Raw genomic sequence first — 57,347 nt, forward strand, 5'->3', positions numbered from 1 at the left:
AGCTCGTGAACGTCGACGCCGGGAATGTAGAAATCGAGCGCCTGTCCCTCGACGTGCAGGCTGTGCCGCGCGGCTCGCCGGCTCCGCTTCACCAGCTGCGCATTATACTCGGGCGACCGGTAGCCGGAGATCACATGGATCTCACCCGCGCCACCGACTGTTTTCTGCACAAGATTCACATGTTCCAGCACGCGCACATCGATCGCGGCGACTTCGTCCGTATGATGGCAACGCAGAATGTGATTCACCTCATCCAACGCCGTCAGGTCGTAATTCCCTTCGTCGTCGCGATAGCGGACGCGCAACCGTTCATCCGTACGTACGTTGAAAAAGGTCAGTTCTCCGTCAGGCAGTTCGTCCGCTCGCGCAACCGATGGCTGCAGCAGCCTGCTGCCGAGCAACAGCAGCCCGACAACGGACGTTTTCAGGAAAGACCGACGAGTCCAAGACCAGGGATTGTGATGTGGCACAGAACTGCTCCGGGGAAAAACGCACTGCAACGTTCGACAATAACTCGAGCGCTTGTATCAAAAGCGCCGGAGTCAGTCAACCCTGACGCCAATCGTTATCGCGCACTATCCATTTCTCCTAGACAGAAGAATCCAACATAGGTAAGATCAAAAATATTTCTGGGACATCTCGCGCTATGGCTACTATCCTTGTTGTTGACGACGAAGAATCGATCCGGAGCCTCCTGAAGGAGGTTCTTGAGAGGGCCAACCACCGCGTGCTCGAAGCTCGAGATGGTCAGGAGGGCTTAGCCCTCTACCAACAAAACAAGGTCGACCTGGTCCTGATGGATATCCTGATGCCGGGAACCGACGGCCTGGAAACCACTCTACAGCTGACGCGGGAATATCTCGACGCGAAGGTGATCGCCATGACCGGCGCCCAAGGCGACCGCAACTTCCTCGACGTCGCGAAACTCTTCGGCGCCCGCTGCGTCTTCGAAAAACCCTTCGACCTCGACAAACTCGTCCAAGCTATCAACGACGAACTCGCCAGATAGCACGCCAGCGCTTTCCGTCACCAGCATTCAGCCTCCGACACGACAGCAAACCGCGAAGCATTTTACGGATTATCGCCCCCCGCTGAGCTCTTTCCTGGCCAGTGCGCGCATCATCACCGGATCGTTGTAGGCCACTTCGCTCAAGGCATCCATGATATGGAGCCCTTTCGCCGCGACTAGCTCCTTGGCCTTCAAATAATTTTTCGCGGCAAATCGCGCCACCGCCGGCTGCCCGTTCACAATCTGACAAGCCAGGATTTCGCTGTTCACTTCCAACGTGCCTCCCTGCTCGACCAACGTCTTGGCCTGCGCTGGCGTAATCCCATGGAGCTGCGCGAACTCCTCCAGTCCTCCCGTCTCCACCAACCGTCCATCCGGCATGATGCACAGCCGCTTGAAATGCGGAGACCAATCCTTGCGGAAGTCGATGTATTTAATGTCTCCGCCCTTGGCGACTGCGCGATCCAAGGTCCGGTAGTCAAGTCCCAGATTCCTTTGCGCGAGCTTCCCCTTCAATTCCTCCGGCAACGTGCGGGTAAAGATCTGAAAGGCGGCGTCAGGAAGAGCCAGCGATCGCGTCCTGGCCAACTGCTCCGCCTCGGCAAACTGCATGAGATCCAGAACGAAGGTCTGCTTGGGTGTCCCACCGGTGGGATCGATGAAACAGGCGAACAACCCTCGCGTCAGCAACCCTCCAACCTGAGGGTAAACATAAACGCCGCCCTCCGTCAGGAGCGCGGTCATCGTCTCCAGCGGAACCTCATAACTTTCCGACAGGACCTTCGCATGACCGGGAAGATCTTCCTGCTGCGTCATGGCGCAGGCCGTCACATTCCCCGGCGCGTCGAATTCAGAATAGTCCTCAATGACGTTATAGAGGATCGTGGGTTTGGGCTTGTCGGCTTTTTTCTTAATTTTAAACATAGACTCCTCTCACCGATCACTCATCACGTGTTCCATACGGAGGCAGCGTCATTAATCGTCCATCCTCGACCGGCCCTCCCACCGTAAAGTGGTAGAGCGACTGAAAGGAACGGCCCTTGATCCCCACGATCTCATGGACCGGATCATCAAAGAAACAACCGATCCCGGTCCCTCGCACCCCTGCCGCCTCCGCCTCGAGATACAACACTTGCCCCAGCAGGCCTGCCTCCCAGAATAGGCGTGGATACCACCAAGCCCCTTCCTCCCACAAGCGTCCTTCGAACTCGGCCAACATCCCCAGCGAAAAAGCGCTGTCTCCCGCAATGTCTTGATGGCAACTGAGCTGAATGGCCGTTCTCTTCGCATCGCCCTCCAACAGCCAATAGAGCGGCAACTGATCTGGACAGCCTGGCACAGGAGTCCAGACCAACTCCTCGTTCATCGACTGTTGGAGCAGCGGCAGTTTCTCACGATCGCGGGCCAGGGCATAGAGCCCAGGCGTCAAACCCTCGACACGATGCACGAATAACAAGAGATGAATGGCAGGCTGCCAGGGTAAAACATCCCAGGGCATCGTCCGATCCAATTGAGGCAATTCCGCCGCTGGCATGACGCGGCTCAGCATCTGAAAAAATGTCGCGGAAGTAATTGACGTCTTGCCATCGAAGGAGACGGCGCTCCGGCGCTGCCGGATGAGCTGGCCCGCGGAGGGGCCAGCGTGAGACGTGACAGGTGAACCGTGAGACGTACTAGCAGTAGGAGCAGGCACAGACCTAGACTCACAAGAGATTTTCCAGCTTGCAGCTGCCACCGCATCGATAATGTCCCAATGAACCCCATGGTCTCCGCTTAACCGATTGGCTTTCCCATGCCAAGGGGCCGTCACAAGCTGCTGAACTGTCCCCGACTCCAGAAATAATGGAATGGCCTGCTCCGTATCGCGTTTCACGTCTACCGTTTCACTTTTCACGCTCCCTGACGGCCAGATCACAGCCAGACAATCCGGCTGTTCCGAGTCTACCTCACGAAAGTCCTCTGCGCGATCGCTCCCCAACAATGCCGCAACCGTGCCTTGAGCCACTCCATCCAACAGGGTCATGTTCCAGCCCAACGTCGCCGCGGCAATTCGTACGGTGCCGATCGCGTGGCCCACATCATGGTTGCAGTAGCGAAAGGCCCTCTCACCATATTTCCAGGCTTCCCGCCAATGGATCGACGTCAGCCCGACGAGAAACGATTGCGCAGGAAACGGCGCAAGGAGGCGAACCATCTGACCGGCCTCGAACGTCGCCCGCAGCTCAAGCCCATGTTCCTTCGGCGCGTAATGGTAGAGGCCCGCCTTCAAATCCAACCCCTCCATCTGCGGCAGGACCAAATAGCCTTCCGTCGGATGGAGATTGCCGGACGAAGGATTGACGCGCAAGGCCCACTGCATCTCCCCGGCCTTTTTCCACGCAGAGAGCGCAAGCGCAAGTTCAAGAAACCGAGAGAGAGTTGGCAAGGTAACCGGTTGGGGCGCTACGGCTCCTCGTTCATAGAGCGCAACATACGACGGCGAGGCTGGCTCGTCATCCGGCTGTAATAACGGCAGCAGGGTAAGAGGCGCCCCTTGGTAGCGGCGAAAGGGATCAGGCTGGTTCGCCCAATCCAGATGCCCGAGCGAACGGGCATAGCGGTTGAAATGATGTTTGGTCTGGACGTGATAACGAATCACGCGATCGATGGGATCGGTCGGCACAGTCTCGGCTGGTTCGCGGTACAAGGGGATTTCTGTGGCCATCGCAATAGTCTGTCACAGTCTACAGAGCCACAGGAAGAAAAGTAAACGCAGCTGGATGAAGAGAATCTAGAGGAAGCTGTTTGGCAGGCATTGACGACAGTATGTCGACGACGATGCTGACGATGCGATGCCGAACGAGGCACTGAAACGAAACAGACTCTACGCCCGTGCTGGTGCGGCCGCCGATTTACTTGCTGGGGATTGACCTGCCGTTTTCTGCCATAGCGGCAAGTACTTCGCGAGGCCACAAGCAGCCAGGTATTCATGATCAATGGGCGTCGGGATACCACTCGTCGTAATGGGATCGCCTACCTCCTCTAACGCGTTGGCCACATGGACTGCGGCCAGCGAGCTAAACCCTTCCTGACCGCGGTCCCCTGGACGGTGGTGAAACGCCACGGCCTCGACAATGGCATCGCTGACGCCCCAGAGCCCAAGCAGATAGGCGCCCACATCTTCATGCGACGCCTTGAACACCGCCCGCTCTGCGTCGCAGACTGCCACGCGATCGTTTCGCAAATTTGTGAGCACTTCGCGATACTGTTCAGGAAAATTCGTGGCGAGGACCAAAAGGCCGATGTCATGGAGCAATCCTGCCATGAAGGCCCCCTCCACACCGATGGTGCCGACGTCCTGGCTCTTCGCAATATCCCGCGCAGAGGTGCCGGTGACAACGCCGTGCTTCCACAAGGTCTCCAACGGAATGGGCGGTTGTTTAATATTTTCAAATTGTGCGAACACCTGCACGGACAGAACCAGAGACTTCACTGTATCGACCCCCAGAAGAGCGATCGCATGAGCCGGGCTTGAAATCGTCCGTCTGAGGCCAAAGAACGCCGAGTTTACGACTTGGAGCAGCTTGGACACCATCGCCATATCCTGGGAGATGATTCGCGTTGCGACGTCGGCCGAGGCGGTGGCAGAGCCCATCGCGGCGACCAGTTCTTGATAGAGCTGCGGAAGACTCGGCAAGGTGCGGATACCGGCAATCAATGTGCGCAACGATTCATCAGTCAGACGAGCCCCCAACGCACCGGCCCGTGCGATGGTTGCCTTCAACACCTCTGCCGTAAATGGCATCGGAATAAACTGGTGCGCCACTTCCAGCGCAGACACGATCGTGGCACTGTGGGCACAGCTTGACGTGGCGATGCGAATGACGCGGGGAGCACGGCTTTTCACTTCCGCCAGCAGTTGAAGGCCTCCCATTCCCGTCAAGTGGATGCCGGACAGGACCACGTCAACCGTCGACTGCGCGAGGATCGCCAAGGCCTCTTCTGCCTTGACGACAAACTCCATCTCCCACTCGTCCGACAACGGGACCAGCATGGCCTGCAGAGACGCGACGGCTGACGGCTCATCTAGCACAAATAACACCCGCTTCTTCATATCGCCTCATGGGTTGGTTGTCGGTCACCGCAGACTCCAGCGCTTTCTCTATCGGAATAAACGGCTTCCGACTTGAGGCGCCGACGCGGTCCCGGCTACGCGACAAATATGGCAGGGCCTGATGTTCGGCCTCATTGACCTCCTTTTATATCCCCGCGTATGCTGAAGCCAGCATAACCAAAGAGGCACCTATGCAATTCGATCCAGCTCTTGCCGCCCAGCAGGCATTCAGCCGAGCGGAAACCAACAACGAACTCGGGGCTGACTGGGACGAGGCGGCCGAGGCCGAAGCGACCTTTTCATCGAATGCCGGTTCCACGGCACGAGCCGCCTACGAGCAACTCCTCGCGCTCGCTGCTCGCTATCCCAAGGCCCACTTCTACCAAGCCTTCTGCATCTTCATTACCTGGCAGCAGGTCACGGAAGAAACCATCGCCCATCATTTCCAGACCGGCATCACACTCTGTGAAGCCTATCTCGTCTCTCCTGAATTGAAAGAGGCACAAGACATCGCAGACGTCACCGAACTCTACGGTTCCTTCCGTGATGGGCTGGGGCTCAATGAAGAAGATGAAATTCAAGTCGAATTTCAACGCGACGAGCCTAAGGGGGGAGACTGAACGCTTCACGAAGAAATGTCCGACGACCACAAACATCGCGCCCGCATCTTTCTCCACCGCGGCCAACTCGCCCAGGCCAGGTCCGCCTATGAACAGGCTGTCTCAGATGATCGCCTGAGCACAAACCAGGGCGAGCTCTCCGATTCGATCGGCAACCTGGGCAACGTCTGCGCCCTATTGGGCGATTTCGATCACGCAGAAGCCTGCTACCGGGAAGTGCTGACCATCCAGCGCACAGAACGGAATCAACAGGCCATCGCCCATACCCTCGTGAACCTCGGCAATCTCTACGTTGGGGCCGGCGCGCCGGAAAAGGCCAGTCCCTACTACCTCGAAGCCCTCGACCTCCTCACCCCCCTGAACGATCACCGGGCGCTCGGCATCCTCTACCACAACCTCGGGATGGAGGAAGCCAGCCGGAGAGAATGGGAGGCAGCCACGGCCTACTTCACCCAGGCCCTCGATGCACACCGCATCGTCGGCAATGAGGAGGGGCTGGCACTCACCTATAGTCAGCTGGGCAAAACGTTTCTGGATGCCGGAGACCTCCGACCAGCGGAGAAATGTTTCAGTAACGCATCCGAACACTTCATCAAGCTCGGAAACGCTCATGGCGAAGCAGCGGTCCTGCGCCTCTTAGCTGACGTCTACCTCCGCGTTTCCGATCGTGTCTCGGCCGTGCGTTGCCTCGAACGAGTCCTGTTCCTTGCGACACACTTCAATCTTCCGGAGTTGAACCGTGACCGGGAATCGTTGAGCCACCTCCGCCAGTCCGCCAGTCCGCCCCTCCCCCCTAACCGACCGTCCTGATCGTCCTGCCAGATGAAAAACCCCTGCACTCGCAAAGACTTCCGCCCCGCGCATTAAGTTTCACCGCGAAATCTCCGACAGGAGAGGACATGAATCCAATGCCAGACACCCTCTGGCACTCGACCTTCTTTTCCTGAACCGGGAGCATGCGGATGACAGGACGGTTTGCTTCACGACCAATGATCACCCACCTGCTTGCCATGGCGCTCGTCCTGGGAATCGGCTGTTCCCATTCGATTGAATTGGCGGTCCCTACAAACGTGACGCCACCAATCAGCGCCACAGTGGTCACTGATGCACGAGTGCCGCTACTGATTGAAACCCTGCATGTGACGGAAAATGGCGCAGCGATCGCTCCGCCGGCGACCCTTGAACGGCAGGTTCTCGGCGCTATCGAATCCACTCGCTTATTTTCACAACATTATCAATCGGGATACAGTCAACCGCCGGCGAACCAGGCTCGGGTCACGGTGCGCCTGTCGATCAACAATCTTGTCGAACCCCATCCAGTCCAAACTGCCTGGCGAGACTTCGTCATTGTCGCGTCGATGTTTACGCTGGCGCCGTTTATCCCCCTCGACTACAACTATGGCACTGTGATGTCCCTTGAGATCGAGCGATGGGACGGGCAGATCAAGCAATACACCGCCACCTCCAATGGATCGGCCCACTACAAACTGTTCGGCGCGACCCCTGACGCCATCGACGAGTTAAAAGGTCAGGTCACGGAAGCCTGTCTGTCGTCCCTGCTCAATCAAATCATTTATGACAGGACCTTCTACCTGGCCAGTCACGAGCAACCCCGAGACCGCCCGATTCACACCGTCACGGTCGGAATCCGTCGCCAATCAAGCCGCTCAATCCCCGTCTCTCGGCCGCTCGCAGACACATCTCCCTGGTAACCGCTTCCGCAACGTTCGCGGCCTCTCAGAAGTCTGGCTCTCGCCTTCCCACCAGTGGTAACATGCAAGCCACAGGTACAAGGAGGCCAGCGTGGATCTTGATTCATTCAGACAGATGGTTGCCAAAAACCCGAAAGGCTTTCTCGGCCGTTACGGGCTCGGAAACAAACTCATTCAGGAACACGGAAATCTCGAGGAAGCCGTCGAACATCTCCTCGTCGCCACCCAACTGGACCCGACCCACGTCGCCTCGCACCTGGGCCTCGGGCGCGCCTTAGTCTCATTGGGACGAAAGGACGAAGCGAAGCCCATCCTGCGAGCCGGCATCGACGCCGCTCGTTCCGGCCGATCTAACGGAGGCGTGGACCTCGTTCCTGAGATGGAAGCCTTGCTGCGGACCTTGGGATAACGAACCGGATCGTCACAGAGAAAGGAGTCCCCCATGAAGATTGAAGTCGCCAGACAGCGCATTGAATCAGCGATGGCACAATATGGAGCCCAAGCCGGAATGGCCATCGATCTGGTGATCAACGAAGTCCGCTCCGATCTCGGCGCGGCCACAGCCAACGAATTGATCGACGAGTTCGACCTCGAACTGCAATACAACATCGCGCCGCTCGAGTCGGACTATTCGAACAGCTAAACTCAATTAAAAATGAAAAGCTAAAAATTAAAAGGTAAAAAACTTCTTGTACGTTGGCACGCGCTCCATCTGGGACATCGCCATTTTTAATTTTTCACTTTCAACTTTAACCTTCTTCATAAGATGCCGCTAATTTGGTGTGCCATCTCCGGCCATGGCTACGGCCATGCGGCGCAAGTCGTGCCGGTGCTCAATGCATTGGGCTCCCTCGTGCCAGATGTCACTGCGATCCTCCGCACCACGGTCCCAGCCTCATTCTTCCGCGACAGCCTGACGATTCCCTGGGACCTGCAGCCGGTGCGGCAAGATATCGGCTGTATCCAGGACGGCCCCCTCAAAATCGACGTACCGGAAACCTGGGCTGCCCATTACCGTTTCCACGACAGCTGGGACGAGCGAGTCGCGAACGAAGTGGCAGCGATGAAGAAAGCAGCGCCAGCCCTGATCCTCGCAGACATCCCCTACCTCGCTATTGAAGCAGGCTCCCGCGCCGGAATACAGACCGCCGCCTTGGCAAACCTGACCTGGGACCTCGTACTCAAAGAATATTCTCAGACCTCAAACTCTTCACAGCAGCGGTTGCTGCAATACATCCGTGAGGCCTATGCCAAAACCTCCCTCGCCCTGCGCATTACCCCTGCTCCGCCCCTTGACGCCTTCGCCACCAGCCTCGATATCGGACCGATCGCCAGCCCAGCCTCCCCTGAGCGAAAAAAATTGGCTTCGGCCCTCAACCTGACTCCAAACGAACGAACCGTCCTGGTCGGATTCGGCGGCATTCCCCTGGACTCCCTTCCCTTTGAACGGATCCAACAGCTACCTCCCTATCGTTTTCTCTTCACCGGCCCGGTCCCAGCCGGCTATTCCCGCATTCACTCAACCGAGACGCTGCCCTTCTCCGTGAAGACCCTGCTGGCCTCTGTGGACGTCATCATGACCAAACCAGGCTACAGCACCATCGTTGAGGCCGTCACGCTGCAACAGCCGGTGGTCTATGTCCGCCGATATAATTTTGCCGATGAAGCGCCGCTGGTCGATTATCTCCACAGCTACGGACGTGGGATCGAACTCTCGCTCGACGACTTTACCCAAGGTCGATGGGAGCCAGCTCTTCAGCAAGCCTTGGCCTCCACGGCGACGTCGCGGCAGCCTGCTCCAACCGGAGCAAAAGAAGCGGCCACCATCATTGCCCGCTACTGTCAGGCCCAAAGATGAAGCCGTGCAACGAACCCACCACATCAACTTGAACCTGGCCTGCTCCAAACCGGAAACGCAGATCCTTTTGCCCGTTCTGTCCGGAGGATGCTATATATACTCCTACGATGAAAGACCGACCGAACAGGGATGAACGACCATGACGCATGAGGAACTCGAGAGCGCCGTTCCCCTCTACGCCGCAGGCACACTGGAGCAGACCAAGCGACAGGCGCTGGACGCCCATTTACTCTCCGGCTGTGCCTCCTGTCATCAGGCGCTGAAAGCCTATCAATCAGGCGCCGCTAGCCTCCAGCCAGAGCTTGACCAGACCGATCCTCCCCCTGAGACCAAAGCCAGACCCATCGCCGCACACAACCCCAGGGCGGCCCATGAGGACGACCTCCGGAAGAGACCGGTCCGATCAAGCCTTGAGCCAGGCGACTGGGTGAACCATCTGTTTCCTCCTATCTCCCCTGCCCGATCGCTCTCCCTGCCCTGGGCGATTGGACTGGTCACAATCCTGACCGTGGGGCTCATTGGATATCTCACCTGGAACTTTGAGGCGCAACGTGCCGAGGACACCTCGAAAATCCAGCAACTCGAATCATCGCTCCAGGAACAGTCCACCGCTCTGGCCGGCTTGCAAAGCGAGAGCGAGAAGCAAACGAAAACGCTCGCCGAACTGCGCAGCGACGTGCAGCAACGAACGAGCGAAGCGGCGGAAGCCAAGAACCAGCTGGCCCGGCGTGATGCCCAACTGAAAGAAGCTCGCCTCCAGTTGAACCAGAAAAACCTCGCAAGGGCCGGACGGACGCCACAAGACGAATTGGCCTCGCTCCTTCGACGGCCTGATATCATGGCCTTCTCCCTGACCGGATCGGACCTGGCGAAACAAGCATCGGGATTCCTCCTCTACGACCCCCTCACCCACAAGATCTGGTTCTATGCCGTGAACTTGCCGGAATCGCCATCCGGCAAGACCTATCAACTCTGGGCCGTCCACGGCAAACAGGTCAGCATCGGAACCTTTCATATGGATCGAGGAGACACGGCCCATCTCCTGGTCAAGAAGGTGGCGAACTTCACCGGCGCAAAAACCTTTTCCGTCAGTCTGGAACCGGCAGGCGGCCGTCCGCAACCGACAGGACCGGCGTATCTCCTAAGCCGATCCTAGCTCGCGCCACAGACAACGCTTGACCTCGCTTCGCCCGCCCGTTACAACCTCCCGAGACAGGTTCATCCATTCGAAAGACGGACAAGACTCGTCGAGCCGATACCAAGCCGCCATGCGAACGCTACGCCTTCTGACAATTGCATCTCTGCTCTGGGGATTCGGCCTGATCCCTCCGCCTGAACTCTGGGCGCTGGAGAAATACGGACGTCCGCTGCCGGAGATGGAAGGGGCCCATGACCAGAGCGAAGAGCACTGGCTCCATGGCTATCTCCTCACCGGCGCCTTCATGCATAACCCCAGCTTTGCGGCAAGACCGGACAATAGCGGCCTGGTCGGTCTCCGCCACATGATCCATCTCGAAACGGATATTTATAAGGAGTATCTGCAGTTCTACACAGACCAGAACGTCTTTTCAGACCGGAAGGCCGGCTGGATCAGCCTCTCGGAATGGGACTCCGTCTATGCCTTCACCGGCGCCATCCAGAACTGGGGCTGGCGGCTGCAATATGAACGAGACGCCCCCATGGATCGAAGCGGCATCGTCCAGGCCTATGCCGACACGCTCGTGACCTACCGGCCGGCCGATGCCCGCAGCCTCAGCTGGTGGCGCTCGGCGTTCCCTGAACAGAACCTCACGATCTACGCCGGCGGCGGCTGGCTCTTTCACAACCAGACCTACTTTGCCCGTCCGGACAATACAGGCCGCGCCTTATTCCGCTATGTGGCCCACGCAGACCTCGACCTCTACCGTAATCGTGTGGTCCTTTTCGTGGACGGCAACGTCTTCACGGACCGGAGCGCCTCCAATGTCCTCCAGCCCAGTGAGCTCGATCTGGTCATGGGACTCGCGCTCCGCTATCAGGATATGGAAATCGCCCTGATCCATGAACGGGACCTGTCGCTGGATCGAGAGGGGTTGGTGCAGCGGTATACTGCCTTGCAGCTGCGGTACGAATTCGAATGGACCAAGTCGTCGAGCCCGGCAAGCATTGCAAAAGGCGGTCATCATGCCATCAGATGAACAGGATCAGGCCTTCATGCGAGTGGCGCTGGAGGAAGCGGCGCGCGCAACGGAGCTCGGCGAGGTGCCGATTGCGGCGCTGGTGGTGCAGGGAGACAAGATTCTCGCCCAGACACACAACTATCGCGAACTCTGGCAAGACCCCACGGCCCATGCGGAGATCATCGCCATCCGCGCCGCCGCAACCGCACTGGGCAGTTGGCGATTGCTCGACACGACGCTCTACGTGACCCTCGAACCCTGTACCATGTGTATCGGAGCGATTATCCTGGCGAGAATTCCCAGAATCGTCTTTGGGGCCAGGGATCCGAAAGCCGGCGCCTGCGGCTCGGTGTTCGATTTATCATCGGAGCCGAAACTAAACCATCGGGTTTCCGTAACAGGCGGGGTACTGGAACAGGAGAGTCAGGCCCTCTTGCAGAAATTCTTCAGAGAGCTGCGCGAGGCGCCGCCAACGACAAAGCCGTCCCCTCCGCAATAGTCCGCCCTATCGCACCAAGCCGCCACGCGCGGTCCAGTCCTTCCCCTGCGCCGCCACAGCCCCATCCCAACCCTCTCCGCAGGAGAGAAAACGAATCGTCCAACTGTCCCGACGAAGCGAGTCAGCCGGAGCCAGCACCTCTGCGCCTGCTCCATCCGCTGCCAGGAGAACCTCGCACTGGCTCAGCGACCGGAGTCCGACACCCTGCGCCTTAAGCACAGCCTCCTTCGCGACCCAATAGCGAAAGAACCGCGCCGGGCGCTCTTCCTGAGCCGATTGCATAATCATGGTCTGTTCGCCTGGCGAAAAATATCGGGTGGAGAGTTTCTCCACCGCGATATCCGGACGGATTCGCTCCAGATCCACTCCCACCTCCCGTCCCTGTGCGATGGCAATGAGCGCCCGGCCATGGGCATGAGAGAGGTTGAACGAGAGATCGCTCCCATGTGTCGTGTGACAGAGCACTGGCTTGCCAGACGGGCCCAATTGAAACGTCACAGCACCAGGCTCAACGTTCAGGCAGCGGCCCAACAATAGTCTGAGGCAACCATGCGCAAAGATGTAACGTTGCCGGTCTTCGTCACGGATAAACCGATCGGCTCGCGCGCTCTCCTCATCGGAAAGAGAACGGCGGCATCGGTCCTGACAGTCCTGAGGTCCGTCGAGAATCACACCCCACAGCACGATAGTCGTTGCGTCCAAGCGGCAACGGTCTTCCCCTTGCGCATCCAGGAGCGCTCCCACGGGATAAAATGGCAGCGGCAGGGCTTCAGATGGACCGGCGTTTGGCATACGTTACACCCTCAACCGATCCCTCCGCCTGATTCAGACAGGAAATCGATTGAAAAAATACTCCCGGCGCGATAAGCTCGCCTCACTGTCGATCACGCACACGACACAGTCCCAATCCTACCCTGACGTTCGACGAGTTCTACCATGCGGAGAGGTGCGAGAGTGGCCGAATCGGGCAGTCTCGAAAACTGCTGTCCTGGCAACGGGACCGTGGGTTCGATCCCCACCCTCTCCGCCAAACCAAGCTTGCTCGTGCCGTCGGCCTTCTAATCGAGGTCGGCGGTCAGCCCCTCAGTCTTCCTGCTTCTGCGCTTTTCCCTGCAACGCTCGCCTGAGCTCGACCATCGCCAAGGTATCCCGCTCGCAATAGCGCAACAAGGCCTCTTCAATCGAAGCCCGCTCGACCCAATCCGTTTCGACAAAGACCATCCGGTAATATTGACTGGCTGCATGGCCTCCCTCTTTGATCGCCAAATCGTCATAAGCGAGCGAGGGCACCATGGCAGGCAACACCGACTTGATGGAATAGGATCCGCCGAAATCTGGATGATAATAATGGTCTCGTATGATCGGAAAGAGATCCCAAAGCCTGGCAATGATGCGCTGCAACGCCGGCTTCAATGAGGGAATCGCGACAGCCAGCTGCTCCAGAACGGACCGCTCGTAGGGCGAATAGACACAGATACTCCCCTTCTCCCCCAGAGATTCCAGTAAGGATTCAGCCAGCACCCTCCTGGGATCTCCCACATCCTTGTGCAAAAACTCCTCGTGAGACAGCTCACCGGTAACCTGCTCAATATGATTCGACCATTGAACTGGAAGGGCCTGATAGGGTCTCGTCTCAGAAAATCGTGGCACAGCCAGCATGACCGTTTCAAAGTCGAGGTGATGCACCGGATACTGGACGGCCTTCAACATCGCGCCGAGCTTCGCGGAGGTCCACTCGACATTCTCCTTCACACGGCGCTGCACCGGCGAGAGCTTCGTGCCAGCCGGGATCTCGTCAATCGTCGTTACTCCCTGCTCGGTCAACTGACCGACGATCTGTTTCGCGCCAGGCAAGTAATGAATCCACCGATCCGGCTTGTCTTTGGTGCAATGGTCCCAGAAGGGGCAATCATAGGGAGTATGGCAATGCCGGTCCGGCTCGATGGCGGGAGCTTGCGCCTGAAGCAACATGCTGGACATCTCGGCCAACCGCCCCGGCACTTCAGCCCTGCGCTGCGCCACAGCCTCGGATAGATCTTGGATCGCAAACAGTTCTGTCAGATCGACGGCCCCCTCGCGATAGAGATACGAGGTGTTGATATGCATGAGGCCCACTGAGACCAGCGTCAGTCCCGCCCCTTGAATCACCTCGCTTTGCACCGCGAGATCTTCAAGATGGATGTCTTTGACCCTGGTGGAAGACTTGACCTCGATCAAACGCCAGCCTCCAGGCTCTCCCTCCGCGGACGGCACCCGCTCCAGCACATCCGCGCGAATCAGCACTCCGCCGTGCAAGAAGGCCGCTTCGAAAATCGCCGGCACCGAAAGATCCTCGATCAAGGCCGCCGTCTGCGCCAGCGCCGCCTCGGTCTGGCGATAACCGGCAGTCACCAGGACACCGCCCGCAAAGCGACTCCTGGCCAGCTCCCCGACTTCTGTCCCCATCTCGAACATCGCCTGCGTCGCCGCGTCCGGCTTGGTCGCAAGAAAGGGCTGATGGATTTCAAGGTATAGGCGCTTGTGACATTGCAGACCAGATAGAAATTTCGACTTGGAGAGGCGCGGAGCCTTCGGAAGAGCAGTTGGTACGGGATCGTTCAGTTCATTCATCGTACATGACCCTAATCGGACAGCCCCTCATTTGTCCAGCAGGCAGAATGTTCAACAAGGCCAGCTCGTCGTTCGTCGTACGTGAAGCGTCGCTCGTTCAAAGAAAAGAGCATATGGCGTATAGCGAATAGCCTATGGTCCGGAATGAAGAGGGGCTGTCTGTGCTACCAACTATAAGCCATTAGCCATACGCTCTCATCCCCAACGAGATACGCTTCACGATTCACGAGTGACGGTCTTCTTATGCTGGCGGCCTTTGGCAGCAGCCTGCTAGGATGGCCACACATGGCATCCCGCATCGCCCAAATCAGAAAATCCGTCCTGACCCTTGCCCTGCCAGTTACGGTCAGTAGCCTACTCCAACGGACCGAAGGCATCGCCGCCGTCTTCCTCGTGGGCGGGCTTGGCGCGACCTCCATTGCCGCAGTCGGACTCGGCCAATTGCTGGCCTTCATGTCCACTACGCTCGTCTCCGGCTTGTCGGTGGGCGCCAACGTCCTTATCGCCCAACTCTGGGGAGCCCGCCGCACCAAAGACGTCGGAGAAGCAGCCACCCATCTCCTTGGATTGGCCGCCCTCGTCTCCTGCGCCCTCGTGATCCTCGGACTGTCCCTCAATCGTCTCACCATGGAACTCTTAGGCGCGGAGCAGGACGTCATCGCCTTGGCCCTGCCCTACTCGAACCTCATCTTCCTGGTCATTCCCTGCACCATTTTCCTTCAAGTGCTCTCCTCGATGATGCAAGGAACCGGCGACACCAAAACGCCGATGTATGCCTTGATCGCAGTGAATCTCCTCTACCTGACGATCGCCTATCCGCTGGTCTACGGGCTCTGGGGTTTCCCAGCCTGGGGCCTCACGGGAGCAGCTGTGGCCACAGGACTCGCAGAAGGAACCGGCGTCCTCTATCTCCTCTGGGTCAATCGAAAAGTCTTCAAGAAGTCGCTCGCGATACGCCGCGATCTCATGCGCTCCACCTGGCAGATCGGCGCACCGGTTTCCGGAGAACGGATCTTTCAACAAGCAGGCATCATCATTTACACCAAGATCGTTCTGCTCTACGGAACCGTGACCTACGCAGCCCATCAAGTCGGCCTCTCGATCGAGTCCCTCTCGTTCCTGCCTGGATATGGTTTTGCCATTGCGGCTGCCACGATGGTGGGACAGAGTATCGGCGCGGGAAAATATGTGCGGGCGAAACTCGAAAACTGGGAGGCGAACCGTCTGGCCAGCATCGCGATGGCCTCGATGGGCGTCTTGTTCTTCTTCTTTCCTTACATCCTGCTTCGCGCCTTTACCCATGACGAAGCGGTCGTCGAACTCGGGACCGTATTTCTGCGCATCGTCGCCGTGCTCCAAGTGCCACTCGCCCTCACCATGGTCCTGGCAGGGTCGCTGCGCGGAGCGGGCGACACCAGATTCATCATGCTGGCCACGACCATCGGCATGTGGGGAGTCCGCGTGCCCCTCGCCATCATCGCTGGCCCCTGGCTTGCGCTGGATGTGCTCTATGTCTGGAGCGCGATGATCGCGGATTGGACGGTCAGAATGGCGTTACTCTTGTGGCGTTACAGATCGGAGCGGTGGAAAGCGATTCGGGTCTTTAGATAAACGATCCTTCTCAGCGTTGACGCAGTGCAGAGTCAACAACGAGCGAACCACACAATTAAATACGCCCCATCCAATAACCAGGCTCACGATGTAGGTGCGCCACGGCTACGACAATGATCGTTTCTCGATCGACACCGTAAATTATCCCGTATGGAAAACGGGCCAACAGGCAACGACGCAGGCCAGGCTCTATCTCAGGGCACGACATCGGGAAAGCCACGGCCCGCCGAGCTGCCCGGTCCAATTCGTCAAGAAACTCCTGTCCTGACCCTGCCGCCTGCTCGTTGTACCAAGCCACCGCGTCATCGAGCTCCCGCTGGGCCAAGAGAAGAAAGCGTAGCTTCACGATCGGCGATGCTTGGCCATAACGGTTTCATAAGGCACCGTTGGAGCCTGGCCTGTTTTATAAGCCGCCCAGCGCTTGCGCGCCTCCTCCGCCCATACCCGGTCGATCTCCGGGTCCGGCCTGTCCATATCGGCCAGGATTGTATCCACCAACTGCAACTTCTCTACATCTGGCAGACCATGAATCTCCGCCGCGAGCCTGTCCACTATCTTGGCCATGTGAGTCCTCCATGCCATTCCACCGCAAACTACCCAGCGCCAGTGCGACTATTCTACCCCAAACCATGTCGATCCCCAAATCTCCGCCAGCCTAGCCTGGGAAGGGAATAGGGACACGGCTCAAGCAGATGGCTTTACCGCAGCGCTAGCGCAATGCAGGGTCGAGCAATGACCATCGGCACTCTCAATCTTTCCTAGATCGTGCCCAATTACAGTAGCGATGCGTTAGGCGGGCGTTTTCAGGAATGGTCTTGCCGCCTGTCCAATACTGTTTAATGTGGTCGATCGCCGAATCATCGACTTCCAAAATCTTTTGATTGCAGATTGAGCACGCGCTATTTGCCTTAAACAGAGACTCCTTCAGCTGAGCCGAGAAGCATCGAGGCTCTTTCCGCCCAACCCCAACAACATCTTGAAGCGCAATTCGCCAAATATCGAAACGTTTGGTTATCGCTTGAAGCGAACTAGTCGATAGCTCAATAGAGTCGATAAAATCCTGATTGTCGGTCATAAGGAATATCAGGGCTTCTCTAATTGCATCGAGGTTCTGAAAAACCACGTTCTTATCTTCGCGGGCGAACGTGTACATGAGAATGTCATAGAGAGACGCGTTGAACTTCTTCGGCTCCCAATGGCCTCCAGGGTTCTTCTCTGAGCCCTTGTGAAATCGCTTGAACGCCGTCTTGCCGAACATGGATCGAATAATATGGCAAGCATTCTTGAATGCCGAACGCAGTTGATTCTCTTCATCTTGCCCAATTTCGCGATACTTCCCCGCTTCCACATTGAGGAAATTCTTCATGGGCGACTTGTAGTTCAAATAAGTTGCGTGATGGAAAGCCGCGAATCGGAGAACGAGCTCCATGTCCTTCATTCTTTTGTCTGGCTTCGCCAAGCCCAACAGGAACATAAAATCCGCATCGCGCGACAGCTCTTTAAGCAAAACATTGAACCTGCCACGGTAGATACAGTTACGCAGCTCTTGATCATTCAGCGACACCGATCCAGTGTTGAGTCGTTCGAAGATCTCGAACTTCAACTCCTCATCTGATTCTTTCTTGAAGGTAATTGTTCGAACCTTAAAATATCGAATTACGTCTTGAAGACTGTCGTCAAGCGCACCGTACCTCTTCCCATTCAACTCACGAAATACCTTTAGGCCGGTCAATTTAAAATCCGTTCCGTCGGGGAATTTACCGTCAATGAACGAGAAAAATGAGGTAAGACGCTGCTGCCCGTCAATTACGTACTCTTTGTTGTCCGGTTGCTGAGAGATATAGATAACCGGAATGGGGATACCGAGTAGAGCTGATTCAATCAACCTGCTGGCTTTCGTTGAATCCCAAACGAATTGACGCTGAAAGTCAGGTTGGACGATGAGCTTATCGCGCTTGAATTTCCCGTGCAGTGACTCAATCTCAGGATCACCGAGTTCTGTATAAATCCTTCTTTTCTCGGATGGAGTCCCGATGGCATCCACCTCTTCCTCAAGTGGCGAGTCAAACTCAAGCTCCTCATCTTCGCTCATACGGCTCTCCTCTGTGTCAAACTATTAGCATGCCGACCCGCATACTACGTGAGATTAGCTCGCAAATCTCTCTGTGATTGTTGTGTCGGGTCAAAAGCCTTCACGCGCGAGACTTGCGAAAAAGTGGGACAGGTGAGGTGGTCGAAAGGCTGAAGTGTTCGGAGCTTCATCTCCCGACCTTCAGCCTTCAGACTACGCTCCTCTCGCTCGGCTACGCGACATTCTGCATCTTGTTCGCGAAATCGCGACCAGACGTTGGTGGGGGAAGAGCCTTTCCATCCTGGCGGTAGAGCGCAATGGCTTCCTCTACGGCTTGGCACAGCTGCTCAAAGACAGCCTTTTCGTCAGCGCCGTGGCACCCGCCGTCAATCAGACCAGGACAACTGCCGACAAAGCACTGGTCTTCCTCTGACCACTCGACAATCTTTGCGTATCGTGCAGTATCTTTCATGACTTTGACTCCTCAACGGCACGCTTCAAGGTCGTCAACGAGCTCTCGTATTTTTGGCGACACGACATCACCCTTTGCGGGTCCATTGCTTCACTTGAGCAGACTGGAGGTGATTCTTGCGCCGGTTCAATGACTTGTCAACGCCCTCCATAGCACGGAATGCGCGACACGCAAGCCCTGATTCCGAGTGTCTCGCCCTTCTCGCCCGTCCCGCCTGTCTCGCGAGGGCTAACAATTCGTCCTGACCGATGGTCTCGTATCTGTGCCGGTTCCGATCGTGACCTCGATCCTCGCGACCCCCTTCACATTGGCGCAGAGATCTCCCAGGCCAGGAGTTACCAATCGATAGGGTCCGCCTTTTGACTCAGGCAGAGCCTCTCCATCCACTTCGTAGAGCAGAATCCCCCACTCTAAAGCCTGCGCGAGGGTCAGACAGGCTGAATATTTTCCGTCTCCCGAATGGACCGTGACATGATCGGCCTTGATGGCCAGGGCCGGCAGATCCAGCAAGGCTTTCAGGCGAATCCCTTTGCCCTTCATATTGGGCATTACCGTCGAAATATCGAGCTGGTGCTCCGCCGGCAAGGCTGCAATCGCCGCGCGATCCAATGAAACTGGCTGGACCACCGCCCCGTCGATCCTTACGATACCAGGGCCGGTCTTTTCCTTTTCCGTAATCGTCTTGATCATGGCTGTTAGCGCCTCATTGACCGGTGTTGGAATGCCAAGCTCACGCCCCTTTTGCACAATGTACCCGTTCAAGTAATCGATCTCGGTCCGACGGCCCGCCTTCCAATCATCGTACATGGAGGTATGGATATCGCGAATCTCCTGAGTCCAGCGCACGACCTTCTCTGCCATATCAGGCGACAGAGGCACCTTGACCGAGGCTGCGACGGCTGAGACTTCCTCGACAATCTGATGGATAACACGAAGCATCTCCGGATGTTCCAGCGTCTTCGCCACTTTGTCATCGACAATGACCGTGAGCGGGTTGAAGACGCAGTTCCAGCACATCTTCTCCCATTTACTTTTCCGCACATCCTCCGTGAGCTGACAGGGAATTCCCGCCTGCTTGAACAAATCCGCAATGGCGAGCAAACGAGGGCTCTGATGCCCCATCATCTCTCCGATGGCCACAGCCCCCTTCTTATAGTGATCGATGACGCCGGGCGAGGCGATCTTGGAATAGATAAAGGCCACGCCACCGACAACGCAATCCCGTTGCAGGCGCGCCACGATGCGGTCTTCCGTATCGACCCCGTTCTGGAGGGTCAGGATGACGGTCTGATTGGTCAGGACCGGCTCGAGTTGATTCAACACCTCGTCCAGGTCATAGGCTTTGACGGAGAGGATGATCAGGTCCGGCTTCGGAAGCTCTCGCGGGTCTGAAGCAGCTATTGGATGGACGGTGAAAGAGCCCTTGGCGCTGCGGATCGTCAAGCCGTTCTGTTTCACGGCTGCAAGCGTCTTGGGTCTCAGCAAGAAGGACACATTGGGATTATTCTTCGCCAGGTGCGCCCCGAAGAATCCACCGACCGACCCGGCACCGACCATCAAGACATTTTTCATGGCAAGGCTCCTCTATCAAGTGGACTACTATAGCAGGCCGCTGAACTAGGGTAAAATAACCCACCATGAGCCTTCTCGAAGCACGTTCGCACATTGCCGCCGCACGAGCCATCACGATCCTGACCGGTGCGGGGATCTCAGCCGACAGCGGCGTACCGACCTTTCGCGGGACAGAGGGCTTATGGCGCAACTACCGAGCAGAAGATCTCGCAACCCCGGAGGCCTTTGCACGGGACCCGCGATTAGTCTGGGAATGGTACAACTGGCGGCGGGAATTGATTGCCACGAAACAGCCGAACCCTGCCCACCTCGCGCTGGCAGAACTTGAACGTCGCAGGCCAGAGACATTCTGGCTCATTACACAAAATGTGGATGGGCTCCACCCTGCCGCAGGATCGCAGCACCTCTCGGAAATTCATGGCAACATCTGGAAGGTGCGCTGTACCGGCTGTGGCATGGTCTCGGACAACCGCGAGGTCCCTCTCTCCATCCTGCCGACTTGCCTTCAATGCGGTGAGCTGCTTCGGCCTCATATCGTCTGGTTCGGGGAGTCACTCCTGGAGGAAGATCTGCGGCGCTGCGATGAGGCGTTGCGATCCTGCGATCTCTTACTGATGATCGGCACGTCTGGAGTGGTCTATCCGGCAGCAGGATTCGCGTCTGTCGCGAAGGAGGGAGGCGCACTAGTTATCGAGATCAATCTTGAGAGCACTCAACAGTCGAACCTGGTTGACCTCTCGTTGCAGGGCCGCGCGAAGGATCTGGTTCCGTTACTGTTTTGAGGCCATGACCAGGGGCAGGAGTTCGTCTAACGTCCTAATCACATGGCCGCCCGTCGCCGGAGCGCGCCCTGTTCGATCCAGCAACACACCAGTCAAACCCGCCTTCGTCGCCCCCTCCACATCGTCTCTGAGACTGTCTCCGACATGCATCGCTTCGCAGGGATCGATCGCATGTTTTTCCAGGGCCATTTCGAAAATCTTTGAGGCTGGCTTGGCACACATGGAAAGGCTGGCAATCGTCACCGTATCGAAGAGCCGGTCGATGCCGAGGCCCCGGATCACCGAAAAGAGTCTGGTGTCGAAGTTGGAAACGATCCCCAATTCAAAGCCCTCTTCACGCAGCCTGGTCAGCACGGCATGGGTTTCAGGAAACAGGGTCCAGGAGCGGGGATCTTCAAACACCTGAAAGACCTGCTCGAAGAATTCATCGAACCGCGCGAACATCCCGACGCGGTAAAATACGTTATGGACGATGTCGAACCACCAGAGCCGCTCGCATTGCTTCAACTTAAGCGGGTCTGTGACGGCAAAAATCGGCGGAGACGCGTCGCGAAAGGCGCGCTGAAAGGCTTGGGCAATCAATGCCTGCGAATCGGGAGTCTGCTTGAACCCATGCTGAATCGCATGCTGAAGGTAAATATCCGCCACCGAACCGTTCACGTGAAACAGGGTTTCAGCCGCGTCGAAAAATATGACCTGGATTGGCGTTGTCATTGGTCCTACGAGTCCTCTCCCACTCGATGAGCGGTCCACTCAGCATTCCGAAGCAGCCACCCGCATAGATCCTGCGTTTTCTTGACAAAGAATATACCCGCTGCTAGCGTCAATATCACTAATATCATTGGAGAATCCTGTGTCTTCCACCATCTTTATTATCGACAGCAGCCCCGCCGTCCGCCGCATGGTCGAACAGCTCTCGACCTCGGAAGGGTGCGAGATCTTGGGGTTTCAGGATGGCCCGACCGCCCTGGAGGCGGCACGCACGATGAGTCCCCATCTCATCATCGCAGACTATCATTTGGACCAGATGACCTTCACGGGGTTCTGCAAAGAAGTCTACAAACTCGACCACCTGGCGGAAACCGACATCGTCTCTCTGATCAGCCCCTCGGACCATGTGGATGAAGTTCACTTACGTTCGCTGGGGGTCAAGGCATCGCTCACAAAGCCCTTTCAGCCCGAACACCTCATCGCCGTCATCAAGGATTTGAAAGAGCAGCAGACCGCCAAAACGAACGGAGCGAAAAAGAAACCCCGCTCCTGGCCGCCGGTCTCACAGGCGACGGACTCAGAGGCTGACGCAGATCACGATGACCGCCCAACCGGGGAAAAAGAGGACCAGGCGCTCGCACCCCACCCTCAACCGAAAGACACCCCTGTGACCATGACTTCAGCCTCCGCCGCAATCGAACCGGAAGACATGATGAAAGGCCTCTTCAGCCAGCTTCTCCAGTCCATGTCAGAGCGAACGGAAAAAAAGATTACCGAACTGCTCCCGCAGATGGTGGGCAAAGACCTGGCAGCCCTCGTGGCCAAAGCCGTGGAAGCAGAAGTCCGCACACAAACCGGCGCCTCCCTCTCGGAAGAACGGCTGACATTGGCGCTTGAACCGTTGCTCCTCCAGGCGTTGCCGAAAGCGCTTGAACAGAAAATGGCCCTTCTCGACCCCATCATCCAGCGCAGCCTGGCCGACATCGCCGGTCCCCTGATCCAGGCGCGCCTCGAGCAATTCGTCGCTGAACAGACCGCCGCCCTTCGCGCCACGCTGCCCGATATGGTTCGAGAACAACTCGGATCGATCGAGGAACTCGTCAAGGAAGAGATCCAGCGAACTGCCGCCAAACAGACAACGGGGATGGTCGAAGAGCTCGTTCGCGCGGCAGCCCGCGAGCAGATCGAAGAGGCTGTTCAGCGGCTGGTGCCTGGCTTGGCTGAAGCACAGATCAAAGCAGAGCTCACGCGCCTCACCGCTGCCGCGTAAGGCCTCGCCCTGCTCGGTCCTACCCCTTCTTGGTCTTCTTACCCCGTTTGGCTGTCGCCAAGGCCTTCACTCGCGCCATGTTCTTCAAATGCTTCTTTCTGGTCTTCCGGTCTTTTTCACGCCCTGTGGCCATAGTCTCTCCAAATCGTAAAAAGTGGAAGCGGAGCGAACCTTTCGCCCTCGCCCTGTGCGAGTCTGTATAGCACACGCCACCACACCCCTCAAGCTATCTGTGGCCCCATCTTTCCTTGAGAGGGCATCAGCCGCATGCTAAGATGTGCCGCAAGTCCAGCAGGATGCTGGAAAAGACCGCCAGCGGCGTTCTCGCATCGTTCAGGCCCTCAACGTACCCGGAAAGGTACGCCTCGGACCTTCACTCGCTGCGGCCTTGCTGGACGGCCTTTTTGAGCATCCTTTGAACAGCATTCCACCTGAGCCACCTAGACGAACGATCGAAACTCTCCACGTCGATATCATTTCTCCACAGACGACTAGGACACCACCACTGAATGAGCACACCCCAACTCGACAAAAGCTACGATCCCAAGGCCGTTGAAGCGCGCTGGTATGAAGTCTGGACCCAGAAAGGCTATTTTCACGCCTCGCCGACCCATCCGGGCCAGCCCTACAGCATTGTCATTCCACCTCCCAACGTCACAGGCTCGCTCCACGTCGGCCATGCGCTGAACCACTCGATACAGGACATCCTGGTGCGCTGGCGGAGGATGCAGGGCCGCAATGTGCTCTGGCTGCCAGGCACCGACCATGCCGGTATTGCCACGCAAAACGTCGTGGAAAAGCAGCTCATGGCAGAAGGGGCTTCGCGGGAATCTTTGGGACGAGAACGGTTCATCGAGCGGATCTGGCAATGGAAGGCCACCTCCGGCGATACCATCATCCGTCAACAAAAACGACTGGGAGAATCCTGCGACTGGGACCGGCTTCGTTTCACGATGGACGAAGGCCTCTCGAAGGCAGTCCTCGAAGTCTTCGTCCGCTTACATGAAGAAGGCCTGATCTATCGGGGTGAGCGGCTGATCAACTGGTGCCCCCGCTGCCTGACGGCCCTCTCCGACATCGAAGTCGAGCACGAAGACATCAAAGGGAAGCTCTATTCGATTGAATATCCACTGGAGCAGGATCCGACCGTTCGCCTCACCGTCGCCACCACCAGACCGGAAACGATGCTCGGCGACATGGCTGTGGCAGTCCATCCGGAAGATCCCCGCTACAATAAATTGATCGGGCAGCGGGTCCGCCTCCCCCTCACCAACCGCACCATTCCAATCGTGGGCGATGCGATCCTCGTCGACCGCGAGTTCGGCACAGGCGCCGTGAAGATCACCCCGGCGCACGACTTCAATGACTTTGAAGCGGGAGAACGACATGGTTTGCCCCGGCTGCCCATCTTTGATCACCAGGCCCTGCTCGATCGCGAGGGACTCACAGCAGCCGGAGTCGAACCAGCCGTCATCGAGGCCATCGCCACCCTGCCCGCCCTCAAGGCACGGACCAAGATCGAGCAACTCCTAAAAGATCGCGAGCTCCTCACGAAAGTCGACGACCACAAAATGGCCATCGGCAAATGCTACCGCTGCAAGACGGTGGTCGAGCCCTGCCTCTCGCCTCAATGGTTCGTGAAGATCAAACCGCTGGCAGAACCGGCCATCCAGGCCGTGGTGGACGGACGCATCCGCATCATTCCGGAAGGCTGGACGAACAACTATCTCGGCTGGATGAGGGAGATCAAAGACTGGTGTATCTCACGCCAAATCTGGTGGGGCCATCAAATCCCCGCCTGGTATTGCCGCAGTTGCAACAAGGACTTGATCGTTGAGGGTGCCACCTCGACTGACTCAGCCATGGCCACGCCACGACTCACGATCCTCCAAGGGGCCACACCGATCGTTGGGAAGACCGCTCCCACGACTTGTCCAACCTGCAAGGGTCATGACTTCATCCGCGATCCGGACGTTCTCGATACCTGGTTCTCCTCAGCCCTCTGGCCCTTCTCGACCTTGGGATGGCCGGAGCAGACGGCTGATCTCAAAACCTACTACCCGACCTCCACCCTCGTGACCGGCCTCGATATTCTCTTCTTCTGGGTCGCCCGCATGATCATGATGGGATTGAAGTTCATGGGCGAGGTGCCCTTCCGGGACGTCTATATCCATGCTCTCGTGCGGGATGCCGAAGGGCAGAAGATGAGCAAATCGAAGGGCAACGTGATCGATCCGCTCCATGTGATGGAACAGTTCGGCACCGACGCGCTCCGCTTCACCCTGGCCGCGATGGCCTCGCCTGGCCGCGACATCAAACTCGCGGAGGAACGGATCGAAGGTTATCGCAACTTCGCCAACAAGATTTGGAATGCGACCAGGTTCAGCCTCATGAATCTGGACGGGCCTCGCACGGTGAATGCACCAGCAGAACGCAGCTTCCCGGACCGCTGGATTTTGAGTCGCCTCAATCACACGATCCAGGTCGTCACCACAGAACTGGAAGCCTATCGATTCGACCGAGCCGCCAATGCTCTGTACCAGTTCATCTGGCACGAGTACTGCGACTGGTACCTCGAACTGATCAAGCCCACACTCCAAAATTCTGCCAGCCCCGATGCGCCTGGCACCAGACAGACCCTGGTCGATACGCTGGAAACCACGATGCGGCTCCTGCATCCCTTCATGCCGTTTCTCACAGAAGAAATCTGGCAGACCCTCCCCCGCCAGGGCGAGAGCATCGTGGTGCAACGCTATCCCACCCACGAAGCAGCCTGGATGGCGCCGGACATGGACCATCGGTTTACGCTGCTGGAACAGACCATCGGCCTGGTACGCTCCTCCCGCGTCCTCTTGAACTATCCGCCGGGACAACCGATCACCTTCTACGTCTCGCACGACGAGCCGCAGAAGCAGGCTCACCTGGACCAGCTCAAACCCTATCTCGCCCATCTCGGACGAGGCACGGTCGAACTGACCCCGTCAGGAACCTGGCAAACCGAGTTCATGCTCCGATTGATCAGAGAAGGCTTATCAGTCGGTGTCATGGTGGTGGGCGACGTGGATCTCAATAAAGCGCTGGATCGCCTGCTCAAGCAGCAATCGGAGCAGACGAAGGAAATGGAGCGGCTGGAAGGAAAACTGCGCAATCAGGAATTTACCGCCAAGGCCCCGCCGGAAGTCATTACCGATCACCAGGATCGATTGGCAAGCCTACGCCTTGATCAAAGCATGCTCGCCAACAGCGAGGAACAGTTGCGCGCCATGCTGGGGACCTAACCGATGATCAAGGCTCCGGTTGCCGACATAGGCCGCGCCGTTAGGCTGGCGCTCCAGGAAGACCTCCCGCACGGCGACGTTACAACCGCCGTCCTCTTTCCTGCTCCCGTTCCGGCTCGCGCGCGCATCGTTGCGCAGCAATCGCTGGTGGTCGCAGGACTCGCCGCGGCCATTCATGTGTTTCGCGCCATCGATCCATCTCTCATCCTCTCCATCCACCGCCAAGATGGGGACCTGGCGCAGGATGGAGACTGTCTCCTCCAGATCGAAGGCGATGGACGATCCATCCTCACGGCGGAACGAGTCGCCCTGAACTTTCTTCAACACCTCTCCGGGATCGCCACCTTGACGAGCCAGTTCTGCGATGCCGTTCACGGATACCCCGTCACCATCCTGGATACGAGAAAAACGACTCCCGGCTTGCGAGCCCTTCAGAAATGGGCGGTCCTCCTCGGCGGAGGCACGAATCATCGTCCGTCCCTGAGCGACGGCATCCTCATCAAGGACAATCATCTGGCGCTCCTGCGCCGAACAGCCAGGCCCATCAAAACAGCTTGCCGCAAGGCCAACGCCAGAGCGCCCCGCGGCATGACGGTGATTGTAGAAGTGGAATCCTTGGCGGAAGTGAAACAAGCCCTAACAGAGCAAGTCGATATCATCCTGCTGGATAACATGACCCCAACCATGGTCCGTCAAGCCGTCAAGTTGATCAAAGGCCATGCGCTCGTGGAAGTGTCAGGCGGCATCACGTTGAGCAATGTGCGGGCGATGGCGACAGCAGGGCCGGACCGCATCTCCATCGGCGCCCTCACCCATTCGGCTCCCGCCGCGACGATGAGCCTAGTGCTCGAACCACCGCGCCGGCTTCGCAAGGCGAAATAACGAGTGCAGTCCTCACCTCCCCTCTCGAGAGACACAATCCAGAGCACATTGGCCACCTCATGGCTAGGGCGTCGCATCGAACTGTTCGACAGCCTCCCCTCGACGAACCGGGAGGCCTCTCGCCTCGCACAGGCAGACGTGGAACATGGCACGGTCGTCGTCGCAGACAGCCAGACCGCCGGACGGGGGCGCTTAGCCAGAACCTGGTTTTCACCGGCTGGCGCCAACCTCTACTGCTCCGCCATTCTCCGGATGAAACGTCCAGCTGAGGGCCTCACGGAATGGCTCTCCTGGCTGCCGCTCGTCTCGGCGCTGGCAGCAGCAGAAGCCATCGAGGCGGTTTCGTCTCTCCATGTCTCCGTGAAATGGCCCAACGATCTCCTGATCTCGGAGCGAAAGGTCGGCGGGATTCTCTGTGAAAGCGGTTCCGCTGCAGGCTCAATCCCATTCCAGATTATCGGGATCGGCCTCAACGTCAACGTCGCACAAGAAGACTGGCCGGAGGAGCTCCGCGAATCTGCCACCTCGATCTGGCATGAACAACAACGAACTGTTGACCGCAACCGGCTACTCGCCCAACTCCTCCTCGAACTCGAACAATGCATCGATGAATTGGCCGCTCACGGAACCAGTCGGCTGTCGTTGGCCTATCACCAGCGCTGCTCCACCATCGGACAGAACGTGAAGGCCACCTTGGCCAATGGAGACCAGTGCCTGGGGCGAGCCGAAGGCATCGGCCAGGATGGAGCCCTGATGGTGAAACCGGATGAGCCCCAACCAGGCTCCAAAGCGCCGGAGATCGTTCACTTACGAGTCGCTGACATTATCCACGTGCGAACCTAGCAGACCACTGGCCAAATCACTTACTCGAGACGTACAATAGGCCATGCTTCTCGTCGTCGATATCGGCAACACCAACATTGTCTGGGGCGTCTATGATGACCGCACCCTGGCGGCCCATTGGCGCATCGCCACGGACGTGAAGAAAACGTCTGACGAATACGGCATTCTCTTCGCCAACCTCCTCACGGCGGCAGGAATCTCCGCGCAACGGCTGACCGGCGCCATCATCTCCAGCGTCGTCCCGGCCCTGACCGGAACCGTCGAACAGATGCTCGAGCAATATTTCCATCTGCGCCCCTTGGTCGTGACCTCGGACACAGATACAGGACTCACCATCCGTTACGACAATCCAAAAGAAATCGGCAGCGACCGGCTGGTCAATGCAGCGGCCGCGTACCATAAATATCGCCGCGACCTCATCGTCGTCGACTTCGGCACCGCGACTACCTTTTGCGCCATCACAGCAGAGGGCCAGTACCTCGGAGGCGTCATCGCTCCCGGCCTGGGCATCTCGGCGGAGGCCCTCTTCACCAGAGCGGCCAAACTCGCCAAAGTGGAATTGATCCGTCCCAAGACCGTCATCGGCACAGACACAGCCAGCAGCATTCAATCGGGGCTCTTATTCGGCTATGCGGGGCTAGTCGATACCGTCGTCCGGCGCATGGAACAGGAACTGGGTCGCAGCACCTACGTCATCGGCACAGGAGGGCTCAGCTCCATCCTGGCTTCCGAAGCGACATCGATCCAAAAGATCGAGCCTCTCCTGACCTTAGAAGGTCTGGAACTCCTCTACCGCCGCGCTCAGGGCACCCTCCCCTCTACCATGCAAGTCTAAAAGCCACCGCCACAACGCAAGTAATTAATTTTTCTGGCCCCGTTGACTTCATGAGGCCTGTGGCTATCTCCACACGGACAGAGGAGTATTTCATGGCTGAAGAGCAACAGAACACGAATACAATCGACAACTTGGACAATTCCTCGCAAGCCCCAGAAGAAGCAGGATCAGTCGCAGAGCTTCAACAGGCTCTCGCGGCCAAGGCTGAAGAGGCGAAGGGTTTGAACGACAAATACCTTCGGCTCGCCGCCGAATTCGACAACTATAAGCGATTGACCCAGAAGGACCAGCGGGACCAGATCCGGTTCGGCAATGAGCAATTGCTAAAGGAACTCCTGCCGGTCGTCGACAATCTCGAACGGGCCATCAAGGCCTCACGAGAAGGCGGAAGCAACGAGGTGCTCATGCAAGGCGTAGAGCTCACCCTCAAACAGTTGACGGGAGCCTTGACGAGATTTTATGTCACGCCCATCGAAACGGTCGGCAAACCCTTCGATCCCGCGACGCATCAGTCCGTCACCTCCGTTCAGTCCGAAAGGGTGCCGGAGCAGCATGTGGTAGACGAGTTTCAACGGGGCTATCTCCTGCACGACCGTATCTTGCGGGCCGCCATGGTGAGCGTATCGACGGGCCGGGCTGACAGCTGACCGAGAGTAGACGACACAATCAATTCATCGTACACACATCATCACAGACAGATATAGCTAGGAAGGAGTAGCCACATGGGTAAAGTGATCGGCATCGATCTTGGAACCACGAACTCCTGCGTTTCTATCATGAGCGGCGGTGAACCGATTGTGATCGCCAACGCAGAAGGAGCCCGCACCACCCCGTCCGTCGTCGCTATCACCGAAAAAGGCGAACGCCTCGTCGGGCAGATTGCAAAGCGCCAGGCGATTACGAATCCGGAGAACACCATTTTCTCTGTGAAGCGCCTCATGGGCCGCAAGTTCCGCAGCCAGCAAGTAACCGACGCAGCCAAGCGGCTGCCCTACAAAGTGGTCGACGGCGACAACGGCGATGCCTACGTCGAGTTGCGCGGCAAGCGCTACAGCCCGCCGGAAATCTCCGCCATGATTCTGCAAAAGATGCGGCAGACCGCGGAAGACTATCTCGGAGAAAAAGTCACCGAAGCGGTCATCACCGTCCCGGCCTATTTCGACGACAGCCAGCGTCAGGCCACCAAAGATGCAGGCCAGGTCGCAGGCTTGACCGTCCTCCGGATCATCAACGAACCGACCGCCGCGGCCCTCGCCTACGGCCTGGACAAGAAGAAGGACGAGCGGGTTGCCGTCTACGATTTGGGCGGCGGCACCTTCGACGTCTCCATCCTGGAGATCGGCGACGGCGTGTTCGAAGTCAAGTCGACCAACGGCGATACCTATCTCGGCGGCGACGACTTCGACCAGCGCGTCATGGACTGGTTGGTCGATGAATTCAAGAAGGACCAAGGCATCGATCTCCGCAAGGATCGGATGGCGCTCCAGCGTCTGAAGGAAGCGGCGGAGCGGGCCAAGATCGAACTCTCCTCGTCCCAGGACACCGAGATCAATCTGCCCTTCATCACTGCCGATGCCAGCGGACCCAAGCACCTGGTCATCAAGCTGACCCGCGCGAAGCTGGAGCAGTTAGTCGATGACCTGATCAAACGGTCGATCGAGCCCTGCAAGAAGGCGCTCTCCGACGCCGGAGTCTCCGCGCGCGACATCAATGAAGTCGTCCTCGTCGGCGGCATGACCCGTATGCCGAAAGTCATTCAGGCCGTCAAAGAATTCTTCGGCAAAGAACCGCACCGGGGTGTGAACCCCGACGAAGTGGTGGCGATCGGCGCCGGCATTCAAGGCGGCGTGCTCAAGGGCGAAGTGAAGGACGTGCTGCTCCTCGACGTGACGCCGCTCTCGCTGGGCATCGAAACCCTCGGCGGTGTCTTCACAAAGTTGATCGAGCGGAACACGACCGTCCCGACGAAGAAGAGCCAGGTCTTTTCGACGGCGGCCGACAATCAAACGGCGGTGACCATTCGCGTGTTCCAGGGCGAACGCGAGATGGCGAACGACAACAAGCTCCTCGGCCAGTTCGACCTGGTCGGTTTGCCTCCTGCCCCGCGCGGGATGCCACAAGTCGAAGTGACGTTCGACATCGATGCCAACGGCATCGTCCATGTCTCGGCCAAAGACTTGGCCACGCAAAAGGAACAGTCCATCAAGATCACGGCGTCCGGCGGCTTGAGCAAGGAAGAAGTCGAGAAGCTGGTGAAGGATGCCCAGGCCCATACGGACGAAGATAAGAAGCGGCGGAAAACCGCCGAGGCAAAAAACCAGGCCGACACGCTGATCTACCAGACGGAAAAGAACCTGAGCGAGCACGGCGACAAGATCGCCGCGGAAGACAAGACCAAAGTCGAGGAAGCCGTGGCCGCGCTGAAGAAAGCGATGGAAGGCACGGACCCGGACGCGATCGAGTCTGCCACCCAGGCCTTGACCACCGCCTCCCACAAGCTGGCGGAGGAAATGTACAAGGCGGCCTCCGCCTCGGCTGCGCCGGGCGCCGGCGCCAGCGCGGGAGACGGAGCGGGCGAGACCAAGACGGACGAAAAGGTCGTCGACGCAGAATTCGAAGAAGTAGACAAAGAGAAAAAGTAAGCTAGAATACCGTCAGCAAGACCGAGCTTCGTCAATATGCGGGGCTCGGTCTTGCTGCACTATCACCCAGAGAGATGGCATCCGTGTCCAAGCGCGATTACTACGAAACCTTAGGCGTCGAACGAACCGCCTCCGACGACGAGCTCAAGAAGGCCTATCGCAAGATGGCCCGCCAGCACCATCCCGATCTCCAGACGGGAGAGGCGCAGAAAAAAGTATCGGAAGAAAAATTCAAAGAGGTCAACGAAGCCTACGAGACACTGAGCGATCAGGAAAAGCGCAAACGCTATGACATGTTCGGCCACGCGGGCGGCCAGCAGGGGCCCGGATCTGAGGGATTCGGCGGTGGCGGCGGCTTCGGCGACGCCTTCAACGACATCTTCGAAGATTTTTTCGGGGGCCAGCGAGGCGGTAACCGGGCGGAGCGAGGGAACGATCTTCAGTACAACCTGGAGCTGACCTTTGAAGAATCCGTCTACGGGAAAGATGCCAAGCTGAAAATCCCGCGCTGGGAAGTCTGTCCTGACTGTAAAGGATCCGGCGCCAAAAGCGCCGCCGCGATCAAGACCTGCCCTAGCTGCAAAGGGGCCGGCCAGATGCGATTCCAGCAGGGCTTCTTCAGCATCAGCCGTCCCTGCGGCCAATGCGAGGGAGCGGGACGGATCGTCACAGAGCCCTGCGGCGCCTGCCAGGGCCGTCAACGCACGTACCGGGAACGAACCATCGCCGTCCACATCCCGGCCGGCATCGAATCAGGCATGCGCCTGCGTCTCTCCAACGAAGGGGAACACGGAGTCAATGCGGGCCCGCCAGGCGACCTCTATGTGGCGATCACCGTCAAACCACACCCCGTCTTTCAGCGCCAAGGGCACGACATCCTCTGTGACGTCCCGGTCAATTTCGTCACAGCCGTGCTCGGAGGCAAAATCGAAGTCCCCACGCTGAAAGGCAATACCGTCATCAAGATTCCTGCTGGCACGCAGCAGGATAAGATCCTGAGACTCAAGGGCCTGGGCATTCCCAGCCTCAAGAGCCAGAGCACCGGCGACCAATTATTCGTCATCAAAATTCAGATCCCCACCAAACTGAACGCCCGTCAGAAAGAATTGCTCACAGAATTCGCCAAAGAGAGCGGCATGACGATGGATGAAGGCGGCGACGGCTTCTTCGACAAGATGAAGGCCCACTTCGAATAGCGAGCCATCGCCCCGGCACCCCACTATGTCTACGTTCTTCGTCTCCCCCGACTCCGTCACGCCCCCCACGATCCGCATCACCGGTGACCTGCTCCATCATCTTCGCGACAGCCTCCGCTTGCACCAAGGCACAGTCCTCACCCTGAACGACGGATGCGGCACCCGCTATCGCGTGGAAGTTACCCAGGTCACCGCACAGGCCATCGACAGCCGTATCCTCGACCAGCAGGCCGAGCCGGCGCGCAGCACCTCGCCGATTGTGCTGGGACAGGCCTTGATCAAAGGCGACAAGATGGACTGGGTCATGCAAAAGGCGACAGAGCTGGGCGTCGAGACCCTCGTGCCCCTTCACTGCGCGCACAGCGTCATCAAGCTCAACCCGGAACGGCTTGAACATCAACGGTCCCGATGGGAACGCATTGCGCGAGACGCAGCGCAGCAGTCCGAACGGTGGACGATCCCCACCATCGCGGACCCGCTCGACCTGGCGCAGATCTGTCGACTCTATGCCTCGGCGCCTCTGAAGGCCATCCTCACGGAACGATCCAGCGGGCCGTCGCTCGCCACCATACCCTTACCGCAAGACCATCAGCAGCCGATTATTGTATTGGTGGGACCGGAAGGGGGCTGGGCGGAAGAGGAACAGCGAGTAGCACAGGAGCAGGGCTTCCTCCCTCTCACCCTCGGGCCACGCATCTTACGAGCCGAGACCGCCGCGATCGCCGCGCTCAGCATTCTGCAATCGCGACTCGATGAGCTGGGGAAGAACTAGCGTTAATGGCTGGGGCTCAGGCGAACAATCGTACCTTTTTCTCCGCTCGCCCAACCCTGTGTCCCATCAGGGAACGACAGACCGAATAGCGACACAGTCGCGACAGCCCCCTGCTCAGTCCAAGTAAAGCCGCTATCTATAGTCCGGTAGACCATACCGCGCTCCCCCACAATCCATCCGCTCTGAGGATCAGTAAAGCGCACCCGCAAGAGGTCTGTGAGCTTTGTGCAGGTACGATTACAGGGCAGCGTACGATCGATCCAGTGATCGCCGCCATCGGTCGTTTGGAAAATGGCGCCGGCATTGCCGACAACCCAACCCGTCGAGGCATCGGAGAAATAGACATCGAACAGGGTCACGGCCCCCTGGGTCTCTTGCGGGGTCCAGGTCATCCCGCCATCATTCGTCATCAAAACGGTCCCGACTGCCCCAACCGCCGTCCCATGTTGCGCGGTAAGAAACTGCACGGCGTAGAGAGCGGCACTGGTTTTACTCGCTTGATCAGCCCAATGGGCTCCGCCATTCTTCGTATGGAGAATGGTGCCGTTGCCGCCGACCACCCAACCCTCGCTGGGCGAGACGAACGACAGACCGTAGAAGGGCACCTGGGTATCGACGAATTGCTGCTGCCAGGTCTGGCCCCCATCCTGGCTCCGGCGAATCGTCCCGTTGGCTCCGATGGCCCAGCCCTGCTTCTCATCGAGAAAGAAAACGCCAGAAAGGGTTGCGGTAGTGCCGCTGACGACCTTCTGCCACTTCTTCCCTCCATCGACCGTCTTCACAATGGCGCCGCCTGATCCGACAGCCCAGCCTAGCTGAGGTGTGCGAAAATAGAGCCCCATCAAGAGGGCTTCTGTATGGCTCGCTTGTGGAGTAACCGTCAGAGCCGCGTCAGCAGCCCAGGAGGGAGACGAACACCACAACGCCGCCAACAGCACCGCAAGACATCCTGGCAATCCCTGTCTCACTGGTTAGTATCGGCGTCCGGGCGGTTGTTATTGAAGTAGCCTGGATCTGGCATACCCTTAGCTTCGATGGTGAAGGAGCCAGCCTCCAAGGTCAGCCATTTCTTCATCGTGCAGCAGGTCCCGTCCGGCTGGACATCCCAGGAGCCGCGCCGCACGATGAGCGGGCCTGTGGCCAGCTCATTGAAGAACTCGTTGCGCTTCCCCAACCCGTAGAGATTTCTGTGGGGCACCCGCACGACGATCTCCGTATCGGTCCAGGACATGACCTGCGCCGCGACGTTGCTGAACAGGACCTCCGTCCGCGATACGTTCTCGCCCAACTCGATGTCTTCCCGCCGCTTGTAGGCCCCCTGGTTAAGGCCCAAGTAGGCATGCTCGGCGGTCTTGAGAAACGAGCCGAACCCGGACCCCTTGATCGTGATCAGCTCATCGAGTCCGCCGGACTTCGGGCTGTAGGAGTCGATCTTCGGCGTCACCAGCGTAAAGACTCCCGCGTCAGTTTTGAGAATTTCCTTCGTCGCACAGCACGAACCGTCGGGATTCGGCTTCGTGGCTCCGCGAGAAATCACGACCGGCCCGCTCTTGGCGCTAAACGGCACCCACACATCGATGCGATCGTCCTGCCAGCGATAGATGACGGCGCGAACCCCGCCGATATCGACGCGATTCTCTCCGATATTAAAATCGGTAAAGGCGTAGGGGGTCGAACCGCTTTCCGAATAGAATCCGAAATGTTCGCCGCTGATTCTGAGCAGCGTGCCGATCGGGGCGGCCGGAGGGGTCAAGGCGCTCACTTTCGGCACGTGAACCATAAAGGTCCCGACCGTCCGTTCACGCCCCTGCACAGTCAGAGCAATTGCTCCGGTCTCGGCATCCATCGGGAGATGGACGACGATCGCACTATCGGACCATTGAGCGATGGTGGCGGGATGCCCGCCGAACGTGACCTTGTCACCAGCCCCCTTCGTTGCGCCAAAACCCTGCCCGAAAAAGACGACCTTCGTCCCGATCGGTCCGCTCACAGGATCGACACGGATGCTCGGAATCAGCTTCAGTGGAACCGCATTGCTCACTTTATACTGGACCGGCGCGCAACAGGACCCGTCCGGCAAGGGATCGGACGAGGCCAATCGAACCACCACATCGCCCGAGGCAGCATTCGTGGGAACATCGACTTCGATGATGTCGTCTTTCCAGCGGCGCGGCCTGACGACTACGCCTCCGATCGTCACGTCATTGACCCCGAACATCGTATTCGGATCGCGTGGACCTGCCGTGTTGCCGAAATGCGCACCGGTAATCTGCACCGTATGGCCCGGTTCAATTTCTGCCGGCGTCACTGCGGTAATCGTCGGCTGCATGATTATTAATGTCCCAGCAGACAATTTCCTTTTTCCTGCCATCACTTCAACGGGACCGGACTGGGCCTGGAAGGGTACCTTCACCTCGATCAGGTCTGATTCCCATCGCTGAATCAACGCGGGAAACCCGCCGACGGTGACGCGATTGTTTTGCACAGATTGGAATGAGCCCAGCCCCTTCCCGCCGATCGACAGGGTCGCGCCGGGAACCGCCGTTGACGGATACAGTTCGAGCGAGGACGGAGCCGCCGCAAAGGCGGCAACGCTCACACTGGCCCACAACGTCATCGCACTCACGCCAGCAAGAAACATCTTCATGAGTAGGCTCCTGTCAGGCAAGAAAGAGGCACGATCATCCTGCGCGCGGCGCGAGAAGGGACCACCAAGATACCGCGTAATCGAAGATTCGATCGAACTATAACAAGCGGTTTTTTCGAGAGTCAAGCCAGCGAGCCCGCGCCAGCCGAGGATTCAAAGGGGTTTACACGAAGGATCAGGAGACGGAGAAAATCACTTCGATTTCGACCGCCGCACCGCGAGGCAACTCAGCCGCGCCCACCGCCACACGAGCATGACGGCCTGCCTCGCCAAAGATAGCGACCAGGAGATCTGAGGCCCCGTTGAGCACTTGAGGCTGCTGCACGAACCCTTCCGCCGACGCCACATGCCCGACAACTTTCACCACGCGCGTGATACGGTCCAACGTCCCGAGTTCCTGCTTGACGATCGCCAAGGCATTCAAAAGCGACAGCTTGGACGCCTCCACTCCCTGCTCGACCGTCAGATCCCGTCCAAGCTTACCGGAAAAGACCAACTGCCCGTCACGCATGGGAAGAACGCCGGATAGAAACAAGAGGTTTCCGGCCAGGACCGCCGGCACATAGGTCGCCAATGGTTTAGGCGGCTGAGGCAGTTCGAGCTGGAGTTCTTTCAGGCGTAATTCGAAAGGCATAGCAAAGATCCGTCAATCGTCAACCGTCATTCGATCCACACCGAGCTTTCAGCTCATCCTGCGCGAAGCGCGTTCAAAAAGCTTTCCCCGACCGGAAGCTGATCCCCCTGCAGAGCTTCTACGATGGTATGGCCCAGATCGGCGGCAGAGGCCCTGATGCCGAGATTGACCCCCTGCGCCAGCTTCGGGCCTGTAGCCAAGAGAGGCACATATTCCCTCGTGGGCACCTGATCCGCCTTCATGAGGTCCCGCCCATGATCGCCCGTCAGGACCAGCAGATCGCCAGGGCGCAGTTGTTCCAGCAACTCGGGAAGCCTGCGATCGAAATCGTGGAGGGCTGCCGCCGAATGTGCCGCATCCGGCTCCAGCACATTGAGTCCGGCAACAATCAATCCGCGGGGCGCCTTCTTCAACATCCCCGTGACTTCTGTAAACAGCGCCGTCCAAGGCCCGACCGGAATGGACCGAGTGAAGCCGCGGCCGCTAAAGAGATCGCCGACTTTCCCCGCTCCGATCACGATCTGACCGGCCTGGTTCAGCACATCGATCATCGTCTGGCCCGGCGGCTCGATCACGAACTCACGCGAACGTGAGGCAAACTGCACCGCCCCGGCATCCCCCGTAAGAGGATGGGCTGAAACGCGCCAAATTCCCCAGCGATCCTTCAGTAATTTCCTCGCGTCCCGGCAACGCTGAAAGAACTCGTCCTGGCGGATGGCATTTTCATGCGCCGCCACATGGCAGGTGCGTCGTCCATCAGTCCACACGATCAATGAACCGGACGAGAGATGCTCTGATTCATACTCGCGCAACATGGCGACGCCGGAGGCGCGGCGATTGCCGAGAATCTTCCGGCCGAATGTCTGTTCAAGAATCGCAACCAGCTCGGGAGGAAATCCGTCAGGGTAGAGAGGCCCGGCCATGTCCGTCTGCAAGCCGGCTATTTCCCAATAGCCGACCATGGAATCCACGCCCTTGGAGAGAAATCCGAGGCGCCCGAACGAGCCTTCCGGCTGCCCCATCACCCGCACACCCTTGATTGCCGTGATATGGCCAAGCCCGAGGGCTTCAAGCGTGGGAAGGTGGAGCCCCCCGACCGCATCAGCCAGATGGGATAGGGTATGAGTTCCGGCATCGCCGTAGTCCGCCGCATCGGGCAGAGCCCCGACGCCCAATCCATCGATCACCAGCACAATCACACGATTAATCATCGTCGCACTATACCAGAAGCCTGCACGAGGCTCACCCTTTCCGCTTTGCGGCAGACCATTCGGCCATAATCGCCAGACTCGCGCTGGTGCCGATCCGATCCGCGCCTGCCTCCAGCATGGCCAACGTGGTCTTCCAGTCTCTGATTCCTCCGGAGGCCTTCACCTTGGCCCGGCCTGCCACCGTCTCTTTCATCAGCCTCACATCCTCAACCGTGGCGCCGGACGCGGCAAACCCTGTCGAGGTCTTGACATAGTCCATCCCCGCCTCCACCGCCAAACGACAGGCTGTGATCTTTTCCTCGCGCGTCAGACAGCAGGTCTCCAGGATCACTTTATGCTCGACCCCTTGAGTCGCCTGCACGACCTCGGCCATGTCGGTCCTGACCAGGTCGTAGTCGCCAGATTTAAGCCGGCTCACGTTAATCACCATGTCGAGCACCTTGGCTCCGCGGGCAACGCCTTCAATAGCCTCCGCAACCTTCGTCGCCGTCGTATGGCCTCCCAACGGGAATCCGACTGGAATCCCAACGCGAATATTCGTGCCAGCCACAGCCGCAACCGCCTCATCGATATAACAAGGCGGCACAAAGATCACAACGAAGCCGAACTCTTTCGCCTCCAGGCACAGCCGAAGCACATCGGCCTTTGTCGCGTCAGGGCGCAGCACAGTGTGGTCCAATAGCGTCGGCACGTTCCAGTCCTGTGTTGTCATCATGCCACCCTTATAACAAGTCCTGGATCAGAGATGAAGAGGAAAGCGCGGAGGCAGGATAAATGGTTCGCGAAGGATGGGGGACTTCCCTGATGGCAAGCCCTTTGCCGGATGCTCAAAAAGGCCGTCCAGCCATCCGTGAGACGTGAAAGGTTTCAGAGGAAGCGTATTCGGCAGTCCGACGTTTTATGTTTTACGGTTCACGGTTGCTGGAAAGAATTTCTGCAGCATTCGGCTATAGGCGCGGGGAGGAAACTTTTCTGAACGGCCGCTTCTGATACTTCTCCACGGCCTGATTGTGCTCGACGAGCGTTTTCGAGAACTGATGCGTGCCATCGTTCTTCGACACGAAATATAAGGCACGCGAATCGGACGGATAGAGGGTCGCGCGAATCGCTTGAATGCCCGGATTGGCGATCGGTCCAGGCGGCAAGCCCTTGACCCGATAGGTATTGTAGGGGCTGGGGTTCGATAGGTCTTGCTTGTGTAAATTTCCGTCGAATGCCGGCAAGCCATAAATGACGGTCGGATCGCTCTGGAGCGGAATGTGCTGCTTGAGCCGGTTGTGAAACACCGCAGCAATCTCCGGCCGCTCGCCTCCCGAGCCTGTCTCCTTTTCGATGACGGAAGCGAGGGTCAACACTTCGTGCATCGTCATCTTGAGTTCCTGCATCCGAACGAGGAGGTCCGGCCCGACGACCTGCCGTAACTGCTCGACCATCGTCGTCAACACCTCGCGCGCCTTGACGGTGCGAGGGAACCTATAGGTATTGGGATAAAGATAGCCTTCCAGCGTGTCCGCCTTGATCCCCAGCGACGCAATAAAGGCCCGATCCTTCGCCAGCCGGAGAAACTCCGCCTGGTCCGTGAGGCCCTGTTGCGAAACCAGGTTAGCAATTTGAAGGAGCGTGAGCCCTTCAGGGATGGTCAGGGGATGAAGCATCACTTGGCCGCTGAGCAGCTTCGAGAGAATCTCCGCCGGGGTCATGCCGGCATTGAGCTCATATTCACCGGCGTGAACTTTCCGGTCGGCAGATTGGGACTTCGCTAAAATGACAAAGACAGAACGGCTCTTGATCAACCGTTCGCGTTCCAGCATCGCGGCCACTTGTTGAAACGGCGCGCCTTCCGGGATGAGGACGACTTTCGAAGGGGGGTGCTTCTGCGTGGGAACAGCCGGGCCTTCAGCCCAGCGAATCGTCTGATGCACGGCGACGCCAAGAGCGACCGTTGCGACCAGTAGAAGTCCGAAAATGATCCGTCGGTTCATCATGCGGTTCCATCGTTTCCGTATCGGAATCTTCATCCGCCCAGCCTTCCGACCTCTGCTTCGGCGCCGGCTCAAGGCTGGCCAGATAACTCTGGAGTAAAATCGAGGCGGCGATGCGATCGATCACACCCTTCCGCTTTTTCCGGCTGACATCGGCTGCGATCAACAGGTCTTCCGCCGACTTCGTCGTCAACCGCTCGTCCCACAGAATAACCGGCACGGGCACACCCGCTTCTAAGCGGGCCTGGAATTCTCGCATCGCCTGGATCGCCGGCCCTTCGCGGCCATCCAACTGCAGCGGAAACCCCAACAAAACCTGCTTTACCTCATAAGTCGCAACGAGAGCGGCAATATGGGCGATATCCCGATCCAATGTGCGCCGAGTGAGCGTCTCCAGCGGTTGAGCGGTCCAGCCCAGCTCGTCGCTCAGGGCCACCCCGATCCGCACGGTGCCATAATCGAGCGCAAGAACCCGTTTGCCGTCCTCCATCAGTCTACCGCCCCAACGTCCGTTCGACCAGCCCAAAGACCTTTTCCAACGCCGTATCCAGGCCGGCCGGATCCTTCCCGCCTGCCTGCGCCATCTCGGGCCTGCCCCCGCCGGTCCCGCCGACTTCCACCGCCATCTCTTTGATGAGATCGCCCGCCTTTAGCTTGGCAATCAGATCCTTCGTGACAATGACCAGCAACGACACCTTGCCGTCGTTGGCGGCTCCGAGAGCCACAACCCCGCTCTTCAATTTATCCCGCAACTGATCGGCCAAGGCCCTCATGCCATTCACATCCAACCCGTCGGTCCGCTGCACATGGACCGATACACCGGCGATCGTTCTGGCCGAAGCTTCGACCGCGGAACCGCTGGCCATTTTCAATTTCAGCTCTTCCAGCTCTCGTTCCTTGTCCTTCAGCTGCGTCAGGACCTTGCGAGTCTTCGACACCAGTTCGGACTGGCCGACCTTAAGCAGATCAGACAGTTCCCGGACATCGGTTTCCAACTTCTTCATCTGGGCGAACGCCCCACGGCCGGTCTGGGCCTCGATCCGGCGCACGCCTGCTGCAACACCGGTCTCTGACTCAATTCTGAACAGGCCGATGTCCCCTGTCTGCCGGCAGTGCGTACCGCCGCAGAGTTCTTTACTGAAAGATTCGACCGTCACCACCCGCACCTGCTCGCCGTATTTATCGCCGAAGAAGGCCAGCGCCCCCTTGGCCACCGCATCCTGAATGCTCAGCACCTCGGTCGTGACCTTCTCGTTCCTCCGCACCTCGTTGTTCACGACCGTTTCGATCTCGTCGATATCACGGGTGGAGAGGGGTCTGAAATGGGCGAAGTCGAACCGCAAGCGATTCGGCCCGACGAGCGACCCGTACTGCTTCACATGAGGGCCCAGCAAATCGCGCAAGGCTGCATGGAGTAAGTGGGTGGCTGTATGGTTCCGTTGCGCATCCTGTCTCGTGGTGGCATTGACGGTCAGACGCAGCTGCTCGCCCTCGCGAATCCGCCCTTTCGTGACGGTCCCCTTATGCAGAATGACAGTCGGCACAGGCCTCGTGGTTTCTTTGATCTCCACCTGCCCGTCCTGCCCCATCAGCAGGCCCTGGTCTCCGACCTGTCCGCCGCCTTCCGCATAGAAGGGCGTGACATCCAGGACCAATTCAACCTCATCGCCTTCCGCGGCTTCCTTGACCAGCCGATCGCCTTTGAGAATCGCCTGCACGAGGCTCTCGCTCTCCAGCCGATCATAGCCGACAAACTTAGTTACCCCCAGACGGCCAGCCAGTTCCGCAATAGCCGGGCGAGCCGTTTCCTGCTCAAACCCGCCGGTCTTGCGCGCGCGAGTCCTCTGCTCCTCAATAGCCTGGTCGAACCCCGCCTCATCGAGCGTCATCTCCTGCTCGCGGCAGGCCTCGCTCATCAAGTCCATCGGGAATCCATAAGTATCGTACAGCTTGAACACATCGGGGCCGGTCAAGGCCTTCTGTCCGGCCGCACGGGCCTTCGCAATCAACTCGTTCAGAATCGGCAAGCCCTGTTCCAGCGTGGCGATGAATCGCTCTTCTTCGCCTCTCGTCGCTTCGGCAATCGTCGCAGCAGCTCCCCGAACCTCTGAATAGACCGGACCCATCTGGTCCACAACCGCTGCCGTCAATTCGTGGAGAAATGGCTCGACGATGCCCAGCAGCCTGCCATGACGCGCGGCCCGGCGCAGAATCCGGCGCAGCACATAGCCGCGGCCCTCGTTCGAAGGCAAGACCCCATCGGCCATCAAGAACGTGATGGCGCGAAGATGGTCTGCGACCACGCGCATCGACCGGTCGGTCTGGTCCTTCGCTCCATACTGAATCCCCGCCCTGGCAGCCACGGCGCTGAGCAGGGGCGTGAACACGTCACTGTCGTAGTTGCTGTAGACGCCCTGCGCCACTGCCGCCAGCCGTTCCAATCCCATGCCCGTATCGATGCTGGGCTTGGGGAGAGGATGAAGCGTGCCTGCCGCATCCCGATTGAACTGCATGAAGACGAGATTCCAAATCTCGATGACGCGGTCGCCCTCCCCGTTCGGACGATCATCGCCCGGCACAGACGGTCCCTGGTCAAAGTGAAGTTCCGAGCAGGGGCCACAAGGGCCTGTGTCACCCATCTGCCAGAAGTTGTCCTTCTCACCGCACCGCATGATGCGTGAGGGCGACACACCCAGCTTCTTCCACAGCTGCTCCGCGTCGTCATCGTCTCGAAAGACCGTGACCCACATCCGGTCCTTGTCGAGACCGACCGTCTTAGTCAGAAACTCCCAGCCGAACAGGATGGCCTCTTCCTTGAAGTAGTCGCCGAAGGAAAAGTTCCCCAACATTTCAAAGAACGTATGGTGCCGTCTGGTATAGCCGACATTTTCCAGATCGTTGTGCTTACCCCCGGCGCGCAGACATTTCTGCACCGTGACCGCCCGCTTGTAGGCGCGCGTTTCCTCGCCGAGGAAGACCCGCTTGAACTGGTTCATCCCGGCATTGGTAAAGAGCAACGTGGGATCGGCTTGAGGAATCAAGGCGGAACTGGGCACGGCCTGATGGCCATGCTGTTCGAAATATCGAATAAAGGCTTGTCGTAACTCCTGAGTGCTGTTCTTCATGTCCCCTAACTTTCCTCTCGCAGCAGCGGCCCCATCACTGTGTCAATCGTGTCTTCGTCAAAACCTCGTTGACTCAACAATCTCGCCAATCGGCCAAGCGTCTGAGCCAAACTGCTCTGTCCAGCCATCGCCACCACTTGTTGCGCGAGGTCCTGCTCGCTCACCTTGCGATAGGCGGCCCGCACCGCCGTCTGCACGATCTGTTCAGGACAACCAGTGGCGAGCAGTTCTTCTTGCAGGCGCGCACGGCCCATCGGCATGCGGGCAAGCCGCCGCTCGACCCACCGCGCCGCGAAGGCCGCATCGTCGAGGTATTTCAACGACGCCAGCCGTGTGATCGCGGCGCGGATCTCCGAGGGAGAGGCCCCCTTCGCCGCGAGCAACCGTTCGATCTGAGCCGTCGTGCGATCGCTGCGGGCCAGAGCCCGCACCGCAAGCTGCAGCCACTGATCGGGAGACGGTGTCGCCTGAACTGTGACGCGCCTACTCACCAGCCAGCTCGTCAGCAGTTACGCGCCAACCTTGTGCGGTCGCTTGTCCTCAGTCTTTTTCTCGTCCTTCACCGGCGCGGCAGCAGCCTTCTCAGCCGTACGCCCGGGCAAACAAGCCAGGTCGCGCAGCTTCCCTTCAATCTCACGAGCCAGGGGCTGATTGCTCAACAGAAAGTCCCGCACGGCGTCGCGTCCCTGTCCGAGCCGCTCGCCTTGATAGGAATACCAGGCCCCGGACTTCTCCACCACTTTCTTCTCGACCCCGAGATCGACCAACTCGCCCATTTTCGAAATCCCCTGCGCAAACAGGATGTCGAACTCCGCCTGCTTGAAGGGAGGCGCCATCTTGTTCTTCACCACCTTCACGCGCACGCGGTTGCCGGTCACCTCTTGCCCATCCTTGATCGACTCGATGCGCCGGATATCCAGCCGCACAGACGAATAGAACTTGAGCGCGTTGCCGCCTGTGGTCGTCTCCGGATTGCCGAACATTACGCCGATCTTCATTCTGATTTGATTAATGAACACCAAGGTCGTCTGCGACTTGGAAATCGCCGCCGTCAACTTGCGAAGCGCCTGCGACATGAGCCTGGCTTGCAGCCCCATATGGGCATCGCCCATTTCGCCTTCAATCTCGGCTCTCGGTACGAGGGCTGCGACCGAGTCCACCACGATCACATCGATCGCTCCGCTGCGGACGAGCGTCTCGGCAATTTCCAGCGCCTGCTCGCCCGTATCAGGCTGCGACACGAGCAGATCATCCACCTGCACGCCCAACTTCTTGGCATAGCCCAAATCCAGCGCATGTTCCGCATCGATAAAGGCGGCGGTGCCGCCGGCCTTCTGCGCTTCTGCAATGACATGGAGAGTCAATGTCGTCTTGCCCGAGGACTCGGGACCGAAAATCTCGATCACCCGGCCGCGGGGAAGCCCGCCGACGCCCAGGGCGATATCGAGTCCGAGCGATCCGGTCGAAATCGCCGGAATATCCACCGGGGCATCGGCCCCCCCCAACTTCATAATGGCCCCCTTCCCATATTGTTTCTCAATTTGGGACAGGGCCAGATCCAGCGCGCGCTTCTTATCGTCTTTTTCAGCCATAGGTGCTCCTCTTGTGTATGGAGAGATCAAGAGATTATACCCAAATTACGAGAGAGAAACCTAGCAGAGAATCGCCGGATAATATGGGGTAAAGAGGGGGTAACTCCGCATGTTCACGCGATTTCCTTGACGGGCAACAGGGATCGAGATACAGATAGGACCATGCCTTCAGCGCTCGTGCCCGATACCACCAACCAGAAACCGACGGTCCTGATCATCGACGATGAGGCAGCCCCCCGCGCGGCCCTCACCCAGATCCTCAAACAAGACTTCCACATCCTAACTGCGGAGAATGCTCATGCAGCCCTGGCAGTCCTCAACGATCACGGCGTCGACCTCGTCACGCTGGACCTGAAACTGCCAGACCGTTCCGGATCGGACCTCTTGACGGACATCAAACGCGCCCATGCGGAGATCGAAGTCATCATGGTCACGGCCTACGGCTCGCTCCAGACCGCGATGGACTGCATCAGACACGGAGCGGCCGGCTTCCTCTTGAAACCGTTCAATGCGTCAGAGTTATTGGCCATTTCCTTGCAAACGGCGCAAAAGAAACAACGGCTCGACCAATTACGCCCGATCCTGATCAACTCGGCGACACTCTGGGGCCCGGAGCCTGCCTGCACGAAAGCCTGGGAAACCCTCGTCGCCGACTACACAGCCAGAAACCGCAAGGGATCCCTCTCCACCTCGCAGAGCGAGGAGACCTCACCCCTGGTCCCCCTGATCTCCGACCTCTTAGAGGCCAAGGACCGTCACCTCCTCAATCATGGAAGCCGCGTCAGTTTCTATTCGACGCTGGTGGCCAATCGGCTCAGCCTCCCCCTCGCCGAACAACAATCACTCGCCCTTGGCGCACTCGTGCATGATCTCGATTTGATCAGCATCCCGGGCCGCCACACGCTGAGCGGGGAAATCGACCGGCAGACTCACCGGCCCGACCTCGGGGCGAGGATGGGCCGAGCGATGGGACTCTCCGCCGATGCCGTGCAGATCATCGCCCTCCATCACGAACGATGGGACGGCACAGGCTTCCCCTTTGGATTGGGAGAAGAACGCACGCCGTTGCTCGCCCGCATTGTCGGCATCGCCCAAGCGTTCGACGACCTGACCACCGAAAAGCCGGAACGAACAGCCCTCCCTGTCACCGAAGCCCTGGAACAGATCCAGCAGCAAGCAGGCACAGCCTTCGATCCGACGTTGACCGAGCTCTTCTGCCGCATCATGCGCGAACAGCCGCCTCAGAACTGACACAGCCCTCCTCGCCTAAGCCGAACCGTACGGCCCAACAACAACGCCACAGAACCAGCGACTCATCCCATAAGGTTGCAGTCGGTTCCCCACCGTTCCTGGTTTTCCTTGCCACCCCGCCATACTGCTCTATACTTGGCAGGCACAGATGAACAGTCGCCCCGAAGGAGACTCGAGATGGCCAAGATCGACGATTTCTTTAGAATGATGGGGGAGCACGGCGCGTCCGACTTGCACCTGATCGCCGGCCAGCAGCCCGTGATGCGGATCAACGGTGAGTTGGAGCGAGTGGCCGGGCAAGGAGTGCTCGTCCAGGACGAACTCAAGCTGCTGCTCTACGAGATCACGCCTCCCGCCAAAAAAGAGCATTTTGAGCTGACCGGCGATGTCGACTTCGGCTATGAGATTTCCGGCTTCGCCAGATTCCGCGCCAACCTCTTCAATCAAAAATACGGCTGCGGTGCCGTCTTCAGAAAAATTCCCAATCAGGTCCTGACGGCCGAGGAATTAGGCCTGCCGCCGATCCTGACCCGATCGGCCATGCTGAAAAAAGGCCTGGTCCTGGTCACGGGCCCAACAGGAAGCGGCAAATCCACCACCCTGGCGGCGATCATCGACTACGCCAACAAAAACAGGAAAGACCATATCCTGACCGTCGAAGATCCCATCGAGTTCGTGCACCAGAGCCAGGGCTGCATCGTCAACCACCGGGAAGTCGGCATCCACACGCAATCGTTCGGGGCCGCCCTGCGTGGCGCCTTGCGGGAAGATCCGGACATCATCCTGGTGGGTGAAATGCGCGACCTCGAAACCATTCGGCTGGCCGTGGAAGCGGCTGCAACCGGGCACCTCGTGTTCGGGACACTGCATACAGAAAACGCCGCCAAAACGGTCGACCGGGTCGTCGAAGTATTCCCGCATGGGGAGCAAGCGCAAATCCGGAACACCCTATCGACGGCGCTCCGGCTTGTCGTTGCGCAAAATCTGTTCAAGCGCATCGACAAAAAGGGCCGCTGCGCAGCCCTCGAAATTCTGGTCTGTACGGCGGCCGTATCCAACCTCATTCGTGATTCAAAAACGGTTCAAATCGCATCGATCATGCAGACGGGCAAAGCGCTCGGCATGCAGACGCTGGACGATGCCATTCAGGAGCTCTTGAATAAAAAATGGATTGCGCCAGAAGAAGCCTACGAGAAATCGATCGACAAGAGTCGCTTTGCCAAACTACTCAGCACACCGCCCGATGCCTTGCAATGATCAGCCCCTCGCCTGAGAGGGGCCGAGTCCCATGGCCGGACAGAGGCCATCCACACAGAATGCCTCATTCTTGTTATGCTGCAAAGCAGACCCCGAACAGGTCTCAGCCCTGGCCGATGCATGCATGACATGTGATGGACGATGAAGATTTACGAGCATAGCGATCCTCAGTCCTTACACCCCCGATCCCACCCTTGGACCGACAGCGCATCAGATCCAACCCACCGGTATTACGATTTTCGCACGAGCCCTGAACTTATCCGGTCGTCGATTGAAGATATGCAGGCATGGAGCACGTACCCTGCAACCGAGACCTTCTATCGGCTCCTGGAGTGGCTCAATGGGCCCACGTCGGCCTTCGAGTCCAATGACTCTGCCTTTAGCGGCGCGGCGGCCAACACCAGCGCTCAATCCTCCCAGCGTTTGCAATGTTCCGGCCGTCTGATGATTCTCTACCGTGACCTGGCATTGAATACAGCACCGGCACAGATCGGCTGGCTGACCAATGCCACAGCCCATGCCTTGAGACAAACCGACCCGACATTCGAATCGGGTGCCATTGGCGCCACGATCATGTCGGTTCGATTTACGACCCTGCCTGGGCCGACGGCCCTGCAAGATGGCCAGCAGCTGATGTTGTCGTTTTGGGCTTGGGGAGAAGACGAGCCTGAGGTGATGGCGAATCTGGATCGCACCTTTGCGAATATGACGGCTGTCCTTCGAAGACTATCCGATGAGATCAGCCACCCGTCGCCTACTGCCGTATCGGACAATTAACCCCGCAGCCTCACGTCCCACAGTTTCGTATAGACCGAGCCGGTCGGCTTCAATTCACTCTGCATCAAAACCACCCGGTCCACCGCCAGCTGGCCCAATGACAACGGCAGATCCAGCAACCCGCTCTTGGCCAGCGCGGTTCCAACATGGCGCTCCCCCATCTTGATCCTGGCCAAGGTCAGATGAGGGCTGAAGGGTCTCGGCTCGCGAAGAAAGCTCAATCCTTCACAAGCCTGCTCGATCGCGCTATGGATCTCCGCGACTCGTTTTGCATCGGAACCATTTTCCCACTGCTCCGATGGCCCGGCCCACAATACACGAGGGCTGTCCGGACGAGGAAACATGCCAAGCCGCTCAAGCGGCACGATCACAGCCACCTGACTGCCAATTGCCTGTTCAACCGCCACCCGCAACGGATCAATCACCTGCTCATCCATGTCGCCCAGGAACTTGAGCGTGAGATGGATCGAGTCCGGCTGCGCCCAGGAGATGCGCGTGCCTCGCTTCAGCTCCGGCTCAATTCGACGTTTCAATTCCTGTTGGAGAGTGGCCAGTTCGGCCCGCAAACCATGAGACAGTTCGACGGCAAGGAAGGCACGGATCACGTCCGCTCCCGATCCAGCAGCCAACGGCGCAGGAGATCCAGTGCTGCTTGTGACGAGCGCTGCTTGATAACATTCCGATCGCCGTGAAATCGAAACTCTTTCGTAATTGGCAGGCCGACTCCCCCATCCAACCCGATATAGACCAGCCCGACCGGCTTGGTCTCGGTCCCGCCACCTGGCCCCGCAATGCCGGTGACGCTGAGTCCTACCGACACCTTGGCTCGCTCGCGAATGCCGCAGGCCATCGCCGCTGCGACCTCCCGGCTCACCGCTCCCTGCCTGGCAATGAGATCAGCTGGCACACCCAGCATCTCCGTCTTCGCCCGATTGCTGTAACAGACGACGCCACGGTCCAGATAAGCGGAGGAGCCGGCTACTTGAGTGAGGCGATGGCCGATCAAGCCACCAGTACAAGATTCCGCCAGCGCGATGGTCAGCCCCCGTTTCGCCAGTTCCCGCCCGACGACCTCTTCCATCGTGTCGCGCCCCTCGGCAAAGAGCCACTCGCTGAGCCGTGAACGGACTCCGTCTGCCAGCTTCTGCAGCAGATCAGGATGCTTCCCCCGAGCCGGTTGATTCCCTTTCGTCGTCAGCGAAACAAGCACCGCCAAGGGCGAGACAAGCAGCCCCAAATCGACCGGTGAGCCTTTCGGAACGAGTCCCTTCAACTTGGCATCCACGTCCGCCTCCGCCAGGCCGAACGTATGAAACAGCAGCCGAGCGATCGGAGCCCGCGGAACCAGGCCGGACGATGCAGTAGCAGCGCGCAGCAACGGCAGGACTTCCTGCTGCATCATCGCTTCCATTTCCCTCGGCACGCCAGGCAAAGACACGATCAAGGCCTTCTTCCAGGTCAGACAGAATCCCGGCGCAGAGCCGATCGGATTATTCAGAACGGTGGCGCCGGAGGGAATCAAGGCCTGGCGCAACTGCGCAGTGCTGGCGGTGCGACCCCATTGCGCGAGTCGGGAGGTCATCCCCTCCAACGCGGCCTTGCGCCGACCGAGTCTGTGCCCGGTCGCGGCAGCCACCGCCTCTCTCGTGCAATCGTCCACCGTCGGGCCAAGCCCGCCTGTCATAATAATCACCCGGGCCCGCTTCGCGGCTGTGTGAATGGCCGTGACAATGTCCTGCTTCTCATCCCCGACGACCGACTTGAAGCGAACAGCGATCCCAAGCTTGCCGAGTTCGTCAGCCAGAAAAATGGAATTGGAATCGGACCGGCCCCCAATCAAGAGCTCGGTGCCGATCGCGATGATTTCTGCGTCAAGTCGTTGAACCATAAACGCCTTAGCTGATTCGGAAGATCTGTGTTGGCTCACGAGAACTTCAATGATCCGCACATGTGGCCCAACGGGAGAGCATTCCTGCGGGCTGCTCAAAAAGTCTGTCCAGCAAGGCCGCAACCGACGAAAGCACCGGAGGCGTAGCCTCAGGGCTACGTTGAGGATGCTTTCGAGGCGAGAACGAAGCTGGCGGACTTTTTCAGCAGCCCGCTAATGGATTGCGGAAAAGTCTACAGTAAAGCTCGATTCTCCGCCGTTCGCAGGAAAAACCGTGATCGTCGTCTGAGCCTTCGGGTCGAAGTCCGCATAGTTGAATGACGCAATCACCTTCGCGACGAATCGCGGGCTCTCGGGCCAGGCAGCGCTCCGGTTGGCAAATCCATCGAAGCGGACCGTCACGGGCTTGATGGTTTTCCCTCCCTGCTCGAACACCATATAGCTATCCACCGCAAAGTTGGGCGCATTCCCGAAGATGACGGTACTGACCAACATCGTCTGACCGTCCAGCACCTGCGTCACCTCGGCCTCGCTCGGCTGAAGCCCCCGAAGGGCCATATGCGTCGCCATGACCGACAGGCCTCCGAGCTTCGTGATCAAAAATCCGCTGGGATGGAGTTCGTCGGTGGCGCCGAATCGAACATAAAATGTATCGGGAGGATTCCGCTTCTGCGCCGCCTCTTTCCCCTGATCGAGGGCGGCCTGAATCTGCTCCGCGGCAGGATGCACGTCGATGGCATGGGCCGACAGAGGAAGGAGCCAACTCAGCGTAACCACGCTCCCGAACCGCACGATGTTCTTCAACCCATAGACCGATGCAAACTGCATGGCATGCCAGTACCAGATCACTTTTCACCTGTCAACGAACGGCCCCAATGCTCTTCAGCCGGTTGACAACGGCGAAGACGAAGTGATAAACAACCGAGCCGCTACTTAGCGTGCCTTTTCAAGAAGTTATACGGAGGAGCTCGATGTCAACCCCTGAACAAACCCCAGCAACCCAAGCGCCAGTCCCGGCGCCGAAACGTCAATATGTGAACTTCGCCTTCTATAAAATCGACCCGGCCTGGCGTCGTCTCCCGGAAAGCGAACGCACCAAGGGCAAGCAGGAATTCCTGAACGCGGTCGAAGAATATGCAGGCCGAGTGCTCGTGGTGGCCTACTCCTCAATCGGGATCAGAGGCGATTGCGACATCATGCTCTGGCGGATCAGCTACGAGCTGGAACTGTTCCAGGACATGACCTCCAAAATCCTGGCCTCAGGCTTGGGCCAGTATCTGACCACTCCCTACTCCTATCTCGCGATCACCAAACGCTCGGTCTACGTGGATCACCATACCCACGAGAACCAGGAGAGCAAGCGTTTGACCGTCGTGCCGGGAAAAGCCAAATATATTTTCGTCTATCCGTTCCTCAAGACGCGCGAATGGTTCCTTCTCACCAAGGCAGCACGGCAGGGCATGATGGACGAGCATATCGAAGTCGGCCATCGCTTCCCCTCGGTGAAGCTGAACACGACCTATTCGTTCGGGTTGGACGACCAGGAATGGGTGGTGGCGTTTGAGAGCGATAAGCCGGAAGACTTCCTGGACCTCGTGATGGCGCTCCGCGAAACCGAAGGCTCACGTTACACCTTGCGCGACACGCCAATTTTCACCTGCATTCGCAAGACCCTCAAGGAAACCCTCGACACGCTCGGCGGCTAACGCCACAGTCGGGAAGAAACCTCGGATACGGCCTTCGGTCTCGCGATCGAAGGCCGTATTTTTTGAGAGAACTCCCCTACACTTAGACAAGAGGGGGGACATCCCAGCAGGATGCTCAAAAAGGCCGTCCAGTGAGGCCGCAGCCGATGAATGCACCGGAGGCGTACCCTCGGGGTACGTTGAGGATGCGTTCGAGGCGAGAACGAAGCTGGCGGGCTGTTTCAGCATTCTGCGGCGGATTCGCCGCTTTGACAGCCGAATCGCCCATATGGTACCTCTAAAGGCTGAGGGGCGGATATTTACGAACCAGGCGCCTCGACACTTGCAATGGCTGATAATAACGCACTCTACGCGATTCGCTTTCCCGACGGATCGTTGAGCCTATACATCGACGAAGACTACGCGGTTGAACGAGGGGTCGACCCTGCCACCCTCACACGCGTGGAAATCCCACGGGACATGTTCGTCAGCGGGACCATTCAAGAGATTCGCGAATATGTCGCCCTCTATCTGGAATCGCGCCATTCCGGCACCGCATAGGGGCTCCAAATGACCACCATCGCTTCACCCACGTCCCTCCTGACCGCTGACATGATCCGATCCGTCATCGACGCCATGCCGATGCAAGGCAGGATTATGCTGCGCCTGATCCTGCTCCAGCACTTTGACGTAACGGACGAAGAAATTCTGTACATGGTGGCAGACCAGCCGGATCCCCGCTGCGTCACCGGCACCAAGCGCATCCACGGCCTCATGACCAAAGAATCGATCAAAGCCGTCACGGACCGGCGCGATCAATACCGCCGGCAAGTGCGACTCAAGCGGGAACGGACCTGGCTGCAATGCGAATCGCTGCAGCGGCTCCTGCGCCTGCGCGAAGGCCTCGCCGACCGCGCCCGGATCCTCCTGACCGAGCGTTTCGCCCTCTCCGCCGAAACCCTCGACGCCTTGGAAGCCTCCGCCAGAACCGTGCTGCCCAGGCCGGCCATCCGCCTGCTGGAACAACGGTGGGAAGATAATGAAGTCACGGCCGAGGACTATCAGCAGCAACGGCTGAGCATCGAGTACCAAACCCAACTTCGCATGGCCGAGAAATATCGCAAACGGCTCAACCTGGCGGAGCGTGAGCGACAGACCGCGATCTATGCGCCGCTGCAAGACCACGAAATCGGGCATGTGTGGGGCATCCCAGCCGGCAGTCTGGCGGCGCGGAAAGTCAAATACCTCACGCAATATCTACAGGCGCTCCAGGCGAAGTTACAGATCAGTGCGCCAGGCCTCGCCCCCACGACCGTGCCCTTGGATTTGTGGAGGGAAACCTTCGCGGTGCTCGCGGAGCAACCAGTCGAACGGTCGCTTTCGACCTACGACGGGCTGGAAAAGACCGAGTCCGCGCTCATCGACAAACTCACCTTGATGGTCTGGGGCAACCTGGCAGAGGAAAGCGAGGTCAAATTCTGGACGTCGCTCGTCTTCGGCGCCAGCTCCAATGCCATGCATTCAGAAATCACCAGAAATCTATTTGGGCTGCAGCGGCTCACCGCCATCCTCAACGACATGGACACCTCGATTGAAACCTTGGATGAAGAATTACTCAAGCGGACTGCGCCGCGGCAGAAACTTGAAGCAGGTGCGCTGGATGGCCCGGCTGAGCCAGCCGTAAAGGAATTGAGCGAAATGCAGGCCCAGATCCTCAACAGCATGAGAGGGGAAGACGCGACTGGCAGAGCCTCCGACAAGTGGTAGAACAGCGTGCCTGATTGCGCTTTGCGCCCGGTAAGGTATAACAGGTCTACATCATGGCCACATTATCGAGTATCCAGCCACCGTTTCAACTCCGTCGGATTTCGCTCGTCCTGACCCTTGTACTTCCCCTATTCGCCCTCATCTCGTTACCGGTCTCTGCTCACGCATCCGGGCTGTTGGAGATCACCGAGCTCCTCTCCCACCCGGAACAATACGACCGCCAGGAAGTGGTCGTCACAGGCCAAGTCACCAACGTCCAGCTCGCGACGAATCGGCAAGGCCAGCCTGCCTACGGATTTTTATTGAAAGATTCAGCCGGCACACTGAAAGTCATCAGCCTCGGGCAGGTCGAAGTCCGGGAAGGCGACCAGGTGATCGTGGAAGGCATCTTCGCGCGCCTTCGCCAGGCAGGACGGACGATCATCTACAACGAAATCAAAGCCCTCTCGATTAAGCCTCTGAACCGGCTCAACCCGGACCTCGTCGGGTAACCTCTCTTCTTTGTCCGTCGTTCGTATCTCGCAACGAAAGCTATCAGCCGTCAGCGTTCAGCCATCAGCTCCGATCCGAAAACGAGATGCGTTTCACGAGGGACGCTTCACGATCATCCGGCTAGGCGCATTCCTCGTGAATGAGGGGAGGTCCCGCCATCGTATCTTGCACGACGTGCAGCAAGCCCTTCATCGCGAAAGGCTTCGACAGAAACGGGATCCTGTCGAGTCGGAAGGGTATCGTGCCGAGCTTCATCCCCTGCGCGGCAATCTCAGCAGGCGACGCAGCCGACATACAGATGACGCGAATGGCCGGGCGCATCTCCACGACGCGGACGAGCAGCTGATGCCCATGGACACAGGGAAAGTCGCTCTCCGTATCGGCCAATCGAAAGTCCGGGCGCGGCAGAAAAAGATCGAACAGCAGCAGATGAATGTCATCGGCATATTCGGCGCAAATCTTCAGGGCTTCGGCACTGCCGGAGGCATCCAGCACATGAAAGCCTTCCGACATCAGCGCCTTACGGCAGATCAACACCGTTGACGGATCGTCGTCGACGATCAACACGGTCTGCGAGAGAGCCATGCATCACCTATTCAGAACGCCATCGCGTCGCACCGCAAGCCTCTACTCAAGGCAAGGTGCGCTATTTCTGCCTTCTCCTCTATCGGCGCGCCAGAGAAGAGACTTGAGGAAGGGGCGTCTTCAACGGCGAGAGGGAAACTTCAAAAACCAGCGAAGCAGCGCATCCTGCATGCGATGCGGCAGGAGCAGGGTCAGGAGCGCGCGGAACTTGGCATCGGAGCCGACCAGGTAATGGGTCTTGGGGCGCCGGGCCGTCAAGGCATGCTCCACCGCTCGGGATACGGCAGCGACAGAAATCGCCCGCCTCGCTGCCTCGTCGATCGCCCGGCGAACGCAGGCGAGATGTTCGGCATAGAGCGGCAACGCTTCATGTTCTATCGTCGCCTGGAGCAGATCGGCGGCCTTGGTCGATTTCTCCCAAATCGGCGTCGCAATCGCGCCGGGTTCGACAATCGACACCTCGATCCCCCAGCAATCCAACTCCAGGCGCAGCGCCGTCGTCATCGCCTCCAACGCAAATTTTGACATCGAATAGGGTCCCAGAAACGGCATGGTCGCCCGCCCCGCAATCGACCCCATATTCACGATGCGGCCTCTCCCCTCGCGCAAGAGAGGCAAGAAGGCTTGCGTGACCGCAACCGCTCCAATCACGTTCACGTCAAATTGTTTCCTCAACTCGGCAATCGGCAACACTTCCAAGGGGCCGGCGACTGCGATACCGGCATTATTGACGAGCCCGGCTATTCCTGCGTCACCCACAGCCGCCTTGACCAGGGCAGCGGCCTGCGCGATCGAGACCTCATCCGTCACATCCAGCAGCACCGGCATCAGCCGCTGACTCCCTCGCGCTTTCAGTACGTCGCCGTCCTCTTGCTTCCGTACCCCGGCAAACACCCGAAACCCCATAGCATCCAGATGCAGGGCACAAGCGGCTCCAATCCCGGTTGACGCTCCGGTGATGACCACACTATTTACCCGCACGACAGACGACACAGACACCTCGAGTCACGCAATCTACCACCATAATTTACAGGCGATAACATATTAAGATTAACAATGCTTGTCAATTAGTTACAATGCAAACCTCTACCTGAAAAGCAATCTTTTAACGAATAGATCAAGCGGGCGAGGAAACGATGGAAAGGGAATCGACCGAGAAGCTATTTGTCCTGGCGGTAACGCATGCGGGTACCGTGAAGCAGCGAGAGCTCAATCTCGGCGGCAGTCAGTTCGTCCGGGAAGTAGGCCCCTGAAATCTTCGCGGCATTGATGCTGGCGCCTTCGAGCCTGGACTGTCGAAAATCCAGACCGCGCAGATCGGTTTGACGCAAATAACATCCGCTCAAATCAAGCCCTTCGACAGTCAACCCCCGGAGATCGAGGTTACGCAAATCGCAATTGCATAAGTCCACCTGGTCGCCCGCCGCCCTCTTGGCATTGAACTCGGTGATGCAACCCTCACGCAACAGAAGATACATCGGATCCTTCGTGATCCGCAGAGCCGGATGAAAGGGAGGGGGCGTATCCATAGGATTTCACCTGCCAGGTTATCACTCAGCGCTATCGGAACATTTCAACCGGACTTGAGGCCCCGTCACCCAAGGGGAACCGTGAGCGTGACCTCGTTGCCACGGTCATTGTACGAAAGGTCTGGGAAGAACGACCGCACGAGAAAAACACCCCGTCCGCTGGCATCGGCCGTCGAGCAGGCCTCCAACCCGGCATTCGCGCGCGGCTTCCAATTGAACCCCTGCCCTTCGTCTGTAATCTGATACGTCAACACCTGTTGCCGCTTGTCGTAGATGGCCCGAATGGTGACCCGGCGATCCCGGAATCGAGCATCCTGCGCGCGTTGCTGAATCAGCTCGTCATACTGGTCTTTCGCCATCGCCTCGATCTTGTCCCGATAGCGAAGTTCGAGACAGCCATGCTCGACCGCGTTCATGATGAGCTCTTGCAGCGCAGACCGAAGATGGAGCTGCCGTGCCTCCACCAGCCCCATGGCCGTCCCTTGGATAAGCCAGGCCACGGTGCTCTCAACCGCGTCCGGATCAGGGGCCATAACCAAATGATACTCCAGTCGTTCGATCCCAGCCGCATCATCCACCGTAGTGGGCAGCCGATAGATCGCCCGTTGCAGCACATGCGAGAGCGTTTGCTCGTCAATCGGCTGCGGCACATAGTCGATGGCTCCGGCGCGCAACCCTTCCATCGTCGATTCAACCTGGCCTGCGCCGGTCAGGAGCACGACCGGGCAGGTCGGGCGCCGCTCATGAATCTGCCTCACTAGGACGATCCCATCCTGTTCCGGCAGAAACAGATCCACGAACACGATGTCCGGCTGCGTCATCTCGAAGGTCGACAACCCCAACGCGGGCGTCGAAGCAGAAATGACCGAATGCCCTCGCTCGCGCGCATGCTCCAGGATCATGGAGTGCGTAGCAGGATTGTCGGCCACGACAAGCAACGTACGAGCCTGTGCCCGTGAACGAGGCATGGCGATCATGATGGGAATCCTCCGGCAATCAATTTCCGAAGCGCGGCATGCACCTCGGCCAGGAGCCTCTCGACATCGGCGCAGACCGCCTCGGCCTCCGCGAGCGCGCCCTGGAGTCCGAGTTCTTCCAACTGTTTTGCGCGCTCGAAGAGGCGCGGCGCGCAGATCGGAATGACGGACCCCTTCAACTTATGCGCAGCCGCCACCAACCCATCACGATCCTGCCGTGCCAGCGCCGCCTTCGCCGCCGCGACCTCTTTGGGACTCTCTTGCAAAAATAGTCCCGCCAAGGTGATCACCAAATCCCGATCGCCATCCGCTTGGTTCAAGGCCTCGGAAAGATCCAACACCACTGGGCTATCCATGGGACTTCTCCTCCTGGTACTCAGTCAATACCAGCCCCATCACCGCCGCATCATCCGAAAAATGCTGCGCCTGCTGCCAGATTCGAGCGGCAGAA

At 58.6% G+C, this 57,347-nt stretch carries 58 protein-coding genes, 1 tRNA gene and 1 pseudogene (2 of these 60 only partly in view); 29 read left to right on the top strand and 31 right to left on the bottom strand.

Annotation, left to right across the window (positions count from 1 at the left end; all coding sequences use genetic code 11):
• Positions 1-470: the 5' portion of a DUF882 domain-containing protein gene (locus tag NT179_00380; GenBank protein MCX5720473.1), read on the bottom strand. It extends 97 nt beyond the left edge of the window; 470 of the gene's 567 nt are visible here — the first part of the coding sequence; it begins with the start codon at positions 468-470; its stop codon lies beyond the left edge, outside the window.
• Positions 471-646: 176 nt separating this feature from the next.
• Here NT179_00380 and NT179_00385 point away from each other — a divergent pair, with 176 nt between their 5' ends.
• On the top strand, positions 647-1,009 hold the full coding sequence (locus NT179_00385) for a response regulator (GenBank protein ID MCX5720474.1): 363 nt from the start codon (positions 647-649) through the stop codon (positions 1,007-1,009).
• A 69-nt stretch (positions 1,010-1,078) separates the two neighbouring features.
• Here the strand turns inward: NT179_00385 and NT179_00390 are convergent, their stop codons facing one another.
• The 3 genes from NT179_00390 to NT179_00400 all read right to left on the bottom strand — a co-directional run bounded on the left by NT179_00390 (position 1,079) and on the right by NT179_00400 (position 5,102).
• Positions 1,079-1,933: a hypothetical protein gene (locus tag NT179_00390; protein MCX5720475.1), complete on the bottom strand. Its 855-nt coding sequence runs from the start codon at positions 1,931-1,933 to the stop codon at positions 1,079-1,081.
• 16 nt (positions 1,934-1,949) lie between these two features.
• On the bottom strand, positions 1,950-3,713 hold the full coding sequence (locus tag NT179_00395; protein MCX5720476.1) for a SagB/ThcOx family dehydrogenase: 1,764 nt from the start codon (positions 3,711-3,713) through the stop codon (positions 1,950-1,952).
• A gap of 159 nt (positions 3,714-3,872) precedes the next feature.
• Positions 3,873-5,102 (bottom strand): response regulator, encoded by a 1,230-nt coding sequence (locus NT179_00400; GenBank protein ID MCX5720477.1) that lies wholly within the window; start codon positions 5,100-5,102, stop codon positions 3,873-3,875.
• A 191-nt stretch (positions 5,103-5,293) separates the two neighbouring features.
• Here NT179_00400 and NT179_00405 point away from each other — a divergent pair, with 191 nt between their 5' ends.
• The 9 genes from NT179_00405 (at position 5,294) to tadA (ending at position 11,950) form a co-directional block, all read left to right on the top strand.
• Positions 5,294-5,722, top strand: coding sequence for a hypothetical protein (locus tag NT179_00405; GenBank protein MCX5720478.1), 429 nt, complete (start codon positions 5,294-5,296; stop codon positions 5,720-5,722).
• 15 nt (positions 5,723-5,737) lie between these two features.
• A complete protein-coding gene (locus NT179_00410) occupies positions 5,738-6,532 on the top strand; it encodes a tetratricopeptide repeat protein (GenBank protein MCX5720479.1) in 795 nt (264 codons plus the stop codon).
• Between the two features lie 152 nt (positions 6,533-6,684).
• On the top strand, positions 6,685-7,434 hold the full coding sequence (locus NT179_00415) for a hypothetical protein (GenBank protein MCX5720480.1): 750 nt from the start codon (positions 6,685-6,687) through the stop codon (positions 7,432-7,434).
• Between the two features lie 91 nt (positions 7,435-7,525).
• Positions 7,526-7,843 (top strand): tetratricopeptide repeat protein, encoded by a 318-nt coding sequence (locus tag NT179_00420; protein ID MCX5720481.1) that lies wholly within the window; start codon positions 7,526-7,528, stop codon positions 7,841-7,843.
• A gap of 33 nt (positions 7,844-7,876) precedes the next feature.
• Complete coding sequence (locus tag NT179_00425) at positions 7,877-8,077, top strand: hypothetical protein (GenBank protein MCX5720482.1); 201 nt, start codon at positions 7,877-7,879, stop codon at positions 8,075-8,077.
• Between the two features lie 123 nt (positions 8,078-8,200).
• Positions 8,201-9,292: a hypothetical protein gene (locus NT179_00430; protein MCX5720483.1), complete on the top strand. Its 1,092-nt coding sequence runs from the start codon at positions 8,201-8,203 to the stop codon at positions 9,290-9,292.
• A 139-nt stretch (positions 9,293-9,431) separates the two neighbouring features.
• Positions 9,432-10,448 (top strand): anti-sigma factor, encoded by a 1,017-nt coding sequence (locus tag NT179_00435; GenBank protein ID MCX5720484.1) that lies wholly within the window; start codon positions 9,432-9,434, stop codon positions 10,446-10,448.
• 112 nt (positions 10,449-10,560) lie between these two features.
• Positions 10,561-11,469, top strand: a complete 909-nt coding sequence (locus NT179_00440; protein ID MCX5720485.1) for a hypothetical protein — start codon at positions 10,561-10,563, stop codon at positions 11,467-11,469.
• Entirely contained in the window at positions 11,456-11,950 is a 495-nt protein-coding gene (gene tadA, locus NT179_00445) for a tRNA adenosine(34) deaminase TadA (GenBank protein ID MCX5720486.1), read from the top strand. The genes NT179_00440 and tadA overlap by 14 nt, the downstream gene beginning before the upstream one ends.
• A 6-nt stretch (positions 11,951-11,956) precedes the next feature.
• Here tadA and NT179_00450 read toward each other — a convergent pair whose 3' ends face one another.
• On the bottom strand, positions 11,957-12,742 hold the full coding sequence (locus NT179_00450) for a 4'-phosphopantetheinyl transferase superfamily protein (GenBank protein ID MCX5720487.1): 786 nt from the start codon (positions 12,740-12,742) through the stop codon (positions 11,957-11,959).
• Between the two features lie 148 nt (positions 12,743-12,890).
• Here NT179_00450 and NT179_00455 point away from each other — a divergent pair.
• Positions 12,891-12,980, top strand: a tRNA-Ser gene (locus NT179_00455).
• A gap of 53 nt (positions 12,981-13,033) precedes the next feature.
• Here the strand turns inward: NT179_00455 and NT179_00460 are convergent.
• Positions 13,034-14,560, bottom strand: a complete 1,527-nt coding sequence (locus tag NT179_00460; GenBank protein MCX5720488.1) for a DUF2779 domain-containing protein — start codon at positions 14,558-14,560, stop codon at positions 13,034-13,036.
• A gap of 285 nt (positions 14,561-14,845) precedes the next feature.
• On the opposite strand from NT179_00460, the gene NT179_00465 reads away from it, so the two are divergent.
• The gene (locus tag NT179_00465; protein ID MCX5720489.1) at positions 14,846-16,171 is read left to right on the top strand and encodes an MATE family efflux transporter; all 1,326 of its coding nucleotides are present in this window, start codon (positions 14,846-14,848) and stop codon (positions 16,169-16,171) included.
• Positions 16,172-16,226: 55 nt separating this feature from the next.
• Here the strand turns inward: NT179_00465 and NT179_00470 are convergent, their stop codons facing one another.
• From NT179_00470 to NT179_00490, 5 genes are all read right to left on the bottom strand, one after another.
• Complete coding sequence (locus NT179_00470) at positions 16,227-16,517, bottom strand: type II toxin-antitoxin system RelE/ParE family toxin (GenBank protein ID MCX5720490.1); 291 nt, start codon at positions 16,515-16,517, stop codon at positions 16,227-16,229.
• Positions 16,514-16,735, bottom strand: coding sequence for an addiction module protein (locus NT179_00475; protein ID MCX5720491.1), 222 nt, complete (start codon positions 16,733-16,735; stop codon positions 16,514-16,516). Before NT179_00475 ends, NT179_00470 begins: the two co-directional genes overlap by 4 nt.
• A gap of 184 nt (positions 16,736-16,919) precedes the next feature.
• The gene (locus NT179_00480) at positions 16,920-18,263 is read right to left on the bottom strand and encodes a DUF262 domain-containing protein (protein MCX5720492.1); all 1,344 of its coding nucleotides are present in this window, start codon (positions 18,261-18,263) and stop codon (positions 16,920-16,922) included.
• A 211-nt stretch (positions 18,264-18,474) separates the two neighbouring features.
• Entirely contained in the window at positions 18,475-18,714 is a 240-nt protein-coding gene (locus tag NT179_00485) for a hypothetical protein (protein ID MCX5720493.1), read from the bottom strand.
• A 228-nt stretch (positions 18,715-18,942) separates the two neighbouring features.
• On the bottom strand, positions 18,943-20,286 hold the full coding sequence (locus tag NT179_00490; GenBank protein MCX5720494.1) for a 2-dehydropantoate 2-reductase: 1,344 nt from the start codon (positions 20,284-20,286) through the stop codon (positions 18,943-18,945).
• A gap of 65 nt (positions 20,287-20,351) precedes the next feature.
• Here NT179_00490 and NT179_00495 point away from each other — a divergent pair, with 65 nt between their 5' ends.
• On the top strand, positions 20,352-21,068 hold the full coding sequence (locus NT179_00495; GenBank protein MCX5720495.1) for an NAD-dependent deacylase: 717 nt from the start codon (positions 20,352-20,354) through the stop codon (positions 21,066-21,068).
• Here NT179_00495 and NT179_00500 read toward each other — a convergent pair.
• Positions 21,057-21,782 carry an HAD-IA family hydrolase gene (locus NT179_00500; protein ID MCX5720496.1) on the bottom strand — a complete coding sequence of 242 codons (726 nt, stop codon included), beginning with the start codon at positions 21,780-21,782 and terminating at the stop codon, positions 21,057-21,059. The genes NT179_00495 and NT179_00500 overlap by 12 nt on opposite strands.
• Positions 21,783-21,921: 139 nt before the next feature.
• Here NT179_00500 and NT179_00505 point away from each other — a divergent pair, with 139 nt between their 5' ends.
• From NT179_00505 to NT179_00545, 9 genes are all read left to right on the top strand, one after another.
• Positions 21,922-23,049, top strand: a complete 1,128-nt coding sequence (locus NT179_00505) for a response regulator (protein MCX5720497.1) — start codon at positions 21,922-21,924, stop codon at positions 23,047-23,049.
• A gap of 509 nt (positions 23,050-23,558) precedes the next feature.
• Entirely contained in the window at positions 23,559-26,327 is a 2,769-nt protein-coding gene (locus NT179_00510; protein ID MCX5720498.1) for a valine--tRNA ligase, read from the top strand.
• Between the two features lie 3 nt (positions 26,328-26,330).
• On the top strand, positions 26,331-27,209 hold the full coding sequence (gene nadC / locus NT179_00515; protein ID MCX5720499.1) for a carboxylating nicotinate-nucleotide diphosphorylase: 879 nt from the start codon (positions 26,331-26,333) through the stop codon (positions 27,207-27,209).
• Between the two features lie 48 nt (positions 27,210-27,257).
• Positions 27,258-28,052 (top strand): biotin--[acetyl-CoA-carboxylase] ligase, encoded by a 795-nt coding sequence (locus NT179_00520; protein ID MCX5720500.1) that lies wholly within the window; start codon positions 27,258-27,260, stop codon positions 28,050-28,052.
• Between the two features lie 43 nt (positions 28,053-28,095).
• Entirely contained in the window at positions 28,096-28,887 is a 792-nt protein-coding gene (locus NT179_00525; GenBank protein ID MCX5720501.1) for a type III pantothenate kinase, read from the top strand.
• Positions 28,888-28,979: 92 nt separating this feature from the next.
• Entirely contained in the window at positions 28,980-29,534 is a 555-nt protein-coding gene (grpE, locus tag NT179_00530) for a nucleotide exchange factor GrpE (GenBank protein MCX5720502.1), read from the top strand.
• A 75-nt stretch (positions 29,535-29,609) separates the two neighbouring features.
• Complete coding sequence (gene dnaK, locus NT179_00535; GenBank protein ID MCX5720503.1) at positions 29,610-31,529, top strand: molecular chaperone DnaK; 1,920 nt, start codon at positions 29,610-29,612, stop codon at positions 31,527-31,529.
• Between the two features lie 74 nt (positions 31,530-31,603).
• Positions 31,604-32,725 (top strand): molecular chaperone DnaJ, encoded by a 1,122-nt coding sequence (gene dnaJ, locus NT179_00540; GenBank protein ID MCX5720504.1) that lies wholly within the window; start codon positions 31,604-31,606, stop codon positions 32,723-32,725.
• Positions 32,726-32,750: 25 nt separating this feature from the next.
• Entirely contained in the window at positions 32,751-33,497 is a 747-nt protein-coding gene (locus NT179_00545; GenBank protein ID MCX5720505.1) for a 16S rRNA (uracil(1498)-N(3))-methyltransferase, read from the top strand.
• 2 nt (positions 33,498-33,499) lie between these two features.
• Here NT179_00545 and NT179_00550 read toward each other — a convergent pair whose 3' ends face one another.
• The 10 genes and pseudogenes from NT179_00550 to recA form a co-directional block, all read right to left on the bottom strand.
• A complete protein-coding gene (locus NT179_00550) occupies positions 33,500-34,453 on the bottom strand; it encodes a YCF48-related protein (GenBank protein ID MCX5720506.1) in 954 nt (317 codons plus the stop codon).
• A gap of 8 nt (positions 34,454-34,461) precedes the next feature.
• Positions 34,462-36,144 (bottom strand): IPT/TIG domain-containing protein, encoded by a 1,683-nt coding sequence (locus tag NT179_00555; protein ID MCX5720507.1) that lies wholly within the window; start codon positions 36,142-36,144, stop codon positions 34,462-34,464.
• 175 nt (positions 36,145-36,319) lie between these two features.
• Positions 36,320-36,778, bottom strand: coding sequence for a RidA family protein (locus NT179_00560; protein MCX5720508.1), 459 nt, complete (start codon positions 36,776-36,778; stop codon positions 36,320-36,322).
• Positions 36,779-36,831: 53 nt separating this feature from the next.
• Complete coding sequence (locus tag NT179_00565; GenBank protein ID MCX5720509.1) at positions 36,832-37,989, bottom strand: phosphopentomutase; 1,158 nt, start codon at positions 37,987-37,989, stop codon at positions 36,832-36,834.
• 31 nt (positions 37,990-38,020) lie between these two features.
• Positions 38,021-38,701 carry a deoxyribose-phosphate aldolase gene (gene deoC / locus NT179_00570; GenBank protein MCX5720510.1) on the bottom strand — a complete coding sequence of 227 codons (681 nt, stop codon included), beginning with the start codon at positions 38,699-38,701 and terminating at the stop codon, positions 38,021-38,023.
• A gap of 235 nt (positions 38,702-38,936) precedes the next feature.
• Positions 38,937-39,974, bottom strand: a complete 1,038-nt coding sequence (gene mltG / locus NT179_00575; GenBank protein ID MCX5720511.1) for an endolytic transglycosylase MltG — start codon at positions 39,972-39,974, stop codon at positions 38,937-38,939.
• Positions 39,975-40,053: 79 nt separating this feature from the next.
• Positions 40,054-40,461 (bottom strand): annotated as a pseudogene (gene ruvX / locus NT179_00580) (Holliday junction resolvase RuvX).
• Between the two features lie 4 nt (positions 40,462-40,465).
• Positions 40,466-43,096: an alanine--tRNA ligase gene (gene alaS, locus NT179_00585; GenBank protein MCX5720512.1), complete on the bottom strand. Its 2,631-nt coding sequence runs from the start codon at positions 43,094-43,096 to the stop codon at positions 40,466-40,468.
• A 5-nt stretch (positions 43,097-43,101) separates the two neighbouring features.
• Entirely contained in the window at positions 43,102-43,587 is a 486-nt protein-coding gene (locus NT179_00590; GenBank protein ID MCX5720513.1) for a regulatory protein RecX, read from the bottom strand.
• An 18-nt stretch (positions 43,588-43,605) separates the two neighbouring features.
• Positions 43,606-44,688, bottom strand: a complete 1,083-nt coding sequence (gene recA / locus NT179_00595) for a recombinase RecA (GenBank protein ID MCX5720514.1) — start codon at positions 44,686-44,688, stop codon at positions 43,606-43,608.
• 162 nt (positions 44,689-44,850) lie between these two features.
• Between recA and NT179_00600 the strand changes: the two genes are divergently transcribed.
• From NT179_00600 to NT179_00610, 3 genes are all read left to right on the top strand, one after another.
• Positions 44,851-45,939 (top strand): response regulator, encoded by a 1,089-nt coding sequence (locus tag NT179_00600; protein MCX5720515.1) that lies wholly within the window; start codon positions 44,851-44,853, stop codon positions 45,937-45,939.
• Positions 45,940-46,116: 177 nt separating this feature from the next.
• Positions 46,117-47,196 (top strand): type IV pilus twitching motility protein PilT, encoded by a 1,080-nt coding sequence (locus tag NT179_00605; GenBank protein ID MCX5720516.1) that lies wholly within the window; start codon positions 46,117-46,119, stop codon positions 47,194-47,196.
• A gap of 141 nt (positions 47,197-47,337) precedes the next feature.
• Positions 47,338-47,973: a hypothetical protein gene (locus tag NT179_00610; GenBank protein ID MCX5720517.1), complete on the top strand. Its 636-nt coding sequence runs from the start codon at positions 47,338-47,340 to the stop codon at positions 47,971-47,973.
• Here NT179_00610 and thpR read toward each other — a convergent pair.
• The 3 genes from thpR to NT179_00625 form a co-directional block, all read right to left on the bottom strand.
• Positions 47,970-48,578 (bottom strand): RNA 2',3'-cyclic phosphodiesterase, encoded by a 609-nt coding sequence (gene thpR, locus NT179_00615; protein ID MCX5720518.1) that lies wholly within the window; start codon positions 48,576-48,578, stop codon positions 47,970-47,972. The genes NT179_00610 and thpR overlap by 4 nt on opposite strands.
• Positions 48,575-49,861 (bottom strand): competence/damage-inducible protein A, encoded by a 1,287-nt coding sequence (locus NT179_00620; protein ID MCX5720519.1) that lies wholly within the window; start codon positions 49,859-49,861, stop codon positions 48,575-48,577. The genes thpR and NT179_00620 overlap by 4 nt, the downstream gene beginning before the upstream one ends.
• A gap of 213 nt (positions 49,862-50,074) precedes the next feature.
• Positions 50,075-50,710 carry a hypothetical protein gene (locus NT179_00625; GenBank protein ID MCX5720520.1) on the bottom strand — a complete coding sequence of 212 codons (636 nt, stop codon included), beginning with the start codon at positions 50,708-50,710 and terminating at the stop codon, positions 50,075-50,077.
• A 122-nt stretch (positions 50,711-50,832) separates the two neighbouring features.
• Between NT179_00625 and NT179_00630 the strand changes: the two genes are divergently transcribed.
• From NT179_00630 to NT179_00645, 4 genes are all read left to right on the top strand, one after another.
• Positions 50,833-51,567: a chlorite dismutase family protein gene (locus tag NT179_00630; protein MCX5720521.1), complete on the top strand. Its 735-nt coding sequence runs from the start codon at positions 50,833-50,835 to the stop codon at positions 51,565-51,567.
• Between the two features lie 327 nt (positions 51,568-51,894).
• A complete protein-coding gene (locus tag NT179_00635) occupies positions 51,895-52,107 on the top strand; it encodes a hypothetical protein (protein MCX5720522.1) in 213 nt (70 codons plus the stop codon).
• Between the two features lie 9 nt (positions 52,108-52,116).
• Positions 52,117-53,313 carry a hypothetical protein gene (locus tag NT179_00640; GenBank protein ID MCX5720523.1) on the top strand — a complete coding sequence of 399 codons (1,197 nt, stop codon included), beginning with the start codon at positions 52,117-52,119 and terminating at the stop codon, positions 53,311-53,313.
• 53 nt (positions 53,314-53,366) lie between these two features.
• Positions 53,367-53,804: a cytochrome c maturation protein CcmE gene (locus NT179_00645; protein MCX5720524.1), complete on the top strand. Its 438-nt coding sequence runs from the start codon at positions 53,367-53,369 to the stop codon at positions 53,802-53,804.
• Positions 53,805-53,925: 121 nt separating this feature from the next.
• On the opposite strand, the gene NT179_00650 is transcribed toward NT179_00645, so the two are convergent.
• The 6 genes from NT179_00650 to NT179_00675 form a co-directional block, all read right to left on the bottom strand.
• Positions 53,926-54,390, bottom strand: a complete 465-nt coding sequence (locus tag NT179_00650; GenBank protein MCX5720525.1) for a response regulator — start codon at positions 54,388-54,390, stop codon at positions 53,926-53,928.
• A 120-nt stretch (positions 54,391-54,510) separates the two neighbouring features.
• A complete protein-coding gene (locus NT179_00655) occupies positions 54,511-55,383 on the bottom strand; it encodes an SDR family oxidoreductase (GenBank protein MCX5720526.1) in 873 nt (290 codons plus the stop codon).
• A gap of 167 nt (positions 55,384-55,550) precedes the next feature.
• Positions 55,551-55,919 carry a pentapeptide repeat-containing protein gene (locus tag NT179_00660; GenBank protein MCX5720527.1) on the bottom strand — a complete coding sequence of 123 codons (369 nt, stop codon included), beginning with the start codon at positions 55,917-55,919 and terminating at the stop codon, positions 55,551-55,553.
• 65 nt (positions 55,920-55,984) lie between these two features.
• Complete coding sequence (locus tag NT179_00665; GenBank protein MCX5720528.1) at positions 55,985-56,896, bottom strand: response regulator; 912 nt, start codon at positions 56,894-56,896, stop codon at positions 55,985-55,987.
• Positions 56,893-57,252 (bottom strand): Hpt domain-containing protein, encoded by a 360-nt coding sequence (locus NT179_00670; protein MCX5720529.1) that lies wholly within the window; start codon positions 57,250-57,252, stop codon positions 56,893-56,895. The genes NT179_00665 and NT179_00670 overlap by 4 nt, the downstream gene beginning before the upstream one ends.
• Positions 57,245-57,347: the final stretch of a SpoIIE family protein phosphatase gene (locus NT179_00675; GenBank protein ID MCX5720530.1), read on the bottom strand. Its footprint extends 1,166 nt past the window's final position; only the last 103 of its 1,269 coding nucleotides appear in the window; its start codon lies beyond the right edge, outside the window; its stop codon occupies positions 57,245-57,247. Before NT179_00675 ends, NT179_00670 begins: the two co-directional genes overlap by 8 nt.

Source organism: Nitrospirota bacterium, assembly GCA_026387665.1.
Lineage (GTDB): Bacteria > Nitrospirota > Nitrospiria > Nitrospirales > Nitrospiraceae > Palsa-1315.

Excerpts from the sequence above, each read along its gene's own strand:
- NT179_00440 (MCX5720485.1), top strand. The coding sequence starts at position 10,561 with ATGCGAACGCTACGCCTTCTGACAATTGCATCTCTGCTCTGGGGATTC.
- NT179_00405 (MCX5720478.1), top strand. The coding sequence starts at position 5,294 with ATGCAATTCGATCCAGCTCTTGCCGCCCAGCAGGCATTCAGCCGAGCG.
- NT179_00600 (MCX5720515.1), top strand. The coding sequence starts at position 44,851 with ATGCCTTCAGCGCTCGTGCCCGATACCACCAACCAGAAACCGACGGTC.
- NT179_00560 (MCX5720508.1), bottom strand. The coding sequence starts at position 36,778 with ATGCCTTTCGAATTACGCCTGAAAGAACTCCAGCTCGAACTGCCTCAG.
- NT179_00645 (MCX5720524.1), top strand. The coding sequence starts at position 53,367 with ATGGCCACATTATCGAGTATCCAGCCACCGTTTCAACTCCGTCGGATT.
- NT179_00605 (MCX5720516.1), top strand. The coding sequence starts at position 46,117 with ATGGCCAAGATCGACGATTTCTTTAGAATGATGGGGGAGCACGGCGCG.
- NT179_00385 (MCX5720474.1), top strand. The coding sequence starts at position 647 with ATGGCTACTATCCTTGTTGTTGACGACGAAGAATCGATCCGGAGCCTC.
- NT179_00415 (MCX5720480.1), top strand. The coding sequence starts at position 6,685 with ATGACAGGACGGTTTGCTTCACGACCAATGATCACCCACCTGCTTGCC.
- recA (MCX5720514.1), bottom strand. The coding sequence starts at position 44,688 with ATGGCTGAAAAAGACGATAAGAAGCGCGCGCTGGATCTGGCCCTGTCC.
- dnaK (MCX5720503.1), top strand. The coding sequence starts at position 29,610 with ATGGGTAAAGTGATCGGCATCGATCTTGGAACCACGAACTCCTGCGTT.
- NT179_00495 (MCX5720495.1), top strand. The coding sequence starts at position 20,352 with ATGAGCCTTCTCGAAGCACGTTCGCACATTGCCGCCGCACGAGCCATC.
- NT179_00650 (MCX5720525.1), bottom strand. The coding sequence starts at position 54,390 with ATGGCTCTCTCGCAGACCGTGTTGATCGTCGACGACGATCCGTCAACG.
- NT179_00450 (MCX5720487.1), bottom strand. The coding sequence starts at position 12,742 with ATGCCAAACGCCGGTCCATCTGAAGCCCTGCCGCTGCCATTTTATCCC.
- NT179_00660 (MCX5720527.1), bottom strand. The coding sequence starts at position 55,919 with ATGGATACGCCCCCTCCCTTTCATCCGGCTCTGCGGATCACGAAGGAT.
- NT179_00640 (MCX5720523.1), top strand. The coding sequence starts at position 52,117 with ATGACCACCATCGCTTCACCCACGTCCCTCCTGACCGCTGACATGATC.
- NT179_00490 (MCX5720494.1), bottom strand. The coding sequence starts at position 20,286 with ATGAAAAATGTCTTGATGGTCGGTGCCGGGTCGGTCGGTGGATTCTTC.
- NT179_00485 (MCX5720493.1), bottom strand. The coding sequence starts at position 18,714 with ATGAAAGATACTGCACGATACGCAAAGATTGTCGAGTGGTCAGAGGAA.
- nadC (MCX5720499.1), top strand. The coding sequence starts at position 26,331 with ATGATCAAGGCTCCGGTTGCCGACATAGGCCGCGCCGTTAGGCTGGCG.
- NT179_00425 (MCX5720482.1), top strand. The coding sequence starts at position 7,877 with ATGAAGATTGAAGTCGCCAGACAGCGCATTGAATCAGCGATGGCACAA.
- mltG (MCX5720511.1), bottom strand. The coding sequence starts at position 39,974 with ATGATGAACCGACGGATCATTTTCGGACTTCTACTGGTCGCAACGGTC.
- NT179_00525 (MCX5720501.1), top strand. The coding sequence starts at position 28,096 with ATGCTTCTCGTCGTCGATATCGGCAACACCAACATTGTCTGGGGCGTC.
- NT179_00500 (MCX5720496.1), bottom strand. The coding sequence starts at position 21,782 with ATGACAACGCCAATCCAGGTCATATTTTTCGACGCGGCTGAAACCCTG.
- NT179_00665 (MCX5720528.1), bottom strand. The coding sequence starts at position 56,896 with ATGATCGCCATGCCTCGTTCACGGGCACAGGCTCGTACGTTGCTTGTC.
- alaS (MCX5720512.1), bottom strand. The coding sequence starts at position 43,096 with ATGAAGAACAGCACTCAGGAGTTACGACAAGCCTTTATTCGATATTTC.
- NT179_00475 (MCX5720491.1), bottom strand. The coding sequence starts at position 16,735 with ATGGCCAAGATAGTGGACAGGCTCGCGGCGGAGATTCATGGTCTGCCA.
- NT179_00430 (MCX5720483.1), top strand. The coding sequence starts at position 8,201 with ATGCCGCTAATTTGGTGTGCCATCTCCGGCCATGGCTACGGCCATGCG.
- NT179_00465 (MCX5720489.1), top strand. The coding sequence starts at position 14,846 with ATGGCATCCCGCATCGCCCAAATCAGAAAATCCGTCCTGACCCTTGCC.
- NT179_00610 (MCX5720517.1), top strand. The coding sequence starts at position 47,338 with ATGAAGATTTACGAGCATAGCGATCCTCAGTCCTTACACCCCCGATCC.
- NT179_00400 (MCX5720477.1), bottom strand. The coding sequence starts at position 5,102 with ATGAAGAAGCGGGTGTTATTTGTGCTAGATGAGCCGTCAGCCGTCGCG.
- NT179_00630 (MCX5720521.1), top strand. The coding sequence starts at position 50,833 with ATGTCAACCCCTGAACAAACCCCAGCAACCCAAGCGCCAGTCCCGGCG.
- NT179_00390 (MCX5720475.1), bottom strand. The coding sequence starts at position 1,933 with ATGTTTAAAATTAAGAAAAAAGCCGACAAGCCCAAACCCACGATCCTC.
- NT179_00545 (MCX5720505.1), top strand. The coding sequence starts at position 32,751 with ATGTCTACGTTCTTCGTCTCCCCCGACTCCGTCACGCCCCCCACGATC.
- NT179_00510 (MCX5720498.1), top strand. The coding sequence starts at position 23,559 with ATGAGCACACCCCAACTCGACAAAAGCTACGATCCCAAGGCCGTTGAA.
- tadA (MCX5720486.1), top strand. The coding sequence starts at position 11,456 with ATGCCATCAGATGAACAGGATCAGGCCTTCATGCGAGTGGCGCTGGAG.
- NT179_00565 (MCX5720509.1), bottom strand. The coding sequence starts at position 37,989 with ATGATTAATCGTGTGATTGTGCTGGTGATCGATGGATTGGGCGTCGGG.
- deoC (MCX5720510.1), bottom strand. The coding sequence starts at position 38,701 with ATGACAACACAGGACTGGAACGTGCCGACGCTATTGGACCACACTGTG.
- dnaJ (MCX5720504.1), top strand. The coding sequence starts at position 31,604 with ATGGCATCCGTGTCCAAGCGCGATTACTACGAAACCTTAGGCGTCGAA.
- NT179_00620 (MCX5720519.1), bottom strand. The coding sequence starts at position 49,861 with ATGGTTCAACGACTTGACGCAGAAATCATCGCGATCGGCACCGAGCTC.
- NT179_00670 (MCX5720529.1), bottom strand. The coding sequence starts at position 57,252 with ATGGATAGCCCAGTGGTGTTGGATCTTTCCGAGGCCTTGAACCAAGCG.
- NT179_00410 (MCX5720479.1), top strand. The coding sequence starts at position 5,738 with ATGTCCGACGACCACAAACATCGCGCCCGCATCTTTCTCCACCGCGGC.
- NT179_00555 (MCX5720507.1), bottom strand. The coding sequence starts at position 36,144 with ATGAAGATGTTTCTTGCTGGCGTGAGTGCGATGACGTTGTGGGCCAGT.
- NT179_00635 (MCX5720522.1), top strand. The coding sequence starts at position 51,895 with ATGGCTGATAATAACGCACTCTACGCGATTCGCTTTCCCGACGGATCG.
- NT179_00395 (MCX5720476.1), bottom strand. The coding sequence starts at position 3,713 with ATGGCCACAGAAATCCCCTTGTACCGCGAACCAGCCGAGACTGTGCCG.
- NT179_00435 (MCX5720484.1), top strand. The coding sequence starts at position 9,432 with ATGACGCATGAGGAACTCGAGAGCGCCGTTCCCCTCTACGCCGCAGGC.
- NT179_00480 (MCX5720492.1), bottom strand. The coding sequence starts at position 18,263 with ATGAGCGAAGATGAGGAGCTTGAGTTTGACTCGCCACTTGAGGAAGAG.
- grpE (MCX5720502.1), top strand. The coding sequence starts at position 28,980 with ATGGCTGAAGAGCAACAGAACACGAATACAATCGACAACTTGGACAAT.
- NT179_00460 (MCX5720488.1), bottom strand. The coding sequence starts at position 14,560 with ATGAATGAACTGAACGATCCCGTACCAACTGCTCTTCCGAAGGCTCCG.